This window comes from Actinomadura sp. 9N407 (assembly GCF_044326315.1).
Taxonomy (GTDB): domain Bacteria; phylum Actinomycetota; class Actinomycetes; order Streptosporangiales; family Streptosporangiaceae; genus Spirillospora.
In genome coordinates this window covers 1-57,671 of record NZ_JBIRAW010000030.1, presented here as the reverse complement: position 1 = coordinate 57,671, position 57,671 = coordinate 1, and the positions used below count along the sequence as shown (strand labels likewise).

The window sequence follows — 57,671 nt, the reverse complement described above, 5'->3', positions numbered from 1 at the left end:
GACCATCGAGGTGCCCGCCGGCCACGGCTACGTCTACGACGACGACGGCATCACCTCACCGGACGGGCACTGCCGCGCCTTCGACGCCGGGGGCAAGGGCACGATCTGGGGCAGCGGCGGCGGGATCGTCGTGCTGAAGCGGCTGTCGGACGCGCTGGAGGACGGCGACAACGTCCGCGCGGTGATCCTCGGCAACGCGATCAACAACGACGGCGCCAACAAGGTGGGGTTCTCCGCGCCCAGCGTGGAGGGCCAGTCCGCGGTGGTGGCGCAGGCGCTCGGCGTGGCCGGGGTGGACGCGCGCACCGTGTCCTACGTGGAGGCGCACGGGACCGGGACGGCGCTGGGCGACCCGATCGAGGTCGGCGCCCTGTCGAACGTGTTCGGCCAGGCCGGTCCGGACACCGGCTGGTGCGCGATCGGCTCGGTCAAGACCAACATCGGGCATCTGGGGCAGTCCGCCGGGATCGCCGGGGTGATCAAAACGGTGCTGGCGCTGGAGCACGGGATGATCCCGCCGAGCCTGCACTACGAGTCCCCCAACCCCAAGATAGACTTCGGTGAGAACCCGTTCTACGTCAACGCCTCGTTGGCGAAGTGGGAGACGAACGGGGCCCCGAGGCGGGCGGGCGTCAGCTCCTTCGGCATCGGCGGGACCAACGCGCACATCCTCCTGGAGGAGGCGCCGGTCCTGGAGCGCCCCGTACGGGAGCCGCGCCCGCTGCACCTGCTGCACGTCTCCGCCCGCACCGAGACCGCGCTGGAGGCGTCGTGCGAGCGGCTGGCCGCGCACCTGGACGGGCACCGCGACCTCGACCTCGCCGACGTCGCCTTCACGCTGCGGGAGGGACGGCGCAGGCTGGGCCGCCGCGCGGCCGTGGTGGCCGCGGACATCGACGAGGCCGTCGCCGCGCTCCGCGACCCGCGACGCCTCGTCACCGGCGCCGTGCCCCGCCGCACCCCGCAGGTCGCGCTGCTGTTCTCCGGGCAGGGCGCGCAGTACGCGGGCATGGGCGCGGGGCTCTACGAGGCCGAGCAGGTCTTCCGTGACGCCGTCGACGAGTGCGCCGCGATCCTCGCCGGCGAGCTCGGTGAGGACATCCGCGAGCCCGTCCTCACCCGCGGCGAGGAGGGCGACGAGCGGCTCCGGCAGACCCGGCTGACCCAGCCCGCCCTGTTCACGATCGAGTACGCGCTGGCGCGGCTGTGGCTGTCGTGGGGCCTGGAACCGGCCGCGATGATCGGGCACAGCATCGGCGAGTACGTCGCCGCGACGCTCGCCGGGGTGTTCGAGCTGCCGGACGCGCTGAAGCTGGTGGCCGCCCGCGGGGCGCTGATGCAGGAGATGCCGCCGGGCGCGATGCTCGCGGTGCCGATGGACGAGGAGGAGATCCGCCCGCGGCTGCCCGCCGACCTGGCCGTCGCCACCGTCAACGCGCCGGGCACCTGCGTCGTCGCCGGGCCTGCCGAGGCCGTCGACGCGTTCGCCTCCGAACTGGCGGACCAGGGCGTCGCGGGGACACCGCTGCGCACCTCCCACGCGTTCCACTCACCGATGATGGAACCGATCCTGGGGCGGTTCCGGCGGCTGGTGGAGGAGACGTCCCGATCCGCGCCCCGGATGCCGTTCGTCTCCAACGTCTCGGGCACCTGGATCACCGCCGAGGAGGCGACCGACCCGTCCTACTGGGCCCGGCACCTGCGCGAGGCCGTCCGGTTCGGCGCGGGCGTGGAGACGCTGCTGAACGAGGGCGAGTGGCTGTTCGTCGAGTGCGGGCCAGGCCGCCAGCTGTCGAGCCTGGTCCGGATGCAGCTCGGCCGCGACGCGACCCGCCCGGCACCGAGCCTGCCGGGCCCCCGCGACAAGGGCTCCGACCTGAACACTCTCCACACCGCCGCCGGGACCCTCTGGACGCGGGGCATCGCCCTGGACGGCCTCGCCACCGAAGGCCGCCGCGTCTCGCTGCCCGGTTACCCCTGGGAGCGCAGGCGCGCCTGGATCGAGCCCACGGAGGGCGCCGGGCCGCTGGCCGTCGTCCCGCACATCGGCGACGAGGCGAACCTGCCACTGGAGAACTGGTTCACCGTCCCCGCCTGGCGGCAGGCGCCGCGGGCACCGGCCTCGCCCGAGCCGATCGGCCGCTGCCTGGCGTTCGTGGACGGCGGCACCGGCGAGCTCGTCGCCGCGCTGCGCGAGTCGGGTACCGAGGTCATCGAGGTCCGTCCCGGCACCGCCTACGGCAAGGCCGATGACGGCGCCTACACCGTCCGCCCGGCCGAGCCCGCCGACTACGAGGCGCTCGTCTCCGACCTCGGGGACCTCCCCGGCCGCATCGTCCACGCCTGGGCACTGTCCGGCGCGGCCGCGACGGGACCCGAGACGGCCTGGCAGGCCCAGGACCAGGGCTTCTTCAGCCTGCTCGCCCTCGTCCAGGCGCTGACCGCGGCGGCGCCCGCCGCGACGCGGATGGACGTGCTCACCGCCGGGACGCGGGCCGTCACCGGACGGGACGTGACCAGGCCCGAGCACGCCACCGTCGCCGGCATCGCCCGGGTGGTACCGCTGGAGGCGGCCTGGCTGACCGTCCGGCACCTGGACCTCGACCCCGTCGAGCCGCTCGCCGACCCCGCCGCCGTCTTGGCCGAACTGGGCGGGGACGCCGATGTCGCGCTGCGCGCGGGGCGCCGCTGGATCGAGGAATGGGAGCGGGTGACCGTCCCCGGCGCGGCCGACGGCGCGGCACCGCCGATCGGCCCGGACGACGTCGTCCTCATCACCGGCGGCCTCGGCGGCATCGGCGTCACCCTCGCCGAGGACCTCGCCCGCCGCGCGGGGGCCCGGCTGGTGCTGGCGTCCCGCTCCGGCCTCCCGCCCGAAGACGAGTGGGACGCCCGCACGGCCGACGGCGGGCGCGCCGGAAGGGCCATCGCCGCCGTCCGCCGGATACGGGAGTCGGGCACCGAGGTGATGGTGGTCGCCGCCGACGTCACCGACGCGGCGGCGCTGCGCCGGGCCCGCGCGGAGATCGTCGCCCGCTTCGGCCGGCTGGACGTGATCGTGCACGCGGCCGGCGTGCCCGGCGGCGGCATGGCCGAGGTCAGGGAACGCGCCGACGCCGAGCGGGTGCTGGCGCCCAAGATCGGCGGCACCCTCGCGCTCCGCGACGCGTTCGGCGACCTGGACCTGCGCGCGGTGGTGCTGTGCTCGTCCATCACCGCCGTCGCCGGCGGGTTCGGCCAGGTCGACTACTGCGCCGCGAACGCCTTCATGGACGCGCACGCGTCCGGCGACCACGGCTGGCCGTGCCGGGTGGTCTCGCTGGACTGGGGCGGGTGGCTGGAGGTCGGCATGGCCGCCGAGGTGGAGGCCCCGGCCGCGTTCCGCGCCCTGCAGCACGGCATGCGGTCCTCGCCCGTCGACCACCCGATCATCACCGAGATGCGGTCCGGCGAGGCCGGCGCCGCGTGGGCCGGCGGTGAGGTGTCCGCCCAGACCCACTGGGTGCTGGACGAGCACCGGATGACCCCCGTCCCGATCATGCCCGGGACCGGGTACGTCGAGACCGCGCACCGCACCGCCGTCACGGCGCTGCCCGGGGCGGACGGCGACGGCACCGTCATCGAGCTGCGCGACCTGACGTTCACCGAGCCCATGCCGGTACCGGACGGCGAGGTGGCGCAGATCCGCGTCACCGTCACGCCCGAGCCCGACGGCATCGACATGCGGATCTCCAGCCGCGCCGGCGGCGAGGTCCGCGACCACGTCCGGGGCGGCGCGGGCCGGATCGACCCCGGTCCCGCGCCGGTCGTCGACATCGCCGCCGTCCAGGCCCGCTGCGACCGGGCCGACGGGCGCGGCGGCGTCCCGCTGTCCAGCCTGCTCAGTTACGGGCCGCACTGGCGGAGCCTGCGCAGCTGGTACATGGGCGACGGCGAGGCGCTGGCGTTCCTGCACGCCGAGGGCATCGTGGCCGCCGACCTGCACCGCTGGGTGCTGCACCCCGGCATGCTGGACGAGGCCACCTCCTTCGCCCGCATCAGCGTGGAGGGGCACTACCTGCCGCTCAGCTACGGGCGCGTGGTGGTGCGCGGCCCGATGCCCGCCAGGATGTGGAGCCACCTGGTGTTCCGCGACAGCGGCACGGACGAGGTGATCGTCGCCGATGTGACGCTGTACGACGAGGACGGCCGGGAGATCGTGGCCATCACCGACTACGTGCTGCGCCGCGTCGACCCCGACCGGGTCATGGGCGTCGTCACCCGCAGGGACCCCGCCCGGCAGGAGCGGGAGGGACGGGAGGACAACGACCAGGGGCCCGGCATCCGGCCGTCGGACGGTGCCGAGGCGTTCACCCGGATGCTCGCCACCCCGCTCGGCCCGCAGGTGGTGGTCACCGCGACGCCCCTGGCCGCGATCCTGGAGGAGACTCGCGCGGTCACCCAGGAGACCGTGGAGACCGCGGTGGGCGAGGGCGCCGCGAGCGCACCCGCCCGCCGCGCGTCCGACGGTTTCGTCGCGCCGCGCACCGAGATGGAGGCCGCCCTGGCCCGGCTGTGGGGCGAGGTGCTGGGCGGTGAGGAGATCGGGGTCGAGGACGACTTCTTCGAGCTGGGCGGCAACTCGCTCATCGGCGTGCAGTTCCTGGCGCTGCTGCGCAAGCAGGCCGGCGTCCGGCTGCCGATGCGCACCCTGTTCGAGGCGCCGACGATCGCCGCGTTCGCCGCGCTGATCTCCGCGGACGAGGCGTCCCCGCCGGAGGCGGAGGCGTCCGGCGACGGAGGCACCACCATCCCGCGCCTGCCCCGCAGCACCGACTCCGGCGCGAGGGCGTGACCATGCGCGGGCTCGCGGGAGGCCGCTCCGGGAGGCACGGCTCGTGAGTGAGACCCAGGGGCCGAGCCCGGTGAAGCGGGCGCTGCTGGAGCAGCGCCTGCGACGCCGGACGCCCGCGGCGGCACGCTCCGTGATCGAGCGCCGGCCTGAGGGTGCGGCACCGCCCCTGTCGTTCGCGCAGGAGCGGCTGTGGTTCATGGAGCAGTTCGCGCCGGGCACCGGGGCCTACAACGTCCCGATGGCACTGCGCCTGCGCGGGGCCCTGGACGAGGCCGCGCTGCGCGCCGCCCTCGACAGCGTGGTGGCGCGGCACGAGAGCCTGCGGATGCGGTTCCCGGTCGGCCCGGACGGCTCACCGCTGGTCGTCATCGCGGACCCCTCCCCCGTGGCATGGGAACGCGTGCTCGTCTCAGGTGGCGTGGAGGAAGCGCACGAACTGGTGGCCGGAGCGGCGGCACGGCCGTTCGACGTGGCCCGGGAACCGTTGCTGCGCGCGCTGCTGGTGCGCATCGCCGGCGACGACCACGTCCTGCTGGTCACCGCGCACCACCTGGTGATCGACGGCATCTCGGCGGGCCTGCTGGCCCAGGAGATCCAGGAGCGCTACGCGGCCGGTCCGGACGCGCCGCCGGCGGCCGACCCGCCCGTCCGGTACGGCGACTACGCGGCCTGGCAGCGGGATCACCTGACGGACGGCACGCTGGACCGTGACCTGGAGTACTGGCGGGAACGGCTGGACGGGCTGGAGCCCATCGAACTTCAGGCCGACCGGCCGAGTGCCCGGAGGGCGGTCGGCCCGGCTCTTACCGGGGGGTCTGGGGGGTCGTCCCACCAGAACGAAACAGACCGGCCGCGCGGCGCCGAGCCGGCCTTCGCCGGAGGCTCGCACCCGTTCCGGCTGCCGCCCGACCTGGCCGAGCGGCTCAAGGAGATCGGGCGGGCGCACGGCGCGACGCCGTTCATGACGCTGCTGGCCGCCTACCAGGTCGTGCTGGGGCGGTACTCGGGCCGCCGCGACCTCGCCGTGGGCACGCCGGTGGGCGGCCGCCCGCGGCCGGAGCTGGAGGGCATGGTCGGCCTGTTCGTGAACATGGTGACGCTGCGGGCGGACCTGACCGGCGACCCCCCGTTCACCGAACTGCTCGCCCGCACCCGGGACACCACCCTGGACGCCCTGGCCCACCAGAGCCTGCCGTTCGAGCGGCTGGTGCGCGACCTGCGGCCGGAACGGGACGCCGCCAGGTCACCGGTGTTCCAGGTGACCTTCACCTTCCACGACCCGGACGCGCCCGTGGACGGGCCGCCCGGCGGCCTGGCCGCCGAACCGTTCCCGGTCGAGCAGCGCACGACCCGCTTCGACCTGGAACTGCACATCGCCGCCCCGTCCCCGGGCGGGCTGGGCGGCATGCTCGTCTACGACCGCGAGCTCTTCGACCCCGCCACCATCGCGCGGATGGCCGGGCACCTGGAGACGCTGCTCGGCTCGATCGCGGCACGTCCCGGCGCGCGGCTCAGCGAGCTGGAGATGCTCACCGGGGAGGAGCGGGCGGAACGGGCGCGGTGGAACGACACCGCCACCGACCTCGGCCCGCCCGCGACGCTGCACGGGCTGCTCGCCCAGCGGGCCCAGGCCCGTCCCGGCGAGGTCGCCATCGTGCATCCCGGTGGCGAGCTCACCCGGGCGGAGGTCGAGCGCCGGGTACGGCTCCTGACCCGGGAACTCGCGGAGGCCGGGGTGGAACGCGAGGAACTCGTGGCCGTCGTCATGGAGACCGGCTGGGAGCAGATCGTCGCGGTCCAGGCGATCCAGCGGGCGGGCGGCGCGTACCTGCCGGTGGGGCCCGACCTGCCCGAGCAGCGGCTGCGGCACGTCATCGAGCGCGGCGAATGCCGGATCGCGCTCACCCAGCCCCGGCTGGCGGGTACCGTCCCGTGGCCGTCCGGGATCGAGGTGCGCCAGGTCGCCCCGCCGCCCGGCGGCGAACCGGCGCCGGACGGCGACCTCGGCCCCTCGCGCCCCGAAGACCTCGCCTACGTACTGTTCACCTCCGGCTCCACCGGAACGCCCAAGGGCGTGATGATCGAGCACCGGAACGCGGCCAACACCTGCCTGGAGGTCAACCGGCGGTTCGATGTCGGGCCCGGCGACCGGGTGCTGTCCCTGGCGGCGCTCGGCTTCGACCTCTCGGTGTACGACGTGTTCGGGGCGCCGGCCGCCGGCGCGGCCCTGGTGATGCCCGAGCCCGCGGCCGCCAAGGACCCGGCCGCCTGGGCCCGCTGGGTCGAGCGTGCGCGGATCACCGTGTGGAACTCCGTCCCGGCACTGATGGAGCTGCTGGTCGAGCACGCCGAACAGGAGGAGTCCGACCTCGGCTCGCTGCGGCTGGTGCTGCTGTCGGGCGACTGGATCCCCGTCGGCCTGCCCGACCGGATCCGGGCGGTGGCGCCGAACGCCGAGGTGATCAGCCTGGGCGGCCCCACCGAGATCTCCATCTGGTGCGTCCAGCACCCGGTCGGGGAGGTCGATCCCGGGTGGCGGTCCATCCCGTACGGGCGGCCGCTCGCCAACCACACCGTCCACATCCTGGACGAGGACCTCACGCCGGTGCCCGTCGGCGTCACCGGGGAGCAGTACGTCGGCGGCGCCGGTGTCGCACGCGGCTACTGGCGGGATCCCGAACGCACCGCCGACCTGTTCGTGCGGCACCCGTCCAGCGGGGAACGGCTGTACCGGACCGGCGACCTGGGACGGTTCGGCCCGGACGGGGTCATCGAGTTCCGCGGCCGGCGGGACGCCCAGGTCAAGATCCGCGGCTACCGGATCGAGCTCGGTGAGATCGAGGCGCACCTGGCCGCCCAGCCGGACGTGGCCGAATGCGTCGTCACCGCGCAGGACGGCGAGCTGGTGGCGCACGTCGTGGCCGAGCCCGGAGCCGAACCCGCGGCGGCGGCGCTGCGCTCCCACCTGGCCCGGACCCTGCCGGGCCACATGGTCCCCGGCCGGTACCGGCCGCTGGCGCGGCTGCCCCTCAGCCGCAACGGCAAGGTCGACCGCACGGCCCTGGCCGTCCCCCTGGCGGAGCTCGCCGATGCCCTGCCGGTGTCCGCGGAGCCGTCCGCCGAGCCCGCGACGGAGCTGGAACGGACGGTCGCGGAGGTATGGCGGGACGTCCTGGGCAACCCCGGCCTCGGCGCCGAGGACGACTTCTTCCAGAGCGGCGGCCACTCGCTGGCCGCGATCAAGGCGCTCACCCGGCTGCGCCGCCTCCTCACCGGCGGGGACTGGTCGGTGAGCGTGATGGACCTCTTCCAGAACCCGACCGTGCGGCGGTTCGCGCGGCTCCTGGAGGACCCGCGCGAGCGCGGTTCCGGCCTGCTGCACGAGCTGAAGGCGCCGCCTCCCGGCCGGCGCACGCTCAGCTACGTCTGCGTCCCGTACGGCGGCGGCCAGCCGCTGGTCTTCCGCGACCTCGCCGACGCCCTCCCGGACGACCGCGCGGTGTACGCCGTGGCCGTCCCCGGCAGCGATCCGTCCCTGGCCGACGAGCGGTCCGGAGAATCCGTCGAGGAGCTCGCCGAGCGCTGCGCGGCGGAGATCCTGGACCGCGTCGACGGCCCGCTGGCGCTGTACGGGCACTGCGTCGGCGGGGCGCTGGCCGTCGAGCTGGCCCGGCTGCTGGAGGCCGCGGGCCGCGAGGTGACGGCGGTCTACCTCGGCGGCATCTTCCCGTTCGCCCGTCCCCGCGGCCGGATCGCCGGCCCGGCCCTGCGGCTGCGCGAGCGCGTCCTGGGCGACCGGATCTACGAGATCCGGATGCGGGCGCTGGGCGCGGACGTGGCGGGCCTGGAGGACGCGCAGGTCCGGTTCATGGCCAGGGCGATGCGCCGGGACGGCGTGCTGGCCGAGGAGTACTTCACCCGGCTGCTGCACGAGCGGGTGCCGCCACTGCGCGCGCCGATCATCTCGCTGATCGGCGCGCAGGACGGCCTCACCGAGATGTACCAGGAGCGCTACCTGGAGTGGCGGTTCCTCTCCGGCTCGGTGGCCCTGGTGGTGCTGGACGAGGCCGGGCATTACTTCGTCCGGTACCGGGCCGAGGAGACGGCCGACATCGTCGCCGGAACGCATACCGCGCTGGCCGCCGGAACCGCCGGCGAGCTGCGGCGCGAGGCACGCGGTCCCGCCGCCACCTGGTGGCTGGAGGGCGCCGACGACGGCACCCGTCCCGGCGAGGCGGCCACCGGGCGGGCGGCGCCCGAGCCCAGCCTGCGCCGCTTCCTGGTGGTCACCTCGGGGCAGCTCGCGGCGATCGCCGGTTCCGCCGTCACCGACTTCGCCCTGCCGATCTGGATCTACCTGACCACGGGCTCGCTGGCCCGGTTCGCGCTGTTCGCCACGCTGGCCATCGTCCCGGGCGTGCTGATGGGCCCGCTGGCCGGAGCGATCGTGGACCGGATGAGCCGCCGGACCGTACTGCTGTGGAGCAACTGCGCGGCCGGGACGGTGCAGCTGTGCCTGGGGACGCTGGTGTGGACCGGCACCCTGCGGATCTGGCACGTCTACCCGCTGATCGCCTGCCTGTCGGTGGTGTTCATCTTCCAGCGGCTCGCCTACACCACGGCGATCCCGCAGCTGGTGCCCAAGCACTTCCTCGGGCACGCCAACGGCGTGGCCCAGATGGTGAACGGGGCCGCGCAGTTCGGCGCCCCGCTGGTGGCGGTCTGGCTGCTGTCCACCATCGGCCTGGGCGGCATCCTGGTGCTGGACGTGGCCGGCTTCTTCGTGGCCGTCGCCGTGCTGGCCTTCGTCCGGTTCCCCGGGAGCCTGGGGCAGGTGCGCCGGGAGACCCTGTGGGAGGAGCTGGTCAACGGGTTCCGCCTGGTGTGGCGGAACCGCCCCATCCGGGCGCTGCTCTGCTTCTTCGCGGTGTTCAACATCCTGCTGTCCCCGCTGCTGATGTCGATCTCACCGCTGGTGCTGACGTTCGGGTCGATGTCGACCGCCGGGCAGGTCGCGGTGCTCGGCGGTGCCGGCGTGACGGCGGGCGGGCTGGTGATCGCGGTGTGGGGCGGCCCCCGGGAGCGCCGCATCCACGGGGTGATGGTGACCGGGCTGCTGCTGGCCGCGTTCGCGATGCTCACCGGGGCACGGCCCGACCCGGTGTTCGTGGCGGCGTGCGCGTTCTTCCTGTACTTCTGGTTGGCGATCCACAACGGCATCTACACCACGCTGATCCATCTCAAGTTCCCGCAGCGCTTCCACGGCCGGATCCTGGCGGTCAACCAGATGATCGCCTGGTCCACGCTGCCGCTGGGGCTCACCGTCGTCGCGCCGCTCGGCGCGGGGCTGCTGGAGCCGCTGATGGCGGCGGACGGCGCGCTGGCCCCCACCGTCGGGCGGGTGATCGGCACCGGTACGGGACGCGGGCTGGGCCTGCTGTACCTCGTGCTGGGCCTGCTGATGGCGGTGACCGTCACGGTGGCCATGCGGACCAAGGTGCTGGGCCGGTTCGACCGGGACGTCCCGGACGCGCCGCCCGACGACCTGGTCGGACGCCAGGCCCTGCGCGATCGCACAGGCACGGGAGCCGGAGCGGCGGAACTCGAGCGATCGAACGAGGGGACCCGGACATGAGCGAGCCGGAGGGGCGCGGCGTCGCCTGGACTGACGAGCGAGGAACGAGCGAGGAGGGAAGGCGGCGCCAAAAGGCGCCCCAGAGGCTCGCGGGGGTCACTGATGCATTCCCCGTCTCGTCCGGCCAGGAGCGGATGTGGTTCCTCAGCCGGTTCGAGCCCGATCTCGCGGTCTACAACGTCTGCCTGTGGATGCCGATGCCGCAAGGCACGGAGCAGGAACACGTCGAGCGTGCCCTTGCGGCACTGGCGAAGCGGCACGAACCGCTGCGCACCACGTTCGACTTCCGGGACGGGCAGGTCGTCCAGCTCATCCATGCCGAGGTGCCGGCCGCCGTCACCGCCACCGATCTCGGCTCATTGGCCGGGCCGGAGCGGGAGGCCGAGTTCGACCGGCTCGCCCGTAGCGACGCGGCCCAGCCGTTCCCGCTGGACACCGCGCCGCTGTGGCGGGCCCGGCTGGTCCGGCTGGACGAGGAGGATCTGCGGCTGGTGTGGATCTGCGATCACACGATCTTCGACGGCGCCTCCTCCGCGATCTTCGTCGACGAGCTGTACGAGGTGCTGGCCGCGGCGGCCGCCGGGCGTCCCCCGGACCTGCCCGAACTGCGGATCCAGTACGCCGACTACGCCGCCTGGCAGCGCGGCCGGCTCACCGACGACTTCCTGGCCGGGGAACTGCGGTACTGGCGCCGGCAGCTGGACGGGCTGCCCGCCGATCTCGGCCTGCCCGCCGACCGTGCCCGCCCCGCGGTCCGCACCTACGGCGGAGGGCTGCATCGGTTCGCGCTGTCACCCGAGCTGACCGCGCAGGTCGACCGGCTGGCCAAGGCGCTGGGCGTGACCCCGTTCATGACGCTGCTGGCGGCGTTCAAGGCGGTGCTGGCGCGCTGGGCCGGGCGGTACGACATCACCGTCGGCTGCCCGATGGCCGGGCGGGTGCTGCCGGAGCTCGAACCGCTGATCGGGATGTTCGTCAACGCCGTCCTCGTCCGCACGGACCTGTCCGGTGACCCGTCCTTCCGGGAGGCGGCGCAGCGGGTGCGGGACATCCTGCTGGACGCGATCGACCACCAGGAGATGCCCTTCGAGCGGCTGGTCGAGGCCCTGCAACCGCAGCGGGACCTCAGCCGCCCGCCGCTGTTCCAGGTGGCGTTCAACCTCGTCCCGTCGAACACGCAAGGGCAGATCGCCAACGGCACCACCAAGGTCGACCTGAGCCTGGACCTCAACGTCCGCGAGGGCAGGTTGCACGGGCGCCTGGAGTTCGCCACGGACCTGTTCGACGCCCCGACGATCGAACGGCTCGCGGGCTGGTTCCAGGCGTTCCTCACCGCGGCGGTGCGAGATCCCGACCAGGCGATCTCCGCGCTCCCGCTGATGGACGAGCGGGAACGCGAGCGGATTCTGGCCGCTTCCCGCGGCCCTGCGATGCCGCTCGACGCGGACACCGTTCTCACCGACCTGTTCGCCGGTGCCGCACCGGACGACGCCACGGCCGTGATCGCACCGGACGGCGGCACGCTCACCTTCGGTGAACTGCACGCCCGCGCCAACCGGCTGGCGCACTGGCTGCGCTCCCAGCGCGTCGGCCCCGAGACGCCCGTCGCGATCTGCGCCGAACGCTCGCCCGAACTCGTGGTCGGCGTGCTGGCGGTGCTCAAGGCCGGTGGCGTCTACATGCCACTCGATCCTGACCATCCCTGGCAGCGGCTCAGCGGCCTGGTGGCCGGCAGCGGGGCCCGCCTCGTGCTCACCCAGGCGCACCTGTCCGGCCGCCTGCGCAACCTGCCCGCCCGGCTCGTCCCCCTCGAGGAGGACGGCGCGTGGCGCGACCTGCCGGACGACGAGCCCGCACGCGTCAACCGCCCTGGCGACGCCGCGTACCTGCTCTACACCTCGGGGACGACCGGCAAGCCGAAGGCCGTCGTCACCACCCACGAGGCGATCGTCAACCGGCTGGAGTGGATGCGGCGTTCCCTCCCGCCGGGCGCGGTCGTCCTGCACAAGACCCCGATCAGCTTCGACGTGTCGGTGTGGGAGCTGTGCCTGCCGCCGGCCTGCGGCGCGGCCCTCGCCCTCGCCAGGCCCGGAGGGCACCGCGAACCGTCCTACCTGCGCGACCTCGTCAAGGAGCGGCGGGTGACGACCGCGCATTTCGTACCGTCGATGCTGGCGGCCTTCCTGGCCGCCGAGGGCGTCGAGGAGTGCCGGTCGCTGCGCCGAGTGATCTGCAGCGGCGAGGAGCTGCCCCGCGACCTGGCCGCCCGCTGCGCCGACCGGCTTCCGGAGGCCGAGCTTCACAACCTGTACGGGCCGGCCGAGGCCGCCATCGACGTCAGCGCCTGGCGGTGCGAACCACAGGCGGCCGGGCCCGTCCCGATCGGGCGTCCCGTGCCCAACACCGCGCTGTACGTCCTGGACGAGCGGATGGCACTCGTCCCGGCCGGGGTACCGGGTGAACTGCACATCGCGGGCGTCCAGCTCGCCCGGGGCTATCACGGGCGGCCCGGACGCACCGCGGCGTCGTTCGTCGCGAACCCGTTCGGCCCGCCGGGCTCGCGGCTCTACAGGACCGGCGACCTGGCCCGGTGGCGGCGCGACGGCGCGATCGAGTTCCTCGGCCGCGTCGACACCCAGGTCAAAGTGCACGGCGTCCGCGTGGAACTGGGCGAGATCGAGGCGGCGCTGGCCGCGCACTCGCTGGTGGAGCGGGCGGCGGCGGCACTGCGCGAGGACGCCCCGGGCGGGCCGGGCCTGGTCGCCTACGTGGTGTGGTCCGGCGACCCGGGCGACATCACCAAGGTGCTGCGCGACCACCTGTCCCGCAAGCTGCCCCCGGCGGTGATCCCGCAGGCGTTCGTGCCGGTGGAGGCGCTGCCGACCGGGTCCAGCGGCAAGCTCGACCGGGCGGCGCTCCCGGCCCCCGCGAGCGCCGGGCGCCGGGCGCTCGCGACCGGCTACCGCGCCCCCGGCACCCCCATGGAGGAGGAGCTGTGCGGGATCTGGCGGGACCTGCTCGGCCGGGACCGGGTCGGGGCGCTGGACGACTTCTTCGAGCTGGGCGGCCACTCCCTGCTGGTGGTGGAGCTGATCAACCGCATCCGCGCGTCCTTCGGCGTGGAGCTCCCGCTGCGGCGCTGCTTCGAGATCACCACGGTCGAGCGGTACGCCCTGGAGATCCTGGAACGGCGGCTCGACGGGCAGGACCTGGACCGGTTGCTGGACGCCGTCACAGGGGAGGAGGCCCCGTGAGCGAGCTGGGCGAGCGACTGGCCGGGCTGAGCCCGGAGCAGCGGGCCGCGCTCGAACGCAGGCTGGGTGTCGCCCCGCCCGGGGTGCCGGAGCCGGGCATTCCCAGGCGGGCGGACGAGGGCGCACCCGTCCCGTTGACCGCGGGCCAGGAACGGTTGTGGTTCCTCCAGGAGTTCGATCCGGACGACGCCTCCTACAACATGTTCATCGTCCTGCGGCTGCGGGGCAGGCTGGTCGTGCCGGCGTTGCGGCACGCGGTCGACGAGATCGTCCGGCGGCACGAGATCCTGCGCACCCGCTTTCCCGCGGCCGGCGACGGACGGCCCGTCCAGGAGGCCTGCGCGGACGCGCGGGTGGAGCCGGAGCGGCTCGATCTGACCGGGCTGCCCGCCGGTGAACGCGAGGCCCGCGCCCGCGAACTCGTGGCCGAACGCACCAACCGCCCGTTCGACCTGCGGCGGGGGCCGCTGCTGAGAACGCACCTGCTGCGGCTCGGTGAGGACCACCACGTGCTGTGCGTGGTGCTGCACCACATCGTCGCCGACGGCTGGTCGCTGAAGGTGTTCCTGTCCGAGCTGTCCGAGGTGTACGGGGCGTCCCTGGACGGGCGGGCGTCGCCGCTGCCGCCGCTGCCGATCCAGTACGGCGATTTCGCGGCCTGGCGGCGCGGACGGCCGGAGCGGGGCGCCGGCGACGACCAGCTCGCGTTCTGGTCGAAGGCGCTGGCCGGGGCTCCGACGCTGGAGATCCCCACCGACCACCCGCGTCCCGCGGTGCGGACCCCGGCGGGCGACCATGTCGCGCTGGTCCTGCCCGCGGAGCTGGCCGGCCGGCTGGAGCGGCTGGGACGCACCCGGCGGGCCACCCTGTTCATGACCATGCTCACCGCGTTCCAGGTGCTGCTGTCGCGGCACGCAGGCCAGGACGACGTCTGCGTCGGCTCGGTCGTCGCGGGCCGGGACCGTCCCGAGCTGGGGCCGCTGATCGGTTTCTTCCCCAACACGATCGTGCTGCGCGGCGACCTGTCCGGCGATCCCTCCTTCGGCGAGCTGCTCGACCGGACCCGGGGCACCGTGCTGGACGCCCTCGCCCACCAGGACATCCCCTTCGAGGAGCTGATCACCGCCCTGGGGGTGCGGCGCGACACGAGCCGCACGCCGCTGTTCCAGGCGATGTTCGCCATGCAGGACGCGGAGGCGGCGACCGCGGATCTGCCCGGCCTGGCCTGCGAGCCGTTCGAGCCCGGGGTCCGCCAGGCCAAGTTCGACCTCATGCTGGACGTCACCCGGCGCGCGGACGACACGCTCGCCTTCCTGTCCTACAACCGCGACCTGTGGGACCGCGCCACCATGGAGCGGATGGCGGGCCACTACCGGCGCCTGCTGGCACTCGTGGCCGCCGATGGCGGTGACCCGTCCCTGTCCTCCTTGTACCGGGACATGCTCGGTGACGAGGAACGCCGCATGCTGCTCACGATGTCCGCCCCGGTCTCCGGTCCCGTGAACGCCCCGGTCGCCCCGGACGAGTCGCTGTCCCGGCAGGCCGCCCGTACCCCCGGTACGGTCGCGGTGAGCCAGGGCGGGCGCACCCTCACCTACGCCGAACTGGACGCGCGGGCCGGCCACCTGGCCGGTGCCCTGCGCGCGGCCGGTGCGGGTCCCGGCACGGTCGTGGGCGTCTGCGCGCCGCGTTCGCCCGAACTGGTCGCGGCCCTGTTCGCCGTGCAGCGCGCGGGCGCCGCATACCTGCCGCTCGACTCCGCCCATCCGCCCGCCCGGCTGGAGTACATGGTCCGCGACAGCGGCGCCACATTGCTGCTCACCGACGGGTCGGTGCACGTTCCGGGAGTCGCCACGCTGCCGCTGGACGCGGCGGGCCCCGTACCCTCCGGTGCCGCCGCCGCGACCGATCTGGCCTACATCTGCTACACCTCCGGAACCACCGGACGGCCCAAGGGCGTGGAGGTCGAGCGTCGCGCGCTGGCGTCCCGCGTGCGCTGGATGCGTGACGGCTACGGGCTCGGCGCGGGCGACCGCGTGCTGCAGTTCGCCTCCATCGGCTTCGACACGCACGCCGAGGAGATCTATCCGGCGCTCGCATCGGGGGCGACGCTCGTGCTGCCTCCCGCCGGCATGCCGCTCCCGGACTTCTTCGGTACCTCCGAGGGGGCCGCGCTCACCGTCCTCGACCTGCCCACGTCGTACTGGCGGGAGCTGGTCTCGCACCGGGAGCGGGTCCGCTGGCCGGAGGGCCTGCGGCTGCTGATCCTCGGCGCGGACCCGCTGCCGGGCGCGGCACTGGCCGCCTGGGCGCGCCTCGGCCGCACCGGCGTCCGGCTGGTGAACACCTACGGCCCGACCGAGACGACGATCATCGCCACGTCGGCCGAGCTGGATCCCGGCCGGGCGGAGGAGCGCCCCCCGATCGGGCGCCCGCTGCCCGGCACCCGCGTGCACCTGCTGGACGGCGGGCTCGACCCGGTGCCGATCGGCGCGGCCGGGGAGATCTGCGTCGGCGGGGACGGGGTGGCCCGGGGCTACCTCGGCCGTCCCGCCCTGACCGCCGAGCGTTTCGTCCCCGACCCGCACGGGCCTCCGGGCGGTCGCCTCTACCGGACCGGTGACCTGGCCCGGTACCGGCCCGACGGCTCGCTGGAGTTCCTGGGCCGCGCGGACGATCAGGTGAAGCTGCGCGGGTACCGGATCGAGCCGATGGAGATCGAGTCCGTTCTGCTGGAACATCCGCAGGTGGCCGAGGCGGCGGTGGTCGTGCGGGAGGACCGTCCCGGCGACCCGCGGCTGACCGCCTACGTCGTCCCTCGGGGCGGTGCGCGGCCGGAGGCGGACGATCTGCGCGGGCATCTGGGCCGGGTACTGCCTCCTTCTATGGTCCCGGCCGCCTTCGTCCCCCTGGACGGCCTGCCGCTCGGCCCGAACGGCAAGCTCGACCGGGCCGGGCTGCCCGCGCCCTCGCGAGGCGGCGAGGAGCGCGGGCACGTGCCGCCCGAGACCGCCGCCGAGGAACTGGTCGCCGACATCTGGTGCGAGGTGCTGGGCGTCGACCGGGTCGGGGCCCTGGACGACTTCTTCCAGCTCGGCGGGCACTCGCTGCTGGCCACCAGGGTGGCCGCCCGGCTGGGCGCGACCCTCGAACTGGACGTACCGGTCCGGACCGTCTTCTCGCATCGCGGCCTGCGGGAGCTGGCCGCGGCGGTGGAGCGGCTGCTCGCCGAGGAGATCGACGGGCTCACCGACGAGGAGGCGCGGGCCCGGCTAGATCCCGGCCAGCTCGGCGATCAGGCGTAGCTGCTCCAGCCTGAGCCGCAGCGTGGGATGCACCAGGCCGACGATCAGGGTGGTGGCGCCCGCCTCGCGGTAGGCGGCGATCCGGTCGCGAGCGTGCTCGGGCGGGCCGCAGATCGTCATGGCGTCGACCAGTCCGTCCGACATCGCCGCGATCGCCTCGGCCTGCCGTCCGGCCAGGAACGCCTCCTGCATCGCCCTGGCCTCGTCGGCGAAGCCGAGCCGCTGCGCGAGCCGGTTGTGGAAGTTCATCTTCCGCGAGCCCATGCCGCCCAGGTACAGGGCCAGCATCGGGCGCATCATGTCGTACGCGATGTCGAGATCGTCCTCGATCAGGGTGAGGATCATCGGGGCGATGTCGAAGCCGTCCAGGGTCCGGCCGGAGCGGGCGGCGCCCTCCGCCAGCAGGTCGCGGCAGTCGCCCAGGTGCTCGGGCGGGAAGTTGAGCGGCAGCCAGCCGTCGGCGATCTCACCGGTGAGCGCGACCGCCTTCGGCCCGATCGTCGCCAGGTACACGGGCAGGTCCTCCTGGACGGGCGAGACGGCCAGCGTCATCTCCTTGCCCTGCCCGCCCGGCAGCGGAACGGTCAATGTCTCGCCCTGGTGCACGACCGGCTCGCGGGCCAGCGCCTTGCGGACGACCGCGATGTAGTCGCGGGCCTCCGCCAGCGGGCGGCCGTAGGGCAGCCCGTGCCATCCCTCCACGAGCTGCGGCCCGGAGAAACCGAGCCCGAGGCGGAACCGTCCCCCGGAGATCTGGTCGATCGTCGCCGCGGTCATCGCCGCGGCGACGGGCCGGCGCGCGGGCATCTGCAGGATCGCGGTACCCAGCCCGATCCGATCGGTGCGGCCCGCCAGCCAGGCCATCAGCGCGGCGGGGTCGGTGCCGTAGGTCTCCGCCGCCCACACCGAGTCGTAGCCGAGCCGTTCGGCCTCGGTGACCAGCTCCAGATGGTCGGCGGGCCGGAGCCCGGTGTTGCCCCAGTAGCTCAGGCTGTATCCGAGACGCATCCGGCGCTCCCCACTTCTTCCGCGATGACGGCGGCCAGTTCGTCCGGGGCGTCCTCGGCCAGCCAGTGCGAGGCGTCCAGCTCCCGCAGGACGGGGCGGTGCGCGGTCTGCCGGCGCCAGCCCAGCAGCCCGCCCCGGCCGAGCGAGGTGTCGTGCCGCCCGTACAGGACGGTGATCGGCGTGCCGAGCGGGGCGGCCGGACGGTGCCGGTATCCAGCGAGCAGGCCGAAGTCGGCGCGCAGCGCGGGTTCCAGAAGCGGCCGCAGCGTCTCCCGCCCGGCGATCTCGTCCGGGACACCGCCCATCTCGATCAGCTCGTCCCAGAACAGGCCGGAGGGCAGCGTGTGCAGCCCGCGCGGCAGCACCGCGACGTCCGGAGCGGCGAACGAACCGACGATCAGCCGTGCCGCCGGGCGGTCCAGCGCCCGGCACGTCAGGAAGGCGAGCAGGGCACCGCTGCAGTACCCGAACAGCGTGAACGGCTCCGGGACGCGCCCGGTGAGATCGGCCGCCAGGTCCGCCACGAACGGCTCCAGGTCGGTGCGGGGCGGTTCGGCCAGGCGTGCCTGCCGTCCCGGCGGGTTGACCGACCAGACCTCGACGCCGCCGGGCAGGCGGCCGGCCAGGAAGCCGGCCGACGCGGGCCCCCCACCGGCATGCGGGAAGACCACCAGCCGGACCCGCGCCTCGGGACGCGGCTCGATCGGGACGAACAGCGCCGGGCTCATGGCGCCCCCAAATAGGCGGCCAGCTCGGCAGGCGTCGGGTACTCGAACACCGTCCGCACGTCCACCTCGGTGCCCGCGATCTCCCCCAGCGCGCTCACGAGCCGCACCGCGAGGATCGAGTGCCCGCCGTTCAGGAAGAAGTTGTCGTGCGCGCCCAGGCCGGGCCGCCTGAGCATCTCCCGCCACAGCCCGACCAGGCGCTCCACCAGCTCGGGGTCACCTGGGGACGGTACGGCGGCAGGTGCGGCCGAGATCTCCTCCGGCGCCGGGAGACCGGCGTAGTCGATCTTGCCGTTGGGGGTCGTCGGAAGGCCGTCCAGCAGCGTGATCCCCGAGGGAACGGCGTAGTCGGGCAGCCGGGCGCGCGCGTGCCGCCACAGTTCCTCGGCCAGCCCGTCGCCGGGCGTGGCGGTGTCCGGCACGACGTAGGCGACCAGCCGACTGCCCGAGTGCCCGGAGGGCAGTCGGCTCGGCTCCTGCCGGGGGGTCTGGGGGGTCGTCCCCCCAGAATGAAACAGCCCGTCGCCCTGCGGATCGCCCACCAGGGTGACGGCGGCGGCCCGGACCCGGCCATGCTCCTGCAGCACCGCCTCGACCTCGCCCGGCTCGATCCGGTGGCCGCGCAGCTTCACCTGCCGGTCGGCCCGTCCGAACAACTCCAGGGTGCCGTCGTATCGCACCCGGGCCAGATCCCCGGTCCGGTAGAACCGCCCGTACCGGGGATGGTCGCCGAAGCGCTCGGCGGTCAGGTCCGGCCGGGCCGGATAGCCCAGGCTCACCCCGTCGCCCGCGACGCACAGCTCGCCCGGCACGCCCGGCGGCAGTTCCCGGCCGGCCGCGTCCAGGACGAAGACCCGCGTGTTGGCGAGGGGAGCCCCGACCGGGACGGGATCCTCCGGCGCCTCGGTGATCTCGGCGGCGGTCGACCAGATCGTGGTCTCGGTCGGGCCGTACACGTTGAACAGGCGGCACCCGGCCGACAGCAGCCGCCGGGCCAGCGCGGCGGGCATCGGCTCCCCGCCGCACAGCACCGTGCGGCCCGCCAGTTCCCCGCCGGCCTCGGCCGCGGCCAGGCGCCACGCGGTCGGCGTGGCCTGGACCACGGCGACATCGTGCCGCTCGATCAGCCCCAGGAAGGCGGACGGCTTCAGCTGCGCCTCGTCCGGCGCCACGACCAGCGGGGCCCCGCACAGCAGCGGCAGGAACAGCTCCAGCCACGAGATGTCGAAGGACGTGGTGGTCGACCAGAGCACGGGCCCGTCCGGCCCGCACCCGAGCCGGTCGGCGAAGTCGCAGACCAGGTTGAGCAGATTGCGGTGGGAGACCGCGACGCCCTTGGGACGGCCCGTCGATCCCGACGTGTAGATCACATAGGCGGCGGTCCCCGGCTCGGGGGCGCCCCGGTCGAGCAGATCGCCCGGCCCGGTCGAAGCAGGGACCGGGACCGGGAGAACCGGCCGCTGCCCGGCCCAACCGGCGCTCTCGCCGGGACGAACCAGCACGGCGCGCGCGTCGGCGTCCTCGACTTGGAAGGACAGCCGCATCTCCGGTTGCCGCACGTCCAGGGGCAGGTACGCCGCGCCCGCCGCCCAGACCCCGAGGACCGCCGCCGCCATGGACGCCGACCGGCCCAGCGCCAGCGCCACGACCTCGCCGGGCCTGGTGCCGTGCGCGCGCAGCAGGTCGCGCACCGCGCCGGCCCGCGCGATGAGCTGCGCGTAGGTGACCGTCTCGTCGCCGTCCACGACCGCGACGGCGTCCGGCGTCACGGCGGCCTGCCGGGCGATGCGCTCCGCGAGCGTTCCGGGCCCGTGCCACGTCCGTTCCGAGTCGTTGAGGGCGTCGAGCACCGCGCGGTCGCTCGCCGAGGCCAGGCCGAGCTCCGCGATCGGACGGTCGGCGTCCTCGGCCGCCCCCTCCAGCAGCACCTGCATCCGCGCTAGGTACGACGCGATCTCCGCCTCGTCGTGCACCTCCGTGCTGTGCCACGCGCGCAGCGTGAAGCGCCCCGGTTCGGGGACGGCGACGCACTGCAGGTCGAGCCGGCTGCGATCGAAGAGGTCCTCGACGTAGCCGGGGACCTCGCCGGTGATCGCGATCCGCTCGTCGGTCCACGGCCGGTAGTTGAACATGTGCCGGAACAGCGGGACGCGCCAGTCGCCGGTGCCGTGCCCCCGCTCGGTGATCACCGTCTCCACCGAGACGTCGGCGTGCTCCACGCCCTCGAAGAACGCCTCCGCCACCTGCCGCACCAGGTCGGCGAACCCGGCTTCCGGGTCGGGGCGGACCCGCAGCGGCATGGTGCTGACCCCGTACCCGACGCTGCGGCGGGTGGCGGGACGGCGCGTGGTGACCGGTATCCCGATCACCAGGTCGGGGCCCGCTCCGTGGCGCAGCAGCATCAGCGCGAACGCGCTCATCAGGATGATGTTGTCCGTCACCTGGAGCTGGCCGCGCAGCCGCTCCAGCGCGTCGCGGGCGGACGCCGTCATCTCCCAGCTGCAGGTGTGCCCGGCGAACGTCGGGTGCCGGGGCGCCGGCCGGGTGCCCGGCAGCACCATCGCCTCGGGTTCGGTGCCGCGCAGCCGGTCGGTCCAGTAGCGCAGGGACGCGGGGTCGGGCTCCGGCTCGGCCAGCAGCGGCGCGGGCCCGGCCAGCTCCGCCGGAATGCCGCGCCCTTCGGCGATGGCGTCGTACAGCCGCCCGACCTCCTCGACCAGGAGCTGGACGGCGGGCGCGTCGATCACGATGTGGTGGGCGGCCAGGCACACCACGCTGGCACCGTCCGGGAGGACGAAGTGCCCGGCCCGGAACAGCAGGTCCTGGCCGAGGTCGAACGGCTCGTCCAGGAACGCCTGGAGATCGCCGATCAGCGTCTCCTCGGTGGTGGTGTCGGTCGGGACCTCGATCCGCGCGTCGCCGGGGCCGGTCAGATGGCGCAGCGGGACGCCGTCCACCTCGGGGAACCGCAGGCGCAGCGCGGGCTGCCGGGCGACCAGCCGCTCCACCGCGGTCTGCAGCGGGTACCAGCGGAGCGGGCGGGCGGTGCGGAACGCGATGCCGATGTTGGAGACGCCGGTGCCGGGCGCGAGCCGCTCCAGCATCCAGAACGCGTGCTGGGTACGCGACAGCGGGCGCGGCGGTTCGGCCGAGGCGGGCAGGCTGGGGATCCGCGCGATCTCGGGGGCCGCGATCGTCTCCCGCGCCGGCGAGGTGGTGCCGGACTTCGGAGCGGCCGGGCCGGTGTCCGGGACGGCCCAGTGCCGATCGCGCCGGTAGGGGTAGGCGGGCAGCGGTACGCGGCGCGGCGGACGGTCGGAGTCCAGCGCGGCCCACTCGACGGGCAGGCCCATCGTCCACAACCGCCCGAGGGTTTCGAGCACGGGACGGGTGCCGCCGGGACCGTCCGCCCTGAACGACGCCAGCGCCGTCACGGGACCGCCGTCCGGGAACAGCCGGGTGAGATCGTCTCCCGGCCCCGCCTCCAGGACCACGTCGGCCCCGGTCGCGCGCATCTCCCGCAGGTGGTCGGCCGCTGGCGGCGCGATCGGATCGCGCAGGGCGGCCATCGCGCCGTCGAGTTCGCGGCTTCCGCGCAGCACGTCCGCGACGATCTCGCCCACGCCGAGGCCTACCAGCGCGTGTGGCCGCACACCCCATGCCTGCCACATCCGTGCCAGGGCGTACTCGAAGACGAACAGCAAGGCCCGGGCCTCTGGCCCGTCCTCCGGGATCTCTCCTGACGTCCATAGCTCGTAGACGTCCAGGCCCTGGTCCTCGAATCGTTCCAGCAGGACGTCGGCGGCCTCCGTGAAGGTGCGCTCGGTGCCGTACAGGCCCTGCGGGAGCGGGCCGGCGAAGGCACCGGGAAAGGCGAGCGCCACTTTCAGGGCGCCGGCCTCGGTCACCGGCGCCTCCTCGGTGAGCGCCTCGGCGGCCTCGGCGGCGTCGGAGCAGACCATGGCGCCGCGATGGGAGTGGGCCGCCCTCCCCTGCTGCAGCGTTGCGACCGCGTCCTCGAAGTCCTCGGCGTGATCGGCGAAGTGCCGGGCCAGACCCGCACGGACCCCTGCCGCCGCGTCGGCGTCGTGCCCGGACCAGACCACCAGCCGCGGCCTGCGATCCGGCAGGGGCGGTGGGGACGGCGGTCCCTCCTCGACGACCAGGCAGGCGTGCACGTCACCGGTGGCTCGATCGCACACCAGGGCCTGCCGGGACGCGCCGTCCCTGCGCGGCCACGCGCGGCTCTCGCCGACGATGTCGAACGGGCCCGACCGGATCGCGGGATGCGGGGTCCGGGCGTTGACGGTCGCCGGGATCCTGCACCGCTCCAGCGACAGCAGGACCTTGAGCAGCCCCGCCACACCCGCGGCCGAGGCGAGATCACCCACCGCGGACGTCACCGAGCCCAGCCGCACCGGCCCGTCCAGGACCGCACCGAGCGCGGCCAGTTCCGCGAGGTCCTCGGCCGGTACGCCCGACCCGCGGGCCTCCACGTACCCGATGGCGTCCGCCTCGACGGCCGCCGCGTCCAGTGCCTCGGCGACGCACCGGGCGGGTCCGGCCGGATCGTGCGCCGTGGCGCCGCCGCGAACGACACCGAGGATGCGGGCGCCGTCCAGGATCGCCTCCGAGAGCCGGCGCAGCACCACGACCCCGGCGCCGCTTCCGGGGACCGTCCCGGTGGCGCGGGCGTCGAAGGGGCGGCACCGGCCGTCCGGCGCGTACCGCGAGCCCGGCGCCCAGCGGTAGCCGTGACCGTAGGGCATGCGGATATGGCCGCCGCCCGCGACGGCGATGTCGCAGTCGCCCGACCGGAGCGCCTCGCACGCCAGATGCACGGCCGCCAGGGACCCGGTCGAGATGCCGACGCAGGGTCCCCGCAGGCCGAGCATCGCCGCCACGGAGGCGGCCGGGTCAGGCCCCGGCGAATCGTCACGCAGGTGCAGGCCCCGGTAGCGGCCCGCCCCGCAGGCCGCGAACACCCCGGTGTGCTCGCCCACCGCCGAGACGTCCAGACCGGCGCTCTCGAGGGCGGAGTGCGCCAGTTCGGTGAGGACCCGCGCCTGCGGGTCGCAGCGCCGCGCCTGCTCGTCCGTCATGCCGAAGAACGCGGCGTCGAACCCGCCGGCCGCCGGCATCAGCGCCGCCACCCGCACGTAGGACGGATCGGCCAGGTCCTGCGGGCTCACCCCGGCACGCAGCAGGTCGCCGTCGGCCAGTGCGGTCACGGCCTCCCGCTCACCGCTCAGCCCGTCCCAGAATTCCCGCAGGCCGAGCGCGCCGGGCAGGCGGCAGGACGCGCCCACCACGGCGATCGGTTCCGGCGCATGATCGTCCATGGTCCCCACCCTCAGCGCGTGTCCCCGCGCCGGCTCCGCGACCGCACCTGGTGCCGCGGCGCCGACCGCCTGCGCCGCGCCGCCGCGTCACCGCGCCGCGGGGCGTCCGGCCGTCCCGTGGCGCCCACGAAGCCGAGCAGCGCCGCCAGATTGGGATGGGCGAACAGCTCGGTGATCGGGAACTCCAGGCCCAGCCGTTCGGTGATCCGCTCGTGCAGCTCCACCAGAGCGAGCGAGTCCATCCCCGCCTCGAAGAAGTTCTCCTCCGGCAGGGCCGGCCGCCCCAGTGCCTCGGCGACCAGCTCGGAGACCGCGGCGGCCAGGTCGCTCACTTCAGGCATACCGGATCTCCTTCACGGTTCCGACGCGGCCCACGGTACCGGCCGAAAGATCTTCTCCGGGAGTCCCCCGGTGAATCCGTTCCCGAACCGGGCGGCAGGTCCGCGCCGGGCTCCCTTCCGCATGCGTGAGATGCTGCACGGGTGACGAAGATCGGGCCCGCGGAACCGGCTCCGCGCCGCCGGCGCGGCCGTCCCGGCTATGACCAGCCGGCGATCGTGCGCGCCGCGGTGGAGCTGTTCAACCGCAAGGGGTACGACGCCACCAGCGTGGGCGACCTGGCCAGGGAGCTCGGGCTGACGAAGCCGGCCATCTACCACCATGTCACCGGCAAGGAGCAGCTGCTCGGCCAGGCCCTGGACGACGCTCTCGACGAGCTCACCGCCGTGGTCACCGAGGCGTCCCACGAGGGCGCCGGGGAGACCGCCTACGAGCGGCTGCGGGGGGTGGTGCGGCGCAGCGTCGAGGTGCTGGTGGCGCACCAGCCGTCCGTCACGCTGCTGCTGCGTGTACGGGGCAACAGCGAGGTGGAGCTGGCCGCTCTGGAACGGCGCCGCTGGCTCGACGACCGTCTCGCCGCGCTGGTCGCGGACGCGGTCGCGGAGGGCGCGCTGCGCGACGACGTGCCGCCGGCCCTGGTGAGCCGGCTGCTGTTCGGCATGGTGAACTCGCTGGTCGAGTGGTACCGCCCGAACGGGGCGTACGACCCGGCGACGGTCGCCGGCGCGATCACCGCCATCGCGTTCGACGGGCTGGCCCGGCACGAGCGCTGAGCCCGCAGAGGCCGCAGGGGCCGTCCGAGGGACGGCATGGCCCTCTCAGGCGTCGTAGTCGACGGTCACCCGGTCGCCGGCCGGGAACGTCTGGCAGGTGAGGACGAAGCCGGCGTCCACCTCGGCCGGTTCGAGGGCGTAGTTGCGGCGCATGTCGGCCTCGCCCTCGCGGACGACCGCGCGGCACGTCCCGCAGACGCCGCCCTTGCAGGCGAACGGCAGGTCGGCGCGCGTCGCCTGGGCGGCGTCGAGGAGCGTCGAGTCGCGGGAGACGGTCGCCGTCATCCGGAGTCCGTCGAGCACGGTCGTCAGCTCGCTCGTCGCGCCGGACGGCCCGTCCTCGCGGCGGCGCGGCTCCGGCGGCGGGGCGTCCACGTAGAACAGCTCGACGTGGACGCGGTCCGCGGGGACGCCGAGGCCGGCGAGCACCGAACGGGCGTCCTCCACCATCGCCAGCGGCCCGCAGAGCCAGACGTGGTCGAAGACCTCTACCGGCACCAGGTCGCTGAACAGGCGGCGCAGCCGGCCGGCGTCGAGCCGGCCGGAGAGCAGCTCGGCGTCGCGCGGCTCGCGGGAGAGCACGTGGACGGTCTGCAGCCGGGGGCCGTACCGGTTCTTCAGGTCGCCGAGCTCCTCGGCGAACATCACGGTACGGCTCGTGCGGTTGCCGTACAGGAGGGAGACCTGGCCTCCGGGATGGCCGAGGACGGTGGCGGCGACCGACAGCATCGGGGTGATCCCGGATCCGGCCGCGATGCACAGGTGCCGCTCGCCCCGCGCGGGATCGGCCTGCCAGGACCCGGCCGGCGCCAGCACCTCGATCCGCGTGCCCGGCTTCACCTCGCGTACGAGCCAGGAGGAGAAGAGCCCGCCCGGGATCTCGCGGACACCGATGCGCGGCGCCTCCCCGGCCGGGGCGCAGATGGAGTAGGACCGGCGCTCCTCCCGCCCGCCGACGACGCGGCGGAGGGTGAGCGACTGCCCCGCCCGGAAGGCGAACGCCTCGCGCAGTTCGTCGGGGACGGCGAACGTGATCGCCGCCGCGTCCTCGCACAGGTGGTCCACCGCCGCCACGGTCAGCGAGTGGAACGCGGCGGACCGCGCCGGTGCGGAGCGGGGCGCGAGCGTGGTCATCTCAGATCTCCTTGACGTGCTCGAACGGTTCGAGGCAGCCGGTGCAGCGGTAGAGGGCCTTGCAGGCGGTGGAACCGAACTCGGAGGTCAGCCGGGTCTCCGCCGAGCCGCACCGGGGGCAGGGCGGGGCGAGCCTGGCGGGCCCGAGGGTGAGCGGCACCGGCCCGTCCCGGCGGGGTGCGGGGCCGGGGGCCGACAGGCCCGCCTCGCGGAGCGCGGCGCGGCCGCGCTCGGAGATCCAGTCGCTGGACCAGGGCGGAGAGAGGGCGACCCGCACCTCGACGCGGGGGAACCCGGCGTCGTTCAGGCGGTGGACGAGGTCGTCCCGCATGGTGGCCATGGCGGGGCAGCCGGTGTAGGTCGGCGTGATCGAGACGATGACGGCCGCGCCGCCGCGGGCGTCCCGTTCGACCTCGACGGCGCGCAGGACGCCGAGGTCGGCGAGGGTGAGCATCGGCATCTCGGGGTCGCGTACCTGCCCGGCCGCCTCGGCGGCCCGTTCCCGTGCCTGCTCGCGGGTGCTCACCAGCGCCCGTCCGGGTGCGCGCGGGCGACCACCTGCATCTCGGCCAGCAGCCGGTCGAAGTCCTCGGTGTGCGCGCCGTCGCGGCCCGCCCGCTCGGCATCGGCCGGCGGCGCGGAGTCCGGACGGTCGACGCCGCTCACGGCGAGCACCTGGTCGAGGACGGCGTCCGCCTGGTCGCGGAGCGAGGCGGGGTCGACACCGGCGCCGGCCCGGGCGAGGGAGAGCTCCACCGGATGCGGGCGGAGCAGTTCCTCCCGGAGCGGCCACAGGTCGCCGAGGGCCGTGACGAGGCGGCGCCGCGACTCCTCGGTGCCCTTCGCCAGGGTGAGGAACCAGCGGCCCGACCAGTCGCGGTGGTAGGCGACCTCTTTGGCCCCCTTGTCCGCCACGGCGGCCAGCACGCCGTCGCTGCTCGCGCGGAGCCGTTCGAACAGGGCGAGCCGGACCACGGAGAACAGCAGCAGCCGGACGACGGCGTACGCGAAGTCGCCGTCCGGTACCTCGGCGAGCCGCACGTTGCAGAACCGCCCGGCGTCCCGGAAGAAGGCCAGCGCGTCCTCGGCGGGCACCGGCGAGCCCTCGGGCAGGGCGGGGACCACGCCGGGGTCGGCGGCGGCTGCCCGGGCGAGCAGCAGGCGCGCCTGACCGAGGAGGTCGAGGGCCGTGTTCGCCAGCGCGATGTCCTCTTCGAGGTCGGGCGCGCGGCTGCACCACTCCGACAGGCGCTGCGACATGATCAGGGCGTCGTCGCCGAGCATCAGGCAGTACGCGGCGAGTTCGGCGCGGTCGACCCCGCCGGGCACCGTCGTGTCGACGCCGGCCAGCGGGTCCTCGAAGCCGGTACCGAACGCCCACTGCGAGGAGTCCCCGCCGATCAGGCCGTCGAAGACGCTGTCATGGTCATCGCTCATGGTGGCCCCTCCTCTCACATGTGCGGGACGTCGTCGGGGATCTCGTAGAACGTCGGGTGCCGGTAGACCTTGTCGCCGCTGGGCGCGAACAGGGGATCCTTCTCGTCCGGGCTGGACGCGGTGATGGCGTCCGCCCGGACGACCCAGATGCTCACGCCCTCGTTGCGCCGGGTGTAGACGTCGCGCGCGTTCCGCAGCGCCATCACGTCGTCGGGGGCGTGCAGCGACCCGACGTGCACGTGGTTGAGCCCGCGCTTGCCGCGGACGAACACCTCGTAGAGCGGCCATTCCCGCCGATCGGCGCTCATCGGGCGACCGCCTGGGCGGACCCGGCCGCGGCCGCCGAGCGGTCCGCGAACGCCATGGCCGCCTCGCGCACCCACGCACCGTCCTCGTGGGCCGCCCGGCGGTGCGCCAGCCGCTGCTCGTTGCACGGGCCGTCCCCGCGGATGACGGCGGCGAGCTCGTCCCAGTCGGGTTCGCCGAAGTCGTAGTGGCCGCGCTCCTCGTTCCAGCGGAGGTCGGGGTCGGGCAGCGTCACGCCGAGCGCCTCGGCCTGCGCGACGGTCATGTCGACGAACTTCTGCCGCAGCTCGTCGTTGGTGTTGCGCTTGATGCCCCACGCCATCGACCGCTCGCTGTTGGGCGACGCGGCGTCCGGCGGGCCGAACATCATGAGCACCGGCCACCAGAACCGGTCGACCGACTCCTGGACCATGGCGCGCTGGGCCTCGGTGCCGCGCATCATCGTCATCAGCAGCTCGTAGCCCTGCCGCTGGTGGAAGGACTCCTCCTTGCAGACGCGGATCATGGCGCGGCCGTACGGGCCGTAGGAGGTGCGGCACAGCGGCACCTGGTTGCAGACCGCGGCGCCGTCGACGAGCCAGCCGATCGCGCCGACGTCGGTGTAGGACGGCGTCGGGTAGTTGAAGATCGACGAGTACTTCTGCCTCCCGGCCAGCAGCAGATCGGTCAGCTCCGCGCGGGAGACGCCGAGCGTCTCGCACGCCGAGTACAGGTAGAGGCCGTGCCCGGCCTCGTCCTGCACCTTGGCCAGCAGGATCGCCTTGCGGCGCAGGGACGGGGCCCGGCCGATCCACGCGCCCTCGGGCTGCATGCCGATGATCTCGGAGTGCGCGTGCTGGGCGATCTGCCGCACCAGCGTCCGGCGGTAGGCGCCGGGCATCCAGTCGCGGGCCTCGATGCGGTCCCTGCGCGCGATCGTCGCGTCGAAGCCGGCCTGGAGCCGCTCGTCCTCGTCCCGATGGGTCGGGGGGTGCGGGGGGTCGTCCCCCCTCGGGGGACGCTGCTCCGTCGTCATCGTTCCTCCAGGGCCTCGGTCGTATTTACTTATCCTTCGGTCAGTAATACCGTGCCATGCGAAGACGTCCTCGCGCAATACCCGACGAGGACCCGCCCCGCAGAGAGGAGGCAGCGTGAGCGAGCCTGCGAGCGAACCGATGAGCACAGCAGCGCCGCTCATGGAGCCGACGAAGGAGGCTCCATGAGCGCGCTGCTGGAGAGCTATGCCGCCGGACGATGGTTCCGGGCGGCAGACGGCGGGGAGCCGCTGCTCGACGCCGCGACCGGCGAGGAGGTGGCGCGCGTCTCCGGCCGAGGCCTGGACATCGCCGCGATGGTCCGGCACGCCCGCGAGACCGGCGGTCCCGCGCTGCGGTCCCTGACCTTCCACGAGCGGGCCGCGCTGCTGAAGGCGCTGGCCAAGCACCTGACCGCCGGCAAGGAGGAGCTGTACGCGCTGTCGGTACGGACGGGCGCCACCTCGCGGGACACGATGGTCGACGTCGACGGCGGCATCGGCACCCTGTTCAGCTACGCGAGCAAGGGCGTGCGCGAGCTTCCGAACGACACCGTCGTCCTGGACGGCGCCCTGGAGCGCCTCGGCAAGGGCGGCACGTTCGTCGGCCAGCACCTCTACGCGTCCCGGCCGGGCGTCGCGGTCCAGATCAACGCCTTCAACTTCCCGGTCTGGGGAATGCTGGAGAAGCTGGCCCCGGCCCTCCTGGCCGGGCTGCCCTCGATCGTCAAGCCCGCGAGCCAGACCGCGTACCTCACCGAACTGGCCGTACGGCAGATCATCGAGTCGGGCATCCTGCCCGAGGGCGCGCTGCAGCTGCTCGCGGGCGGTGCGCGCGGGCTGCTCGACGAGCTGACCGTCCAGGACTCGGTCGCCTTCACCGGCTCGGCGCACACCGCGGGCATCCTGCGCCGCCACCCGAACGTGCTGGACGGCGGCGTCGTCCTCGGCGTCGAGGCCGACTCCCTCAACTGCTCGATCCTCGGGCCGGACGTCCGCCCGGACGACCCGGAGTTCGACCTGTTCGTCAAGGGCGTCGCCACCGAGATGACGGTCAAGGCGGGGCAGAAGTGCACCGCCATCCGCCGGGTGCTCGTCCCCGCGGCGATGGCCGGGCCGGTGACCGACGCGCTCGCCGCACGGCTGGCGAAGGTGACCGTCGGCGATCCGCGCAACCCGGAGGTGCGGATGGGAGCCCTCGCGAGCCTCGGCCAGCGCGACGAGGTGCGCAAGGCCGTCGAAGCGCTGCGGGCGAGCGCCGAGGTGGTCGCGGGCGACCCGCGGGGCGGGCCCCTGCTCGACGGCGACCCCGAGCGCGGCGCGTTCATGACCCCGCTGCTGCTGCGCGCGCGGCCAGGAGCCGCCGAACCGCACGACGTGGAGGCGTTCGGCCCGGTGAGCACCGTCCTCGCCTATGACGGCCTCGACGAGGCGATCGCGCTGGCGGCGCGCGGCAAGGGCAGCCTCGCCGCGTCCGTCGTCACCCACGACCCGGACGTCGCGCGGTCCGTCGTGCTCGGGCTCGCGCCGTGGCACGGCCGCGTCCTCGTCCTGGACCGGGACGACGCCGGGGAGTCGACCGGGCACGGCTCGCCGCTGCCCGTCCTCGTCCACGGCGGGCCCGGGCGGGCCGGCGGCGGCGAGGAACTCGGCGGCGTCCGCGCGGTCCTGCACCACATGCAGCGCACCGCCGTCCAGGCCTCCCCCGACCTGCTCACGGCCGTCACCGGGCGATGGACGGCGGGCGCCGCGCGGGCCGAGTCCGGCGTCCACCCGTTCCGCAAGCCGCTGGCGGACCTGCGGATCGGTGACACGATCGCCTCCGCGCGGCGAACGGTCACGCTCGAGGACATCGGCCATTTCGCCGAGTTCACCGGGGACACCTTCTACGCGCACACCGACCCGGAGGCCGCCGCCCGCAACCCGCTGTTCGGCGGCATCGTCGCCCACGGGTACCTGGTGGTGTCCCTCGCCGCCGGTCTCTTCGTCGACCCGGCCCCCGGGCCCGTCCTGGCGAACTTCGGCGTCGACGCGCTGCGCTTCCTGACCCCGGTCAAGGCGGACGACGCCATCGCGGTCGTGCTGACCGTCAAGGAGATCACACCGCGCGGCGGCGCGGACTACGGCGAGGTCCGCTGGGACGCCGTCGTGACCAACCAGGACGATCGGCCGGTCGCCACTTACGATGTGCTCACCCTCGTGGCCAGGACCTGGCCCGTCGCGTCGACACCGGAGGCCTGAAATGCACCGTCTCACCGTCCAGTACTTCTCCCCTGCCGACCCCGCCGCGTTCGACGAGCGCTACGAGAGCGTGCACGTGCCGCTCGTCCTCGTGCTGCCGGGACTCAAGTCGTTCACCCTGTCGCGGCCCCGCCCGCTCGGCGGCGACGGCCCCTACCTCGTCGCGGAGCTGTGGTTCGAGGACGGGGACGCCCTCGCGGCCGCACTCGGCAGCCCGGAGATGAAGGCGGCGGGCGAGGACGCCGCGACCTACGACGTCGCCTCCTCGGTCATGTTCTCCGGGGACGTCCACGAGATGGCGCCGTGAGCCCAGCGGCTTCCGGCAGGTGAAAGGGGCGGCCCGGTGGCCCGGGCCGCCCCTTTCGGCGTTCTCAGGCGCGGGCGAGGTCGATCGCCGTCCACGCCATCGCGGTGGCGCCGTCCAGGACCGCCCTGTCGGCGGCCTGGGTGACGCACGCCGCGGTGAACTCGGGCTGGTGGTTCACCGCGGGCAGGCAGTCGAGCCCGAGCATGGGGTGGATGGTCGGGACGGCATGGGAGACGTTGCCCATGTCGGTGGCCGCGCCGGCCGGTGAGCCGCCGGACAGGTCCGGGAAGACCCGTCCGAGCGCCTCGGCGTTGGCCCGGTACAGCTTCAGCATGGCCGCGTCGGGCCGCAGGTCGGCGTAGTCGAGGGAGATCGGCGTGGTCGCCAGGTCGCATCCGGTGGCCACCGCCCCGGCCTCGAAGCAGCGCAGCACGCGCGGCTTGAGCTCGGCGAGGCCCGCCATCGTGGACGAGCGGACGATCCACCGCCCCCGGCTCGCGTCGGGGATCACGTTCGGCGCGGTGCCCGCCTCGGTGACGATGCCCGCGATCCGGTCGTCCCCGCTCGTCTGCTGGCGGAGCAGCCCGACCGCCACCTGCGCGACGGTCATCGCGTCGGCGGCGTTGACGCCGAGCTCCGGGTACGCCCCGGCATGGGCCGGCTTCCCGCGATAGGAGACCTCGAACTGGGCGACGGCCGAGCCCGGCATCGCGGCCATCTCGACCGCGGCGGGGTGGACCATCATCGCCGCGTCCATGCCCGCGAACGCGCCGCGCTCCAGCATGAGGATCTTGCCGCCGCCGCCCTCCTCCGCCGGGGTGCCGAGGACGGTCACCGTCAGCCCCAGGTCGTCGGCCAGCCCGGCGAGGGCCGCTCCGGCGCCGACCGCGGCGGCGGCGATGATGTTGTGGCCGCAGGCGTGGCCGATGCCGGGGAGGGCGTCGTACTCGGCGCAGATCGCGATGTGCAGCGGGCCCGTCCCGGCGGTCGCGCGGACGGCGGTGGGCAGCTCGTAGCAGCCGTGCTCGACCTCGAACCCGGCGGCGGCCAGCGCCTCGGCGACCCACGCGCTCGCCCGCGTCTCCTCGAAAGCCGGTTCGGGATGGGCGTGGATGCGGTGGGACAGCCCGACCAGGCGGTCGCTCCAAGCGGCGACGACGTCCGCGGCGTGCTGCTTGGCGGCGGCCGTCATGCGCCCGCCGGGGCGGTGTGGACCGAGACGGGACGAGTGGCCGCGTCGTAGGCGGCCCGGGACCCGGTGGCGCCCATGCCGCTGTCGCCGGCCGGCTCGTACAGCCGCTCCGGTCCGCCGCCCTGCCACTGGTTCACCCACACGACGCCGGCGGGGATGTCGCGCGCGGCCGCCATGTGCGCCGGGTCGCCGGTGTAGACGGTGGCGGCGAGGCCGAAACGCGTCCCGGCCGCCTTCTCCAGACCCTCCTCGAAGGAGGACACGACCATGACCGGGGCGAGCGGGCCGAAGGTCTCCTCGGTCATGACGAGCATGGAGTCGTCCACCTCGGTGAGCACGGTGGCGGGGTAGAAGAAGCCCCTGCCCCCGGGCGCCTTCCCCCCGGTACGGACGGTCGCGCCGCGCTCGACGGCGTCGGCGACATGCCGTTCCACGATGTCCAGCTGGCGCCGGTCGACCAGCGGGCCCAGGACGGTGGTCTCGTCGCGGCCGTCCCCGAGGGCGTAGGTGCCGGCGACGTCCACGAGGGCGTCGATGAACGCGCCGGCGACGTCCTGGTGCACGTAGATCCGCTCCATGGACGTGCAGATCTGGCCCGAGTTGGCGAACGCGCCGAACGCGACCGCCGCCGCGGTGGCGGCCGGGTCCACGCCCGCGTCGATGACCACGGGGTCCTTCCCGCCGAGTTCGAGGATCGAGCGGTGCAGCCGGGCGCCGCTCTCCCGGCCGACCTGGCGGCCGGCGTCGACTGAGCCGGTGAAGTGGACGAGCCCGATCCGGTCGTCCGCGACGAGTGGCACGCCGGCCCGGGAGTCGCCGAGGACGAGGTTCACCACGCCGGGCGGCAGGTCCGCCAGCTCCAGCAGCCGCACCGCCGACATCGGGGACCGCTCGGACGGCTTGAGCACGACGGTGTTGCCCGCGGCGAGCAGCGGGCCGATCGCCCCGAGCACCATGGGCACCGGGAAGTTCCAGGGCACGATGACCGCCGTGGCGCCGAGCGGCTTGCGCAGGATCGTGGTGCCGCTCCCGCCCGGCCCGGCGACCGTCTCCTCGAACGGGTAGTCCAGGACCTCGGCCACGGCGGCCTTGAACCCGAGCGCCGCGCCGCCGATGAAGCCCGTGCCGAGCGCGACGGGCTTGCCCATCTCGCGGCACTCGGCCTCCGCCAGTTCGGCGGCGCGCTCGGCCACGGCGTCCGCCCACCGGGTCAGCCGCGCCACGCGCTCGGCGACGGGCAGCGCCGCCCAGGCCGGCTGCGCCTCGACGGCCGCGTCCACGGCCCGGCGGACGTCCTCGGCCGAGCCGCTGGGGCAGCGGGCGACGGCCTCCTCGGTCGCCGGATCGATCACCTCGTGCACGGCGTCCCCCCGGGTGTCCTCCCAGGCGCCGCCGATCAGGTTCTGCAGGGTCTTCACTGGATGGTGCTCCTTGCCCCGCCGGACGCGGGATTCAGGCGAGGCGGTCGGCCATCAGCTCGCCGACCATGATCGTCGCCAGGTTGGTGTTGGCCCGCGGGACGGACGGGAAGATCGAGGCGTCCACCACGCGCAGGCCCTCGAACCCGCGCACGCGGCAGGACGGGTCGACGACCGCCGAGTCGTCGCCGGGCGCCCCCATCCGGCAGGTGCTGGTGCCGTGCTGGGCGTCCGCCGCGGTGGCGAGCATGTGATCGTCGAGTTCAGCGTCGTCGTCCAGCACCTCGAACAGGCGGCCGTTGGCGGCCTCGACCGACCCGGCGACGACGGCGGCGGCCTCGGGACCGCGCGCCATCTCCACCAGGGCGCGGACGCCGACGCGCAGCCGCGCGAGATCGCGGTCGTCCGAGAGCATCCGCTCCCGGACCTCGGGCTGGGCCTCCGGATCGGCGGACGTCAGCGTCAGCACGCCGCGCGAGTGGCTCTGGTTCAGCCACACGCCGAAGCCGCCCGCCGGGAACCGCGTGTCGGCGTTCTCCATGGACAGCACGTTCATGTTCAGCGACACGAACATCATGTCGTGGGGTACCCCGCCGAGCCCGCTGCCGTAGCGGACGCAGACGTTGGTGTGGCGGTCGTCGACCGTCTTGATCGCGGCCTCCGCCGTCAGCGGCAGCTTGACGACGATCATCGGATGGTCCTGCATGCCGCGGCCGACCGGAAGGTCGGCCCGCACGGCGATGCCGAGGCGGCGCAGGTCGGCCTCCGGGCCGATCCCCGACCGCAGCAGGATCGCCGGCGAGTGGATCACCCCGGCGCTGAGCACGATCTCGTCGGCGTGCTCGGTCACCGCCGTCCCGGCCTCGATGACGCGGACGCCGACGGCCCGGCCGCCCTCGAAGACGACCCGGTCGACCAGGGCGCCGCCGCGGACGGTGAGCCCGGGCAGCGACCGGGCCGGCTCGAGGTAGCCGTCGTTGACCGTGACCCTGCGCCCGGCCCGCGAGGTGATCGGGTACGGCGAGACCCCGGCCGCCCCCGGCGCGTTCACGTCCGGGGCCCAGGCGTGCCCGGCGGCCTGCGCCGCCGCCGCCAGGGCGCCGTCCACCCCGCACCACCGCTCCCGCGGCATCCGGAAGATCGGGGTCGGCCCGCCGCGCCCGTGGTACGGCTCGCCGCCGAACTCCTCGTCGTCCTCCAGCTTGGCGAAGTAGGGCAGGACGTCCTCGGGCGACCAGCCGGCGCATCCGGCGGCGGCCCAGTCCGCGAAGTCCTCCAGCGGCGGGCGGATCGCGATCTGGCCGTTGACCGACGAGCTGCCGCCGGTGCCCCGGCCGCGCCAGTACGGGGCCTGCGGCTGCTTGTCGGTCCGGGACGAGTTCACGCCCTCCCAGACCAGGCCGGCGACGGCGGCGGGGTCCATCAGCGCGCGGGCCGGGTTCGGCGAGCGCCAGGCCTCGTGCATGTCCGCCGACCTGTAGTCGGGCCCGGCCTCCAGGAGCAGGACGCGCCTGCCGCGCTCGGCGGAGCGGGCGGCGAGGGCCGCGCCCGCGGACCCCGCCCCCACGACGATGACGTCCCAGCCCGTGTCTGTCACGGTGAACCTCCTGCGTTCGGCTCAGGAGCGCGGAACCGGGAATGTCCGGACCGCTGCTGGCCGGTAGACTGCCGTCCCGAGATTAGTTCAGTCAAGGGTGAACATTCATTTTCTTCTGATCGATTGGAGTACCGGTCGTGTCGAGCGCCGCCTCCGACGGTGGTCCCGGGGACGGGAACGCCCTGATCGACGACTTCGGCCTGCACATCGGCCGCGCGATGGGCTGGCCTCCGATGGCCGGGCGCGCCGCGGGCGTCCTGATGCTCAGCGAGACGCCGATGGCCATGGCGGACCTGCAGAGCGCGCTGGACGCGAGCAAGGGCTCGATGTCGGAGATGACCCGCCTGCTGGTCGAGAGCGGGACCGTCCGGCGGTTCAAGCAGCCGGGCTCCCGCCACTACGTGTACGAGTGGCGCGACGACGCCTGGGTGGGCTGCCTCCAGCACCAGATGGAGGCGACGACCGAACTGCTGGCCCTGGCCGAGCGCGCGCAGGCGCGGGGCACCGGCCTGCCCGTACGCCAGCGCGAGCGCCTCCGGGACATGCACGAGTACTACACCTTCATGGTGCGCAGCCTCGAAGCCCTCCTCGGCCAGTACAAGTCGTCCCGCTAGTCCGCGTTCCGTACCTCGCTCGCCGCCCGGTCCCAGTCGGCGCCCCGGCCGCGGGCCTCGTCGAACACCAGCCAGGTACGGGTCGCGCGGACGCCGGGGATGTCCTGGATGCGCTCCAGCACCACGCGCCTGAGCGCCGCGTTGTCCGGTGCCCTGACCAGGACCAGGACGTCGTAGTCGCCGCCGACCATCGCGAAGTGCTCGACATAGCGGATGTCCTGGAGCCGCGCCGACACCGCGCGCCAGGAGTTCTGCTCGATCGTGACGGAGACGTACGCGCTGGTGCCGAGGCCCGCCTTCTCCGGTGCCAGCTCGACCGAGAAGCCGGCGATCACCCCGTCGTCGGTCAGCCGGGTCAGCCGCGCGTAGGCGTTGGCGCGGGAGATGTGGACCCGCTCGGCCAGGGCCCGCACCGAGATCCGGCCGTCGCGCAGCAGCTCGGCGATGATCGCGCGGTCCACCCCGTCCAGGCGGCCGGCAGAACGTCCCGGCCATCCCCCGTCGGCGCCCTCTTCGGTCGACACTTGGCCTCCTGTACGCCCGAATATGAGCTAGTTGTCGCTCATTGTGCCTGATGTCTTGAACGAATGGCTCGTTCGGCGGACGCTTCTCCTGTCAAACGTCCAGCGAAAGCGAGGGTCGCCATGTCCGTGCGGACAGAACGCCAGGTGGCCGACGGTCTTCTCCCCTCCCCCGTCCCGGTCCGCTTCGTCGCCGAGGACGGCACCACCGTGGAGCCGCCGGCCGGATACCCGGCGCCGGAGGACGAGCGGCTCCTGGACGCCTACCACCGGATGGTCGTGGGCCGCCGCTTCGACCGCCAGGCGACGGCGCTCACCAAGCAGGGCCGGCTCGCCGTGTACCCATCCAGCCGTGGGCAGGAGGCCTGCCAGATCGCCGGCGTGCTCGCTCTCGGCGAGGACGACTGGCTGTTCCCGACCTACCGCGACTCGGTCGCCCTCGTCGCCCGCGGCGTCGACCCCGTCGAGGTGCTCACCCTGCTGCGCGGCGACTGGCACTGCGGGTACGACCCGGCGGCCACCCGCGTCGCGCCCCAGTGCACCCCGCTGGCCACCCAGACCGTCCACGCGGTGGGGATGGCCGAGGCCCTGCGCCGCAAGGGCGAGAACGCCGTCGTCATGGCCTTCATCGGCGACGGCGGGACCAGCGAGGGCGACTTCCACGAGGCGCTCAACTACGCCGCGGTCCTCAACGCCCCCGTCGTGTTCTTCGTCCAGAACAACAAGTACGCGATCTCGGTGCCGCTGGCCAAGCAGACCGCCGCCCCCGCGCTCGCCTACAAGGGGGTCGGCTACGGCGTCCGCTCCGAGCAGGTGGACGGCAACGACGTCGTCGCGACGCTGGCCGTCCTGACGGCGGCCGTGGAGAACGCGCGGACCGGGAACGGACCCTTCCTGGTGGAGGCGCACACGTACCGCATGGACGCGCACACCAACGCCGACGACGCCACCCGGTACCGCCAGGCGGAGGAGGTCGAGAAGTGGGAGGCCGCCGATCCCCTCGCCCGCCTGGAGACCTACCTGCGCGGCCGGGGGCTGCTCGACGACCGGGGCGTCGCCGCGGCGAGCGAGGCGGCCGAGGACTTCGCCGCCCGGCTCCGCGACGCGATGAACGCCGACGCGGAGACGGACCCGTTCGAGATGTTCGACCACGTCTTCGCGGCCCCCACACCGCAGTTGCGCGAGCAGCGGGACCTGCTCGCGTCCGAACTGAACGCCCGGGAGGCCTGACATGACCGCGATGACGATGGCGCAGGCGCTCAACACCGCCCTGCGGGACGCGCTGCGCGAGGACGAGCGCGTCCTGGTCTTCGGCGAGGACGTCGGCCCGCTGGGCGGTGTCTTCCGCATCACCGACGGGCTGACCGGGGAGTTCGGCGAGGACCGGTGCTTCGACACCCCGCTGGCCGAGGCCGGGATCGTCGGCCTCGCCGTGGGCATGGCGATGGGCGGCTTCCGTCCCGTGGTGGAGATGCAGTTCGACGCGTTCGCCTATCCCGCCTTCGAGCAGATCGCCTCGCACGTCGCCAAGATGCGCAACCGCACCCGCGGCCGGATGCCGCTGCCGATGGTGATCCGCATCCCCTACGCGGGCGGCATCGGCGGCGTCGAGCACCACTGCGACTCCAGCGAGGCGTACTACGCCCACACGCCGGGCCTGAAGGTCGTCACGCCGGCCACCGCCGACGACGCGTACTGGCTGCTCCGCGACGCCATCGCCGACCCGGACCCGGTCGTCTTCATGGAGCCGAAGCGGCTGTACTGGTCCAAGGACGACACCGAGACCGGCGACCGGCGCGCCGCCGGATTCGGCCGGGCCGCGATACGCCGGGAGGGGACCCACGCGACGCTCGTCGCCTACGGGCCCGCCGTCCCGGTCGCGCTCCAGGCCGCCGAGGCCGCGGCCCGGGACGGCATCGACCTGGAGGTCGTGGACCTGCGCACGATCGTCCCGTTCGACGACGAGACCGTCGTGGCCTCGGTCCGCAGGACGGGCCGCTGCGTGGTCGTCCAGGAGGCCCAGGGGTTCGCGGGCGTGGCCGCCGAGATCGCGGCGCGCGTCCAGGAGCGCTGCTTCCACTCGCTGGCCGCGCCCGTCCTGCGCGTCACGGGCTTCGACATCCCCTACCCGCCGCCGAAGCTGGAGCGCTCGCACCTGCCGGACGCCGACCGGATCCTGGACGCGGTCGACCGGCTCCAGTTCGACGACCGGCCCGACGTCCTGCACCTCGCCCGGGAGGCGTCATGACGGCGGCCGCTCCCGCCCGGCAGGTGTTCCGCCTGCCCGACCTCGGCGAGGGCCTCACCGAGGCCGAGATCGTCGAATGGAAGGTCGCGGCCGGCGACACGGTCGAGATCGACCAGATCGTGGTGGAGGTCGAGACCGCCAAGGCGGCCGTGGAGGTGCCGGTCCCCTACGCCGGAACGGTGCTGGTACTGCACGCGGAGGCCGGGACCGTCCTGGACGTGGGCGCGCCCCTCATCGAAGTCGGCCCAGCCGACGCGACCGGTGCGACCGGCGCGACACCCGGCCGGGACGTCCATCCCGCCGCGGACCGCTACCGCGAGGAGGAGCAGGCCGGCTCCGGCAACGTTCTGATCGGCTACGGCACCGACCCCGCAACCGACCCGGGCAGACGGCGCCGCAGCGCCCCCCGTCCCGCCGAGGCGGCGCCGGTCCCGGCCGCCCCGGGGCACGCCCCGCGGGTGATCTCGCCGCTCGTCCGCAGGATCGCCGCCGAGCACGGGCTGGACCTCGCCGCCGTCACCCCCACGGGGCCGCGCGGGGTGATTCTCCGCCGCGACGTCGAGCAGGCCATCGCGCAGGAGACGGCTCCCCCGGCACCGGCCGCCGCCGAGCCGGCGACGCTCACGACCGAACGCATCCCGCTGCGCGGGCTGCGCCGGGCGGTGGCCGACAAGCTGAGCCGCAGCCGCAGGGAGATCCCCGACGCCACGACCTGGGTGGACGTCGACGCCACCGGCCTGCTCGCCGCCAAGGACGCGCTCCGCCGGGCCCACCCCGGCCTCGGCATCGGGCTGCTCGCCCTGCTGGCCCGCATCTGCGTGGACGGCCTGCGGCGGTTCCCGGAGCTGAACTCCTCCGTCGACACCGACCGCGCCGAGATCGTCCGGTACGGGCACGTCAACCTCGGCTTCGCGGCGCAGACCGACCGCGGCCTCGTCGTGCCGGTGGTCCGGGACGCCCACCTGATGACGACCGCTCAACTCGCCGCCGAACTGGCCAGGCTCACCGGGCTCGCCCGTTCGGGCTCGCTGCCTCCCCAGGCGCTGACCGGCGGAACGTTCACCCTCAACAACTACGGCGTCTTCGGCGTGGACGGCTCCACCCCGATCATCAACCACCCCGAAGCCGCGCTCCTCGGCATCGGCCGCATCATCGACCGCCCCTGGGTGACCGGCGGCGCGGTCACCCCGCGCAAGGTCACCCAGCTGTCCCTGGCCTTCGACCACCGGGTCTGCGACGGCGGCGCCGCCGGCGGCTTCCTCCGCCACGTGGCCGACCTCGTGGAAGATCCCACCATCCTGCTCGCGAACGTGTAAGGAAACGAGAACCCCGTGGTCCAAGTGCGCCCGCCACTCGTCCGGCTCCAGTCCTACGTGCCGGGACGGAAGGTGCCCGGAGCCGTCGTCCTGGCCAGCAACGAATGCCCGTACGGCCTGCTGCCCGGCGTCGCGTCCCGGCTGGCCGAAGTCACCGGAGGCCTCTCCCGCTACCCGGACATGGGCGCCACCCGCCTGCTGGAGGCGCTCGCCACCCGCCACGGCGTGACGCCCGACCGCATCGCCGTGGGCGCGGGGTCGTCCGAGGTCTGCGGACAGCTGCTGCACACGGTGACGGGTCCGGGCACCGAGGTCGTCTTCGGCTGGCGGTCGTTCGAGGCGTACCCGATCCTCACCACGGTGGCGGGGGCGACACCGGTCCAGGTCCCGCTGCGCGACCACGCCCAGGACCTGCGGGCGATGGCGGCGGCCGTCACCGAGCGGACCCGCCTGGTCTTCGTCTGCAATCCCAACAACCCGACGTCGACGGCCGTCGGCGAGGCCGCGCTGCGCGCCTTCGCCGACGGCATGCCGGACCACGTCCTGATCGTCATCGACGAGGCCTACCGCGAGTACGCCGACCCCGCAGCCGTGCCGGACGCGCTGGCACTCTTCGGGGACCGGCCGAACGTCGTCGTCCTCAGGACGTTCTCCAAGGCGTACGCGCTGGCGGGCCTGCGCGTCGGCTACTGCGTCGGCGCACCGGAGCTGATCGCGCAGGTACGCAAGACGCAGACCCCGTTCAGCGTCAGCGCGCCGGCCCAGGAGGCGGCCGTCGCCGCGCTCCAAGAGCACGAGGAGGTCACCAGACGAGCCGCTCTCACCCTCAAGGAGCGCGACCGGGTCACCCGGCGACTCCGTACCCTCGGCTACGACCTGCCCGACTCCCAGTCCAACTTCGTCTGGCTCCCGCTCGGCGGGGACAGCACGGCCTTCACCGACCACTGCCTCGACAACGGCGTCATCCTGCGCGCCTTCCCCGGTGAAGGCGTCCGGGTGACCATCGGCCTTCCCGAGGAGAACTCCGCCTTCCTCGCCCTGGCCGAAGCCTGGCGGACGGAATCCACCGGCTGACCCCAACAGGCCGCCTGTTCCGTCAGCGCCAGCCGAGTTCCGGGGCCACGTGGGTCAGGATGCTCTCCAGGACGTGCGCGTTGTAGTCCACGCCCAGCTGGTTGGGAACCGTGAGCAGCAGCGTGTCCGCCGCCTGGACGGCCTCGTCGTCGGCGAGCTGCTTGACCAGCACCTCGGGCTCGGCCGCGTACGAACGCCCGAAGATCGCCCTGGTCTTCTCGTCGATCATGCCGATCTGGTCGCTGGAGCCGGCGTTCCGGCCGAAGTAGGCGCGGTCCGTGTCGTTGGTCAGCGCGAAGATGCTGCGGCTGACCGACACGCGCGGCTCGCGCCGGTGCCCGGCCTCCCGCCATGCCTGCCGGTACGCCTCGATCTGCTTGCGCTGCTGGACGTGCAGCGGCTCGCCGGTCTCGTCGTCCTTGAGCGTGGAACTCTGCAGGTTCATGCCGAGCCCGGCCGCCCACACGGCGGTGGCGTTGGAGCTGGAGCCCCACCAGATGCGGTCGAGCAATCCCTCGGAATGCGGCTCGACGCGCAGCAGCCCCGGCGGGTTGGGGAACATCGGCCGCGGGTTCGGCTCGGCGAACCCCTCGCCCCGCAACACCGTGAGCAGCACCTCGGTGTGCTTGCGTGCCATGTCGGCGTCGGTCTCGCCCTCGGCCGGCTCGTACCCGAAGTACCGCCAGCCTTCGATCACCTGCTCGGGCGACCCCCGGCTGATGCCGAGCTGGAGCCGTCCACCGGAGATCAGATCGGCGGCGCCGGCGTCCTCGGCGAAGTACATCGGATTCTCGTACCGCATGTCGATCACGCCGGTGCCGATCTCGATCCGCGAGGTCCTCGCGCCGATCGCCGACAGCAGCGGGAACGGCGACGCCAGCTGCCTGGCGAAGTGGTGCACCCGGAAGTAGGCGCCGTCGGCGCCGAGTTCCTCCGCGGCGACCGCGAGATCGATCGACTGCGACAGCGCGTCCGCGGCCGACCGGGTCCGCGAGCCCGCGCCGGGAGTCCAGTGGCCGAACGAGAGAAAGCCGATCTTCTTCATATCCGGTCCAACCAGGACGGCCCCAGCGGGATTCCGGGGTGTGATCACATGAACTCGTGGCCTCGGCACCCTAGGGGAATCCCCTTCCCCCGAGCCGGGGAGAAGGCGTCAGCCGTCGAACGTGGTGAAGCGGACGTCGCCGTCGGCGTCGGGATGGGCGAAGGCGAGGAGACCGGCGGCCTCGGACTCGGCGTCCTCGCGCTCGGAGGCCGAGAGGGGGGCGAAGAGCTCGATGGTGAGCGTGGCCTTCGCGGCTCCCTTGTCGCGCTCGACGGTCCAGACGCCCTGGACCTTGCCGTCGATCAGGAGGGTGGCCTTCACCCAGGCCCCGACACAAACGATCTTGCGCTGCTCCACCGTCATCATCCGGGTCCGGTCGGCGTACGCGAGCAGGAGGTTGTCCAGGTCGGTGAGCAGGCGCGCGGGAGCCGGCACGCCGGGGTCCGGAAGCGGGGCGCCGGGGACGTCGAACAGCTCGGCGCCGCTCTCGTCCCGGAAGGTGCGCAGCCCGGGGCGGAGGCGGTCGAACGCGTCGTCCATCCTGCGCAGCCCGGAGAACATCTGGAAGTCCTTCACCGAGGCGGGCCCGTACGCGGCGAGGTAGCGGCGGATCAGCTCGTCGGGCGAGGGATTCCGCTGGAGGGGCCTGCCGATCCACTCCTCGGCCAGGGCGAACGGCGTGGCGCCGAAGGTGTTCCAGGTACCGCTGGGCGGCGGGTGGACGAGTTCGAGCAGGGCCTGGACGGTCCGGCCGAGCACGGTCCTGTCGCGGCCGGGCCACCGTTCGGCCAGCCTCTTCCCGATCTGCGGACGGGTGAGCATCTCACCGTCGAGCAGCTCGCGGGCGGCGGCGGCCAACTCGTCAAGGTCCCAGTCCTCGATGTCGCGCCAGTAGCCGGCCCGGAGCGCCTTGAAGACGATCGGCTGGACGAGCGGGCGGAGCCACAGGTAGTCGTCGGCCGTGACGACGTGCTGCGTCGCGCGCAGGACCGAGGACCGGACGATGTCGCGCTCGTACAGGAGGCGGGTGAAGTCCTCATGCCGGAACCCGCGCAGGCGCGCCCACAGACTCAGGTACGGAAGGTTGGGGTCCTGCGCCTGGAGGCCGATGAGCAGCCGGATCGCCTCCAGGGCGGGCGCGTCCGAACGGCTCAGGAGCAGCTGCCGTTCCAGCACGGCACGGTTGAGGGCGCGGCCGGACAGGATGTCGATCATCGTCCCAGAATATCAGAACGGAATACTTTATTCCTTTTCGCGGCAGGTCTCCCCTGCCCGGTGGTCCGGTGAGCAGGACGCTTCACTTATGCGGAATGGGGTTCGGCTGGCAACGTCGACCCGTCACGCACGACCGACAGGAGAGACACACGTGAGAGTGAGACTCAGGTCCGGCGTGCTGGCCGCCTGCTCAGCGCTCCTGCTGGCCACCGGCTGCATGGCCGGGACGACCGACTCGGCGGACGGCGGCAACGGCGCCAAGGGGCCGCTGGTACGCCTCGCGCTGGGCGTGGACGCCTCGTACGCGCCGCTCTATCTGGCGCAGGAGCGCGGGCTGTTCGCCAAGGCGGGACTGAACGTGGAGCTGATGCAGGTGGAGGGCGGGCCCGCGGCGGCCGAGGCCGTCGCGTCCGGTACGGCGCAGATGTCGGCCAACGCCGACTCCAGCGCGCTGCCGCTGATGGCGGCCCACGACCAGCTGCGGGCGCTGGGCGTGTTCCAGGCGTCCGACCGCTACCTGAAGGTGGTGCTGCGGGACGGGATCGACCGGCCGGAGCAGATCAGGACGATGGCCTCGATCCAGGGGATCGGCCTGTACGCGACGCACTCCTACCTGAAGCACCACCGCATCGATCCGGGCTCGATCAAGATCGTGAAGAGCTCGCCGCCGGAGATCCCCGGCATGCTGGAGCGCGGGTCCGTCGACGCCTACATCCTGTTCGAGCCGTGGGCGGGCAAGGGCGACGCCGGCGGCGGGCACATCGCCGGGACGATCGGCGACTTCGGCGTCGGCTACGCGCAGTGGCTGCTGGCCGGGCGGACCTGGCTGGAGCGCAACCACGTGCTCGCCGGGAAGATCTTCCAGGTGGTGGCCGCGGCGAACGCGATGGTGACCAAGGATCCGAAGGCGGCGGCGGACGCCGCGCGCAAGCAGGCCAAACTGCCCGCCGACCAGACCGAGCGGGTGCTGCCGGAGATCAGGTTCGAGGCGCGCGGGTTCACGGCGGCCGATCGCGCGTCGGCGCGGCGGATCGTGGACTTCCTGATCGAGCAGAAGCTCATCGCGACGTCGCCCGACCTGGACTCGGTGCTGATGAAGGGCTGGTACGAGAAGTACGCGGGAACGGCGAGCCCGGCGGCGGTGCCGGGTGCGTGAGCCCTGGTCCTGGAGCGGGGAGCGCCGGAACGCGCACCGCCCGGACGAGCCGTACCGCCTGTTCATCGCGGGCGAATGGGTGACGGCCCGCGCGGTCTTCGACGCCGTGGACCCGGGCGTCGGGACGGCCTGGGCCGCGATCCCCGAGGCGGGACCCGAGCAGGTCGAGGACGCGGTGGCGGCGGCGCGCAAGGCGTTCTCCGGCTGGCGCCGGTCGAGCCTGGCGACCCGCCAGGAGGCGCTCTGGCGGATGGCCGACCGGATCGAGGCCGATCCGGACCGTTGGGCGGTGCTGCTGGCGACCGAGGGCGGGCGGCCGGTACGCGAGGCGTACTTCTCCGACGTCCCGGCGTGCGTGGCGGCGCTGCGCCTGTTCTCGGGGCTGGCCCGAGGGGTGCGCGGCGAGCAGGTACCGGTCGAGGATCCGCACGGGATGGCCTATACCGTACGGGCGCCGCTGGGCGTCCTCGCCGTGCACGTGCCCTGGAACGCGCCGCTGGTGATGCTGGCCGACCAGATCGCCCCCGCGCTGGCGGCCGGGAACACGGTGGTGGTCCACCCGGCCGGGCCCGCGTCGGCGACCGTCCTGGAGTTCGCCCGGGCCACCGAGGACCTGCTCCCGGCCGGCGTGCTCAACGTCGTCACCGGTGTGGACCCGCGGATTGCGGCACGCCTGGACGCGCACCCCGGCACGTCGCGGATCGGCCGCCCCGCCGTTCCCGGAGCCGGGTCGGGCGGCGCGATGATCGTGTACGCGGACGCCGATCTGGACGCGGCCGTCACCGACGCGCTGACCGGCGTGTGCATGGCGGGCGGCGAGGTGGGCGCGACACCGTCCCGGCTGCTGGTGCACGAGAGCGTCCACGCGGACTTCAGCGAGCGGCTGGCGGCGATGGCGGGAGCCGTCGTGCTGGGCGATCCGCTCGAACTGTCCACCGAGATGGGCCCGCTGATCTCGGCCGGGCGCCGGGAGCAGGTGCGGGAGTCCGTCCGGCGGGCCGTCGCCGGAGGCGCGCGCCACCTGGCCGGCGGGGAGGCGGCCACGATGCCGTCCGCGCAGGCCGGGGGCTTCTATCACGCGCCGACGCTGCTGGCCCTCGAAGAGGGCGGTGCCGAGGTGGCGCTGCTCGGGCCGGTCGCCGTCATCGAGCCGTTCGGGGACGAGCGCGCGGCCGTGGAACGGGTGAACGCCACCGGCCCCGGCCGGGCGGCGGGGGTGTGGACGACCGATCTCGCGCGGGCGCACCGGATCGCCCGCGAACTGGACGCCGGGATCGTCTGGGTCAACCGGTGGTTCGATCCCCCGGCCGGGTTCGCGGCGGACGCGTCGGGCGTTTCCGGCGGCCCGCCGCCGGGGCCCGAGATCGGCGAGCGGATCCTGGCGCGCTACAGCACCGCCAAGGTCATCAGCGTGGACCTCGGCTCGCGCCGTCCCCCGCTGTGGGGCGGCGGCCCCGCGCTGGAGTGACCACTGCCTCGAATAAGTGGTCGGTCAGGACGGGCGTAGCAGTTCGACCGTCCCGGTGACGCAGGGTGTGCCGTCGGCCTTGACGATGGCGGCGTCCAGGGACAGGCGCAGGCCGCCCGGGGCGGGCTCGGCCCCTTGGACCACGGCCTTCCAGGTGAGGGGCTCGCCGGCCACGGCCGTCGCCTGGTTGCGCCAGCTCACCGCGGCCAGCCGCGCGTCCGGCCCGGCCCAGTCCAGCGCGTGCCGGACGAGCATCTCGCCGTGCAGGGTCGACTGGACGACCGTGCCGGGAAAGCCCTCGGACGCCGCGTACGCCTCGTCGTAGTGGATGCGGTGGGAGTTCCACGACACGGCGCTGAAGCGGAAGAGCTGCACCGTGCTGTGCGAGTAGGGGCGCGGGGCGCACGCCCGCCCTGGAACGGTCATCCGGCCGGGTCTCCCTTCACGATGATCGTCTCGTCCACGGAGACCAGTTCGGTGCCGTCGCCGCCGGTGAAGCGGGTGGTGACGGCCAGCACGACGAAGTCGCCCGAGCGGCCCGCCTTCCGGGTGGCCGACCGCACCGCCCGTTCCGCCAGCACGCGGGTGCCCGCGACCAGCGGCGTGCCGACCCGTACGGACTCGCCCCCGTGCACCTGCCGCACCGGGAGGCCCTGCGTGCACGGCGACTCCCTCGCCGCCAGCCCGTCGGGCCGCAACTCGTCCTCGACCGGGCCGTCCTCCCAGCTCAGCGTGCCGGCGAGGAACATCGAGGGTGCCGTCACGGGCCGTCCCGCCGACTCGTCGGCGCGGGCCCGGCCGATGTACGCGGCGTCGTTGAGCGCCGCCGCGTACCGGCAGAAGTCCTTGACGGTCACCACGCCGCAGTCCGCCGCCTCCCAGCGGCCGGCCAGGTCGCGGGCGCGCGACAGCACCTCGTCCAAGACGTCCGGCGCATTCTCCGACACGGCCGTCATAGGACCTGCCGCAGCGACCGGGTGATGCCCATGCCCGCCGTACGGAGCGCGCCCGCCAGCTTCGCCGGGTCGAGCCGGTACGTGGGACCCGTGATCGACAGGGCGCCGACCAGGGCGGGGCCCCGGCCGAACACCGGGACGGCCGTGCTCATGTAGCCGAGCCGGGTCTCCTCGGCCTCGGTCGCGAGCCGTTCGGTATGGGCCCGTTCGAGCTGGGCGCGCAGCCGGGCGGGCGAGGTGATGGTGTGCCGGGTGAGGGGCTTGAGCCCGCTGCGCACGACCTCGGCGAACAGCGAGGCCGGGCCGAAGGCCAGGATGATCTTGCCGGTGGCGGTGCAGTAGAGCGGCAGCCGCCCGGCCACGCGGGACTGCTCGCTGAGCCCCCGGTGCGCGAGGATCTTCTCCAGGTACAGCACCTCGAGGCCGTCGTGGATCGCGAAGTGGATCGTCTCCTGGGTGGCCAGCAGGAGGTCCTCCATGTAGGGCTGGGCGACCTCGCGCAGGATCCGCTGGCGGTGCACCCGCTGGCCGATCTCGAACAGCCGCAGTCCCAGCCGGTAGTCGCAGCCGGCCCGTTCGAGCAGGCCCCACTCGACCAACTCCTGGGCGAGCCGGTGCACGGTGGCCTTGGCCACGCCGGTGCGCCTGACCAGGTCGGCCAGCGACAGCCCGGCGTCATCGGCGCCGAACGCCTCGATGATCAGCTGGGCCTTGCCCAGGACGGAGTTCATGGGGTCGGGGCAGGAGTCCCGCCCCGGCTCCCCGGCCCGGTCCGCGCGGGCGGAGTCGATCGAAACGATGGTCATGTCAGGAACCTCGCGATCAATTCGCCGACCTCCGCTGATCGTTGTTCCATCAACGGAATCATGCCGCCCTCGATCACCGCCAGGGTGGCGGCGTTAAGTTGCGATGACAATATCCGCAGGTCAGGAAATACGAAAGGGTCGGCGGAGGCGCCCACGCACAGCGTCCGGCAGCGGACGAGGCCGATGCGGTCCTCCATCCGGTACCGGGCGACGGCCTCGTGCCCCTTTTCCACGTCGTCGCCCAGCGCCAGGGCGTCACGCACGAATCGGGTGAGCAGATCGGGGCGGCCGGGCGGATAGTAGAGCTGCCGCCGGCGCCACAGCTCGGTCAGGTGCGCACCGCCGGGGTCGGCCGCGACCGCGTCGATCGGGGGCCGGTCGCGGCGCCGCTCGCGGGCCTCCGCGTCGACGTACGGGGTGGACGACAGCACCAGCGCCCCGACCCGTTCCGGCGCCCGGGCCGCCACCTCGACGGCCACCACTCCGCCGGTGTGGTGGCCGACCAGCGCGACCTCGGGCAGTCCGAGGGCGTCCAGCAGTTCCACGACGGCGGCGGCGTAGGCCTCGATCGAGTGGTCGTCCAGCGGTGCCGAGGCCCCGAAGCCGATGGTGTCCATCGCGATGGCCCGGTGGGTGCGGCCCAGCACCGGCAGCACCTCGCGGTACTCGTCCCAGGATCGCGGCGTCTGATGCAGCAGCACCACGGGCGGGCCTTTGCCGCACTCGGCGTAGTGGACCTGCCCGCGCGCGGTGCCGGCGTAGCCGAAGTGGATCCCGTCGCCGGCGCCGGTACGGGACGCGCTCACGACGACTCGGCGAGGAAGGCCAGGCTGAGCGGGTTGTAGAGGCCGGCCTTCTCATGCTGCGGCCAGTGCCCGCAGTCGTTGAACACCTCCAGCCGCGCCCCCGGGATCGCCGCCGCGATCGCCTCCGCCTCCGGGACGTCCCCGAGCGGGTTCTTGTTGCCCCACACCACCAGCGTCGGCGCCTTGATCATCGCCATCCGCTCCGGGCGCAGCAGGTTGCGCTCGCGTGCCTCCACCTCCTGCAGGGCCAGCAGGTTGTGCAGGTTCTCCTTGAACTCGGGCCGGTGGTAGATGTCGAACCGGATATCGGCCAGCTCGTCGCCGAGGTCCTCGTCCCAGTGGGCCCAGAGCAGCCGCAGCCGCTCCCGGGTGAACGAGGGGTCCCGCTGCTCCACGGCGGCGCGGGTGGAGGTCTTCAGCCGCTCCATCACCTGCGGGTTGATCTTCGTACCGCCCATGCAGAGCAGCTGCAGCGAGGCGACCCGGTCGGGCCGCTCGCTCGCCACCCACGACGACACCCACCCGCCCAGCGACTCGCCGACCAGATGCGCCCGCTCCGCGCCGACCGCGTCCAGGTAGTCCGTCAGGTGCTCGGCGTAGGCGGGGATCTCGCCGGGACGGTCGGGCTTGCCGGTGTGGCCGTGCCCCAGCATGTCGATGGCGTGGCACCGGTAGCCGGCCTCGGCGTGCGCGGGGATGTTGCGGACGAACGCCTCCAGATGCCCGGTCGTCCCGTGCAGGAAGACCACGTGCTCGCCGTCCTCGGGGCCGGCCTGCAGCGCACGGGTGCGCACGCCTCCCGCGTCCACGTACGCGTGCCGGTAGTCGATGTCGACCAGTTCGGTCCAGATGCTCATGCGTCGCCTTTCGCGTTGTCCATTCGGCCGGAGGCGGGGTCCAGGACGGCCACGGCCATGCCGGTCAGCCACTCGGGAATCGCCTCGTAGGCCAGCCGCCGTCCGGGTACGTGGTCGAGCAGGGCCGCCATGACCAGCCACGTACGCAGCTCCTGGGCGCCGTTCCCGGCGGCCGCTTCCAGGCTCTCGGTCGTGTGCTCGGTGATCTGCGCGCTCTGGCCCTTCTCCAGCAGCGCCAGGAACGCCTCGTCGAACTCGGAGTCGATCGCCGCCTCGGCCGCGCGGACGATCCGCCGCCGCCGGGCGTCGTAGTCCTGCCAGTTGTCGCGGCCGTTCAGCCAGGCATCGGCCATGAACTCCTCGTCGTCGCCCTGCGGATCGCGCCAGTCCGGCCACGGCAGGTGGTGCGAGAGCCCGCCGGACCCGATCACCGCGACCCGGCGGTCCCCGGGGAAGGCGAGCACGGCCTCCCGGATGGCGCGGCCGAGCCGCTCGCAGCGTTCGAGGGTGGGCAGCGGGTGGGCGAACACGTTCACCACCAGCGGCACGATCTCGACGCCGCGTCCCTCCACGCTCAGGTCGTTCAGCAGGTACTGGATCGCGTGCGACTGGCCGTGGTCGATCTGCAGCCGGGCCGAGAAGGCCGGATCGAACCGGCCGCCCTCGACGAGCGAGTCCGCGATGTGCCGGGCGAGCGGTACGTCCACCGGCTGCGGGCCTTTCGGCGTCCCGGACTCGCCGCTGGCCAGGCACTCCCCCACGCCGATGGTGAAGCTCGGGATCAGATCGAGCCAGAAGCCGCGGAAATGGTTGGAGCCCACCAGGATCACGGTGTCGGGACGGGCCGCCGCGATCTCCGCGCGCGCCGCGTACAGCGCGTCCCGGAACCGCCCGGCCCGGTCCTTGTGGACGGTCTCCTCCCAATGCGTGTTCATCAGCGTGGAGTGGGAGGCCCCCACGCCCAGCACGATCTCGGTCATACCGGGGCTCCTTCGGCGGGTGCGGCGACCTCGTCGCGCGAACGGGTGACGGTGTCGACCGCCGTACGGACCAGGTGGCGGGTGAGCCGCTCCATCTCCCTGACGTCCACGGTGTTCATGCCGAGCGAGAAGTCGATCGCGGAGTCGATCCCGGGTGGCGCCTCGGTCACCTTGGGCATCCCGATCCGTACCGTGGGCAGGCCCCGGCTCCGCAGGATGTTGGCGTCGGTGGCGCCGCTGTTGCCCCCGATCACCTCGTGCTCGCGTCCCTCGAACGCCTCCCAGCCCGCGATCGCGCTGCGGCACACCCAGCTGCCGGGGTCGGTCCGGGTGCCGGGGATGGCCAGGATCAGCTCCGCGCTCACGTCCAGGCCAGGGGACTCGGCCCGGATCTCCTCCAGGGCCGCCGCGAACTCCCGCTTGGCCTGCATCGGCGTCGTCGAGGGGGCCAGCCGCAGGTCCACCCGCAGCAGGCAGGCGGCCGGGGTCACCGCCGCCATCCGCGGCCATCCGCCGCGTACGGACGACACCACGCCCTGAGGCGCCACCGTCCCGCCGGTGTGCCGCTCGGCGTACGCCTCGAACCACTGCTCCAGCCGCTGCGCGACCAGTCCGGCGCCCGCGATGGCGTTGCTGTACGGCAGCCGGTGGCGCGAGCCCACGTAGGTGTGGGTGCCGCGCACCGTGACCTCGAACCAGGCGAGCCCGACCTCCTCCCAGGAGACCGTCCAGCCGGGCTTGGCGATCACGGCGTAGTCGGCCTGGACGCCCTGCTCCAGCAGGAACGAGCAGCCGGCGCCCTGCCCGGTGTTGCGCCGGGCGCCGCCGGGCCGCGCGTTGGTGGGCATGCCGCCCGCGCCGAACGCCGCGATCAGGTCGCCGGCCAGCGGGATCCCGGCCCGCGCGATCGCCTCGGCCGCCATCATCACGCAGGCGGCGTGGCCCTTGGGATTGGACGCCCCCAGCCCCATCACCAGGTCGCCCTCCACGACCGCGCTGGGCCGCATGTCCGGGCGCAGCTCGGGGCCGATCCAGGGGACGTCCTCGCTCTCCTCCCCCACGGTCAGGGTGTCGATCGGCGCGTACAGCATCAGGTCGGGACCGCTGCCGTCGCCGTCCAGCCGCGCCCACGCGTTGGCCTGCCGGTCGTCGACCGGCTGGACGCGGGCCGCGCAGCCCGCCTCGTTCAGCGTCGCGGCGATGTGCCCGGCCAGCGGCCCCTCGTCACCGGTCGGGCTGGGCACGTCCACCAGCCCGATGACCAGCTCGCGCAGCCGGTCGGCCGTGACGTGCCGCCAGGCGTCGGCGACCCAGCCGCGCCGCCGCTCGTCCAGGCCGTCCAGCCCGGCGGGGTCCGCCGCGGTCAAGGGTCGATCCGGTGGACCTGGGTGTCGGTCGTACGGGCGATCCGGCGGCGGACGGCCGGGACTGCCACGGCCAGCAGGGCACCGGCGATCATCGCGGGCAGGATGCGCTTCATCGTCCTCACCTTTTCCTCGTCCTGGGGGGCTCGGCGACACCGCAGTCGGCGAGTTTCTTGCCGTACTCCTCCTGGCTGAGATTGCGCCAGGCGGTCAGCGAGACGTCGGGGCGGTAGAGCTTCTCGGGCGGAGCGTCGGTGATCTCGACCATCCAGGCGTCCTGGCCGGAGAACTGGCCGTGGAACAGCCAGCGGACGGCGCCCAGGTACTTGGCGTAGAAGCCGAGCGTCCGCCAGCCCTCGGTGAAGTTCACCATCACGCCGACGTAGCGGTGGTTGTCGGCGTCGACCGGGACGTAGAACTCGTAGTGGATGAAGTTGGGATAGGCGATCCGCAGGATCCCCGGCATTGCCAGCGAGGCGAACCCGGGGAACTCCTGGGCCTCGATCGTCGGGTCCACCCGCCTGGGCTTGCCGGTGTTGCCGATGTTGAAGGCCTCCTTGGGAGGCTGCATCTTCCACCAGCGCTTGTTGGTCCACCGGCCCACGCCCGGGAAGTCGGCGTCCCAGTGGACCTCGTCCTGGACGCGGAAGATCCACCGGCCGCCCGGCACGATGCGGGTCACGTTCCAGGTCGGCATCGGCTTGAACAGCCGCCACAGCGAGGTCCGGTGCAGGTACTTGGCGTGGCCCTCGTCGAAGCCGTTCTCGCAGGCGAAGCGCCAGTTACCGCGCCGCTTGTCGATCCGGCCGCCCATCACGAAGCCGTTGCCGACCAGTTCCTCGGGAAGCTGCTCGTCGATCGGGTGCGGGTCCTCCTCGGCCACCGGGACGTACACCCAGACCATGCCCAGCCGTTCGGCCACCGGGTAGGTCCGGACGGCTGGGCATGACCTTGCCGCAGATCCGCGAGTCGGGGCCATCCGTGATCACCGCGGCCAGCCGCCCGGTCGGCAGGTCGTAGGTCCAGCCGTGGTACGGGCAGCTGATCGTTCCGGGGAACTGCTGGTCGCCCTGCGAGAGCGGGACGCCCCGGTGCGGGCAGCGGTCGTGCAGCGCGTACGCCGTCCCGCCGTCCCGGATCAGCACGATCTTCTCGCCGCAGATCGTGTACGGGCGGGGATCGCCGGTGATGTGGCTCGACCAGGTGACCGGATACCAGTAGCCGCGGAAGCCCTCGGCCGCCGCGTCGTAGTGCGGCCACGACGACCAGTCCTGCCGCCCGGCCGCGGCCGGGCGGCGCCTCGGGGCCGCCGTGGCCTGGGGGTCGAGCGGTTCCTCACCCGTCATGTGCGTGTCCTCCTGCTGCCTGGGAGCCATCTGCTTGCGAGCCGTCTGCCTGCGAGTCAGGTGCCGCCCTTCGGCCGGGCGGTGCCCCATGAGCATCAGGGCGGCCGCCCCCGTTCGGCTACGGACTCGTCCCGCTGAGCAGACCGCCACCGGTCCGCGGACCGTCCGGCGCGTGCCAGGCTCCGGTCCGGCGCGGGCCAGGCTCCTGCCCGGTACGTGACAGGCTCCGTTCACCCGCCCGACCGGTCGTCCCGCTCAGCGGACCCACGTCCATGCGCGGGCGCCGGACCCGGGCTTACGCTTCGCCGGATCCGGCTCCCACCCGCTGACCGACCCAGCCGCACTCCCCCTTCGACGTAAGAGGTTCTATGGAGGCACGGGCCAGGAGATGGCGCCTCGCGGGCGCCCTTTCCTTCATCACCGCGCTGTGCACGCTGTCGGCGTGCACCGGCGCCACCACCGACTCCGGCGGCGCGGCCGCCACCGGTCCCAAGATCCGCATCGCCATCGGGATCGACGCGTCGTACGCGCCGTTCTTCGTCGCCGACTCCAAGGGGCTGTGGCGCAAGCACGGCCTGAACGTCGAACTGGTCCAGTTCGGCCGAGGCGGCGAGGCCGTCGACGCGATCGCCGGCGGGCAGGTCCAGATGGCCGGGAGCTCCGACAGCACGACCATCGGCCAGCTCCAGCAGAACCCCGCGCTGCGGGCCCTGCTCGTCTACCAGGAGTCCGGGCGCTACCTGAAGGTCGTCACCGGGTCCAAGGTCACCGACCCCGCGAAGATCAAGAAGATGGCGATCGTCCCCGGCCTGTCGGAGCTGGCCGCCATCCGTTTCCTGGAGTCCAAGAAGATCGACCCGAAGACGGTGAAGTTCGTGACCGCCGGCCCGCCGGAGATCCCGGCGCTGCTGCAGAAGGGCGAGGTCGACGGGTACGTACTGTGGGAGCCGTGGCCCGCCAAGGGCGTGGAGCTGGGCGGGAAGGTCCTGGAGAGCACCGGTGACTACGGCCTGAGCTACCAGCACTGGCTGATCAGCGGGCAGCAGTGGCTGAGTGGCAACGAGGCCGCCGCGGTCAAGGTCGCCAAGGCGCTGGAGGAGGCGGCGGCGCTGGTCGAGTCCGATCCCGCGGGGGCGGCCGCGGCCACCAAGAAGGCGGCCAAGGTCCCCGAGGACCAGACGGTGACCGCCATCAAGGAGATCGACTTCAAGGTGCGCGACATCACCGCGGCCGACCTCAAGGGATACGCCGGCACGGCCGACTTCTACCTGAGCACCGGCAAGGTCAAGGGGCGGCCCGACGTGACCAAGGCCGTACTGCAGGGATGGGTGACCGCCAAGGTGAAGGGAACGGGATGACCAAGGCGACCAAGACCGGCCACCGCCCGCAGGGGGAAGCCCCCGCGGGCGGTGGCCCGCCCGCCGGCGGGCGCGGGGCGGCGGTGTCCGTCTCCGGGGTGGGCATCGGATTCGGATCCTTCGTGGCGGTCCAGGACATCACCCTGGACATCCCGGCGGGCGAGTTCCTGTGCCTGCTGGGCCCCAGCGGCTGCGGGAAATCGACGCTGCTGTCGGCGCTGGCCGGGTTCGTACCGGTACGGCAGGGCGGCCTGACCGTCGACGGCGCGCCCGTCACCGGCCCCGATCCCGGCAAAGGCATGGTGTTCCAGAGCACCGAGGCCCTGTTCGACTGGATGACCGTCCGGCAGAACGTGGCGTTCGGTCCCCGCATGGCGGGCCGGTCGCGGGCGGAGCAGAACGCGACCGCCGACGAGTACCTGCGCCTGGTCGGGCTGCGGCACTGCGCCGACCGGTTCCCCGGGCAGCTGTCGGGCGGGATGCGCCAGCGCGTGCAGATCGCCCGGGTGCTGGCCAACCAGCCGCGCGTGGTGCTGATGGACGAGCCGTTCGGCGCGCTCGACGCGCAGACCCGGCAGGTGATGCAGGAGGAGATGGCGCGGATCTGGCAGGCGTCGGGATGCACCGTCGTGTTCGTCACCCACGACATCGACGAGGCGCTCGTCCTGGCCGACCGCGTCGCGGTGATGACCGCCGGCCCGGCCGCCGGGATCAAGGCGGTCTACTCGGTGGACCTGCCCCGCCCCCGCGACGACACCGCGCCCGAGACGATCGCGCTGCGCGCGGCGCTGCGCCGCGACATCGGGGAAGAGGTGCGCAAGTCCCTGCGGGAGCAGGGCGTCGAGGACGCCGGCGACGAGACCGAGGAGGCACGATGACGATCGCGGCGGCGGACGCCCCCGCCAAGAAGCCCGCCGAGCGGTCCGCGCCCGGCGTGATGGCCGGGCGGCTGCGCGGCGCCGGCATGTTCCTGCTGTCGATCATCTTCGGGATCGGGGTCTGGCAGCTGCTGGCGATGAAGTACGGCTCCGGGCTGGTCGCCTCGCCGGGGCAGACCCTGTCGGCCGCGCGCGAACTGGCCGCGGACGGCACGCTGCTCAACTCGGTGATCGCCTCCAGCCGCCGGATCCTGATCGGCTGGGGCCTCGGCCTGCTCGTCGGGGTCCCGGTCGGCCTGCTGATGGGGCAGGTCCCGTTCATCCGCCGGCTGCTGGACCCCTACATCGAGTTCTTCCGCTTCATCCCGCCGATCGCGTTCGTCACGCTGGCCGTGGTGTGGCTCGGCATCGGCGAGGCGTCCAAGGTCGTGCTGATCTTCTACACCGCCGTCTTCATCGTCACCCTCAACACCATCGCGGGCGTGCTGTCGGTGAACGAGACCAAGCTGCGCGCGGCGGCCAGCCTGGGCGCGGGCCGCGGGCAGGTGATGCGCTGCGTGATCCTGCCCTCGACGGTGCCGCACATCGTCACGGGCGCGCGGCTGGCGATGGGCAACAGCTTCCTGACCATCGTGTCGGCGGAGATCGTCGCCGCGCAGGTCGGGCTGGGCGCGCTCATCTGGACCTCGCGCAACTACGGCCGGATCGACTGGGTCTTCGTGGGCATCATCATGCTGGGGATCCTGGGATTCGTCTTCGACCGGGTGCTGCGGATCGTGGCATCCCGCGTCCTGAAGCGTTATGAGGTACGGCTTTGAACGGCGGTCGCGCAGTCTCGCGGGCTCTCGTGCTGGAGGAGTTCGGCACGCTGCCCCGCCTGGTCGAACGGCCCGTCCCCGAACGGCCGCCCGGCCACACGCTCATCCGGGTCCACGCCGCGCAGGTCGGGCATCTCGATCTCAACATCGTGGACGGGAGGTTCGGCGTCCTGCCCGACCTGCCGATGGTTCCGGGCACCGAGGCGGCCGGGGTCGTCGTGGCCTCCGACGTCCATCCGGAAGGGCTGCCGGTACGGCTGCGGGGCGGTGGCGCGGGCATGCGGCGCGACGGCGGCTGGGCCGAGCACGCGGTGGTACGCGACTCGGCGGTCGTGCCCGTACCGGAGGGGACGGATCCCGCGCTGGCCTGCTGCTTCTTCTCACCCGCCGGTACGGCGTGGGCGGCGGTGCACGCGGTGGCCGCGATCCGCCCAGGGGAACGCGTGGCGGTGACCGGGGCGGCGGGCGCGGTCGGCGCGCTGACCGTCCAGGTCGCGGCGCGCGCCGGGGCCGAGGTCGTCGGCGTGGTCGGCCGCCCGGCCAAGCTGGCGCACGTCCCGGCGCCCGGCAAGGCGGTGCTGGCCTCCGAGCTGACCGAGGAGACGGCCGGCGGCCGGCTCGACGCGGTGATCGACACGGTCGGCGGCGCGGTGCTGTCCACCGTGCTGGGCCTGGTCAGGGGACGCGGCCGGGTCGCACTGGTCGGCTACACGGCCGGCCGCGACTTCCAGGTGGACCTGGCGGACTTCCTGCTGGCGGACGTGTCGCTGCTGCCGGTCAACCTGATGACCCGGGGCGCCGAGGTCGCGGCGGACGCCGACCGGCTGCTGGCCGAGCTGGCCTCCGGCGAGCTGGTCTTGCCGATCGAGCGCCATCCCGCCGACCGCCTCGCAGAGGCCGTAGAACGCCTCCGCACCGGCGCCGCCATCGGCAAGGTCGCCCTCGACTTCTAACCCCCTCCGTTGACTCGTGGCGTGTTCGCC

Annotated in this window: 42 protein-coding genes (1 of these 42 running past the window's edge); 18 read left to right on the top strand and 24 right to left on the bottom strand. The window is 73.7% G+C overall.

From position 1 onward, the window contains the following. The 4 genes in view from ACH34Q_RS35335 to ACH34Q_RS35320 are tightly spaced (at most 43 nt apart) and all read left to right on the top strand, a layout consistent with a single transcriptional unit that may run on beyond the window. A protein-coding gene (locus ACH34Q_RS35335; protein WP_395987502.1) for an SDR family NAD(P)-dependent oxidoreductase crosses the window boundary here: on the top strand, positions 1 to 4,834 show its 3' portion. The gene continues 671 nt to the left of window position 1, outside the view; only the last 4,834 of its 5,505 coding nucleotides appear in the window; its start codon lies off the left edge, out of view; it ends in the stop codon at positions 4,832 to 4,834. Positions 4,835 to 4,877: 43 nt separating this feature from the next. After that, complete coding sequence (locus ACH34Q_RS35330) at positions 4,878 to 10,469, top strand: amino acid adenylation domain-containing protein (RefSeq protein WP_395987501.1); 5,592 nt, start codon at positions 4,878 to 4,880, stop codon at positions 10,467 to 10,469. Next, entirely contained in the window at positions 10,466 to 13,723 is a 3,258-nt protein-coding gene (locus ACH34Q_RS35325) for an amino acid adenylation domain-containing protein (RefSeq protein ID WP_395987500.1), read from the top strand. The genes ACH34Q_RS35330 and ACH34Q_RS35325 overlap by 4 nt, the downstream gene beginning before the upstream one ends. Continuing rightward, a complete protein-coding gene (locus tag ACH34Q_RS35320; protein WP_395987499.1) occupies positions 13,720 to 17,028 on the top strand; it encodes an amino acid adenylation domain-containing protein in 3,309 nt (1,102 codons plus the stop codon). Before ACH34Q_RS35325 ends, ACH34Q_RS35320 begins: the two co-directional genes overlap by 4 nt. On the opposite strand, the gene ACH34Q_RS35315 is transcribed toward ACH34Q_RS35320, so the two are convergent. The 4 genes from ACH34Q_RS35315 to ACH34Q_RS35300 are packed head-to-tail and all read right to left on the bottom strand — an operon-like array spanning position 16,996 to position 24,447. Continuing rightward, on the bottom strand, positions 16,996 to 18,036 hold the full coding sequence (locus ACH34Q_RS35315; RefSeq protein WP_395987498.1) for an LLM class F420-dependent oxidoreductase: 1,041 nt from the start codon (positions 18,034 to 18,036) through the stop codon (positions 16,996 to 16,998). The genes ACH34Q_RS35320 and ACH34Q_RS35315 overlap by 33 nt on opposite strands. After that, positions 18,015 to 18,764, bottom strand: coding sequence for a thioesterase II family protein (locus tag ACH34Q_RS35310; RefSeq protein ID WP_395987497.1), 750 nt, complete (start codon positions 18,762 to 18,764; stop codon positions 18,015 to 18,017). Before ACH34Q_RS35310 ends, ACH34Q_RS35315 begins: the two co-directional genes overlap by 22 nt. After that, a complete protein-coding gene (locus tag ACH34Q_RS35305; RefSeq protein ID WP_395987496.1) occupies positions 18,761 to 24,106 on the bottom strand; it encodes an amino acid adenylation domain-containing protein in 5,346 nt (1,781 codons plus the stop codon). Before ACH34Q_RS35305 ends, ACH34Q_RS35310 begins: the two co-directional genes overlap by 4 nt. An 11-nt stretch (positions 24,107 to 24,117) precedes the next feature. Then, complete coding sequence (locus ACH34Q_RS35300; RefSeq protein ID WP_395987495.1) at positions 24,118 to 24,447, bottom strand: acyl carrier protein; 330 nt, start codon at positions 24,445 to 24,447, stop codon at positions 24,118 to 24,120. A 141-nt stretch (positions 24,448 to 24,588) separates the two neighbouring features. Here ACH34Q_RS35300 and ACH34Q_RS35295 point away from each other — a divergent pair, with 141 nt between their 5' ends. Beyond that, positions 24,589 to 25,218, top strand: coding sequence for a TetR/AcrR family transcriptional regulator (locus ACH34Q_RS35295; protein WP_395987494.1), 630 nt, complete (start codon positions 24,589 to 24,591; stop codon positions 25,216 to 25,218). Between the two features lie 45 nt (positions 25,219 to 25,263). On the opposite strand, the gene paaE is transcribed toward ACH34Q_RS35295, so the two are convergent. Genes paaE through paaA form a run of 5 tightly spaced genes read right to left on the bottom strand, consistent with a single transcriptional unit; the run spans position 25,264 to position 29,110 of the window. Beyond that, complete coding sequence (gene paaE, locus ACH34Q_RS35290; RefSeq protein WP_395987493.1) at positions 25,264 to 26,352, bottom strand: 1,2-phenylacetyl-CoA epoxidase subunit PaaE; 1,089 nt, start codon at positions 26,350 to 26,352, stop codon at positions 25,264 to 25,266. 1 nt (position 26,353) lies between these two features. Continuing rightward, positions 26,354 to 26,881, bottom strand: a complete 528-nt coding sequence (gene paaD / locus ACH34Q_RS35285; protein WP_395987585.1) for a 1,2-phenylacetyl-CoA epoxidase subunit PaaD — start codon at positions 26,879 to 26,881, stop codon at positions 26,354 to 26,356. Continuing rightward, on the bottom strand, positions 26,875 to 27,789 hold the full coding sequence (paaC, locus tag ACH34Q_RS35280) for a 1,2-phenylacetyl-CoA epoxidase subunit PaaC (protein WP_395987492.1): 915 nt from the start codon (positions 27,787 to 27,789) through the stop codon (positions 26,875 to 26,877). The genes paaD and paaC overlap by 7 nt, the downstream gene beginning before the upstream one ends. Before the next feature lie 14 nt (positions 27,790 to 27,803). Then, positions 27,804 to 28,097: a 1,2-phenylacetyl-CoA epoxidase subunit PaaB gene (gene paaB / locus ACH34Q_RS35275; RefSeq protein ID WP_395987491.1), complete on the bottom strand. Its 294-nt coding sequence runs from the start codon at positions 28,095 to 28,097 to the stop codon at positions 27,804 to 27,806. Next, entirely contained in the window at positions 28,094 to 29,110 is a 1,017-nt protein-coding gene (gene paaA / locus ACH34Q_RS35270) for a 1,2-phenylacetyl-CoA epoxidase subunit PaaA (RefSeq protein ID WP_395987490.1), read from the bottom strand. Before paaA ends, paaB begins: the two co-directional genes overlap by 4 nt. 183 nt (positions 29,111 to 29,293) lie before the next feature. Here paaA and paaZ point away from each other — a divergent pair, with 183 nt between their 5' ends. Both paaZ and ACH34Q_RS35260 read left to right on the top strand, forming a co-directional pair. Beyond that, positions 29,294 to 31,348: a phenylacetic acid degradation bifunctional protein PaaZ gene (gene paaZ / locus ACH34Q_RS35265; protein ID WP_395987489.1), complete on the top strand. Its 2,055-nt coding sequence runs from the start codon at positions 29,294 to 29,296 to the stop codon at positions 31,346 to 31,348. Between the two features lies 1 nt (position 31,349). Continuing rightward, a complete protein-coding gene (locus ACH34Q_RS35260) occupies positions 31,350 to 31,655 on the top strand; it encodes an EthD family reductase (protein WP_395987488.1) in 306 nt (101 codons plus the stop codon). A gap of 64 nt (positions 31,656 to 31,719) precedes the next feature. Here the strand turns inward: ACH34Q_RS35260 and ACH34Q_RS35255 are convergent, their stop codons facing one another. The 3 genes from ACH34Q_RS35255 to ACH34Q_RS35245 are packed head-to-tail and all read right to left on the bottom strand — an operon-like array spanning position 31,720 to position 35,862. Next, positions 31,720 to 32,847 carry an amidohydrolase gene (locus ACH34Q_RS35255; RefSeq protein WP_395987487.1) on the bottom strand — a complete coding sequence of 376 codons (1,128 nt, stop codon included), beginning with the start codon at positions 32,845 to 32,847 and terminating at the stop codon, positions 31,720 to 31,722. After that, positions 32,844 to 34,265 (bottom strand): aldehyde dehydrogenase family protein, encoded by a 1,422-nt coding sequence (locus tag ACH34Q_RS35250; RefSeq protein ID WP_395987486.1) that lies wholly within the window; start codon positions 34,263 to 34,265, stop codon positions 32,844 to 32,846. The genes ACH34Q_RS35255 and ACH34Q_RS35250 overlap by 4 nt, the downstream gene beginning before the upstream one ends. A 34-nt stretch (positions 34,266 to 34,299) precedes the next feature. Next, complete coding sequence (locus ACH34Q_RS35245) at positions 34,300 to 35,862, bottom strand: GMC family oxidoreductase (RefSeq protein WP_395987485.1); 1,563 nt, start codon at positions 35,860 to 35,862, stop codon at positions 34,300 to 34,302. Positions 35,863 to 35,999: 137 nt separating this feature from the next. Here ACH34Q_RS35245 and ACH34Q_RS35240 point away from each other — a divergent pair, with 137 nt between their 5' ends. Beyond that, positions 36,000 to 36,476 (top strand): GbsR/MarR family transcriptional regulator, encoded by a 477-nt coding sequence (locus ACH34Q_RS35240; protein WP_395987484.1) that lies wholly within the window; start codon positions 36,000 to 36,002, stop codon positions 36,474 to 36,476. Here ACH34Q_RS35240 and ACH34Q_RS35235 read toward each other — a convergent pair. After that, positions 36,473 to 37,000 carry an Lrp/AsnC family transcriptional regulator gene (locus tag ACH34Q_RS35235; protein WP_395987483.1) on the bottom strand — a complete coding sequence of 176 codons (528 nt, stop codon included), beginning with the start codon at positions 36,998 to 37,000 and terminating at the stop codon, positions 36,473 to 36,475. The genes ACH34Q_RS35240 and ACH34Q_RS35235 overlap by 4 nt on opposite strands. Before the next feature lie 120 nt (positions 37,001 to 37,120). Here ACH34Q_RS35235 and pdhA point away from each other — a divergent pair, with 120 nt between their 5' ends. The 4 genes from pdhA to hisC are packed head-to-tail and all read left to right on the top strand — an operon-like array spanning position 37,121 to position 41,635. Further along, positions 37,121 to 38,227, top strand: a complete 1,107-nt coding sequence (gene pdhA, locus ACH34Q_RS35230) for a pyruvate dehydrogenase (acetyl-transferring) E1 component subunit alpha (RefSeq protein WP_395987482.1) — start codon at positions 37,121 to 37,123, stop codon at positions 38,225 to 38,227. 1 nt (position 38,228) lies between these two features. Continuing rightward, a complete protein-coding gene (locus ACH34Q_RS35225; protein WP_395987481.1) occupies positions 38,229 to 39,245 on the top strand; it encodes an alpha-ketoacid dehydrogenase subunit beta in 1,017 nt (338 codons plus the stop codon). Then, the gene (locus ACH34Q_RS35220; protein WP_395987480.1) at positions 39,242 to 40,561 is read left to right on the top strand and encodes a dihydrolipoamide acetyltransferase family protein; all 1,320 of its coding nucleotides are present in this window, start codon (positions 39,242 to 39,244) and stop codon (positions 40,559 to 40,561) included. Before ACH34Q_RS35225 ends, ACH34Q_RS35220 begins: the two co-directional genes overlap by 4 nt. 15 nt (positions 40,562 to 40,576) lie before the next feature. Beyond that, positions 40,577 to 41,635 (top strand): histidinol-phosphate transaminase, encoded by a 1,059-nt coding sequence (gene hisC, locus ACH34Q_RS35215; protein ID WP_395987479.1) that lies wholly within the window; start codon positions 40,577 to 40,579, stop codon positions 41,633 to 41,635. A 22-nt stretch (positions 41,636 to 41,657) separates the two neighbouring features. On the opposite strand, the gene ACH34Q_RS35210 is transcribed toward hisC, so the two are convergent. Then, positions 41,658 to 42,680 carry an LLM class flavin-dependent oxidoreductase gene (locus ACH34Q_RS35210; RefSeq protein ID WP_395987478.1) on the bottom strand — a complete coding sequence of 341 codons (1,023 nt, stop codon included), beginning with the start codon at positions 42,678 to 42,680 and terminating at the stop codon, positions 41,658 to 41,660. 108 nt (positions 42,681 to 42,788) lie between these two features. Further along, a complete protein-coding gene (locus tag ACH34Q_RS35205) occupies positions 42,789 to 43,895 on the bottom strand; it encodes a winged helix DNA-binding domain-containing protein (RefSeq protein ID WP_395987477.1) in 1,107 nt (368 codons plus the stop codon). 151 nt (positions 43,896 to 44,046) lie between these two features. Between ACH34Q_RS35205 and ACH34Q_RS35200 the strand changes: the two genes are divergently transcribed. After that, positions 44,047 to 45,051: an ABC transporter substrate-binding protein gene (locus ACH34Q_RS35200; RefSeq protein WP_395987476.1), complete on the top strand. Its 1,005-nt coding sequence runs from the start codon at positions 44,047 to 44,049 to the stop codon at positions 45,049 to 45,051. Then, a complete protein-coding gene (locus ACH34Q_RS35195; protein WP_395987475.1) occupies positions 45,044 to 46,519 on the top strand; it encodes an aldehyde dehydrogenase family protein in 1,476 nt (491 codons plus the stop codon). The genes ACH34Q_RS35200 and ACH34Q_RS35195 overlap by 8 nt, the downstream gene beginning before the upstream one ends. A gap of 24 nt (positions 46,520 to 46,543) precedes the next feature. Here ACH34Q_RS35195 and ACH34Q_RS35190 read toward each other — a convergent pair whose 3' ends face one another. The 9 genes from ACH34Q_RS35190 to ACH34Q_RS35150 all read right to left on the bottom strand — a co-directional run bounded on the left by ACH34Q_RS35190 (position 46,544) and on the right by ACH34Q_RS35150 (position 53,634). Then, positions 46,544 to 46,945, bottom strand: coding sequence for an acyl dehydratase (locus ACH34Q_RS35190; protein WP_395987474.1), 402 nt, complete (start codon positions 46,943 to 46,945; stop codon positions 46,544 to 46,546). Continuing rightward, entirely contained in the window at positions 46,942 to 47,466 is a 525-nt protein-coding gene (locus ACH34Q_RS35185) for a MaoC family dehydratase N-terminal domain-containing protein (RefSeq protein ID WP_395987473.1), read from the bottom strand. Before ACH34Q_RS35185 ends, ACH34Q_RS35190 begins: the two co-directional genes overlap by 4 nt. A gap of 5 nt (positions 47,467 to 47,471) precedes the next feature. After that, positions 47,472 to 48,281, bottom strand: coding sequence for an IclR family transcriptional regulator (locus ACH34Q_RS35180; RefSeq protein WP_395987472.1), 810 nt, complete (start codon positions 48,279 to 48,281; stop codon positions 47,472 to 47,474). Further along, entirely contained in the window at positions 48,278 to 49,087 is an 810-nt protein-coding gene (locus ACH34Q_RS35175; protein WP_395987471.1) for an alpha/beta fold hydrolase, read from the bottom strand. The genes ACH34Q_RS35180 and ACH34Q_RS35175 overlap by 4 nt, the downstream gene beginning before the upstream one ends. Then, positions 49,084 to 49,944, bottom strand: coding sequence for an alpha/beta fold hydrolase (locus ACH34Q_RS35170; RefSeq protein WP_395987470.1), 861 nt, complete (start codon positions 49,942 to 49,944; stop codon positions 49,084 to 49,086). Before ACH34Q_RS35170 ends, ACH34Q_RS35175 begins: the two co-directional genes overlap by 4 nt. Next, complete coding sequence (locus ACH34Q_RS35165; protein WP_395987469.1) at positions 49,941 to 50,924, bottom strand: hypothetical protein; 984 nt, start codon at positions 50,922 to 50,924, stop codon at positions 49,941 to 49,943. The genes ACH34Q_RS35170 and ACH34Q_RS35165 overlap by 4 nt, the downstream gene beginning before the upstream one ends. Beyond that, positions 50,921 to 52,291, bottom strand: a complete 1,371-nt coding sequence (locus ACH34Q_RS35160; protein ID WP_395987468.1) for a M20 family metallopeptidase — start codon at positions 52,289 to 52,291, stop codon at positions 50,921 to 50,923. Before ACH34Q_RS35160 ends, ACH34Q_RS35165 begins: the two co-directional genes overlap by 4 nt. Before the next feature lie 118 nt (positions 52,292 to 52,409). After that, positions 52,410 to 53,171, bottom strand: a complete 762-nt coding sequence (locus tag ACH34Q_RS35155) for a hypothetical protein (RefSeq protein WP_395987584.1) — start codon at positions 53,169 to 53,171, stop codon at positions 52,410 to 52,412. Next, on the bottom strand, positions 53,071 to 53,634 hold the full coding sequence (locus ACH34Q_RS35150) for a Rieske 2Fe-2S domain-containing protein (protein ID WP_395987467.1): 564 nt from the start codon (positions 53,632 to 53,634) through the stop codon (positions 53,071 to 53,073). The genes ACH34Q_RS35155 and ACH34Q_RS35150 overlap by 101 nt, the downstream gene beginning before the upstream one ends. A 368-nt stretch (positions 53,635 to 54,002) precedes the next feature. Here ACH34Q_RS35150 and ACH34Q_RS35145 point away from each other — a divergent pair, with 368 nt between their 5' ends. Genes ACH34Q_RS35145 through ACH34Q_RS35130 form a run of 4 tightly spaced genes read left to right on the top strand, consistent with a single transcriptional unit; the run spans position 54,003 to position 57,641 of the window. Continuing rightward, positions 54,003 to 54,992 carry an ABC transporter substrate-binding protein gene (locus ACH34Q_RS35145; RefSeq protein WP_395987466.1) on the top strand — a complete coding sequence of 330 codons (990 nt, stop codon included), beginning with the start codon at positions 54,003 to 54,005 and terminating at the stop codon, positions 54,990 to 54,992. Then, complete coding sequence (locus ACH34Q_RS35140; RefSeq protein WP_395987465.1) at positions 54,989 to 55,870, top strand: ABC transporter ATP-binding protein; 882 nt, start codon at positions 54,989 to 54,991, stop codon at positions 55,868 to 55,870. The genes ACH34Q_RS35145 and ACH34Q_RS35140 overlap by 4 nt, the downstream gene beginning before the upstream one ends. Beyond that, positions 55,867 to 56,688 (top strand): ABC transporter permease, encoded by an 822-nt coding sequence (locus ACH34Q_RS35135; protein ID WP_395987464.1) that lies wholly within the window; start codon positions 55,867 to 55,869, stop codon positions 56,686 to 56,688. Before ACH34Q_RS35140 ends, ACH34Q_RS35135 begins: the two co-directional genes overlap by 4 nt. A 29-nt stretch (positions 56,689 to 56,717) precedes the next feature. Continuing rightward, the gene (locus tag ACH34Q_RS35130; protein WP_395987463.1) at positions 56,718 to 57,641 is read left to right on the top strand and encodes a zinc-binding alcohol dehydrogenase family protein; all 924 of its coding nucleotides are present in this window, start codon (positions 56,718 to 56,720) and stop codon (positions 57,639 to 57,641) included. The last annotated feature ends 30 nt before the right edge of the window (positions 57,642 to 57,671 follow it).

Coding starts and splice junctions, on each gene's coding strand:
- ACH34Q_RS35325 (WP_395987500.1), top strand. CDS start 10,466: ATGAGCGAGCCGGAGGGGCGCGGCGTCGCCTGGACTGACGAGCGAGGA.
- ACH34Q_RS35315 (WP_395987498.1), bottom strand. CDS start 18,036: ATGCGTCTCGGATACAGCCTGAGCTACTGGGGCAACACCGGGCTCCGG.
- ACH34Q_RS35310 (WP_395987497.1), bottom strand. CDS start 18,764: ATGAGCCCGGCGCTGTTCGTCCCGATCGAGCCGCGTCCCGAGGCGCGG.
- ACH34Q_RS35305 (WP_395987496.1), bottom strand. CDS start 24,106: ATGGACGATCATGCGCCGGAACCGATCGCCGTGGTGGGCGCGTCCTGC.
- ACH34Q_RS35300 (WP_395987495.1), bottom strand. CDS start 24,447: ATGCCTGAAGTGAGCGACCTGGCCGCCGCGGTCTCCGAGCTGGTCGCC.
- paaE (WP_395987493.1), bottom strand. CDS start 26,352: ATGACCACGCTCGCGCCCCGCTCCGCACCGGCGCGGTCCGCCGCGTTC.
- paaC (WP_395987492.1), bottom strand. CDS start 27,789: ATGAGCGATGACCATGACAGCGTCTTCGACGGCCTGATCGGCGGGGAC.
- paaB (WP_395987491.1), bottom strand. CDS start 28,097: ATGAGCGCCGATCGGCGGGAATGGCCGCTCTACGAGGTGTTCGTCCGC.
- paaA (WP_395987490.1), bottom strand. CDS start 29,110: ATGACGACGGAGCAGCGTCCCCCGAGGGGGGACGACCCCCCGCACCCC.
- paaZ (WP_395987489.1), top strand. CDS start 29,294: ATGAGCGCGCTGCTGGAGAGCTATGCCGCCGGACGATGGTTCCGGGCG.
- ACH34Q_RS35260 (WP_395987488.1), top strand. CDS start 31,350: ATGCACCGTCTCACCGTCCAGTACTTCTCCCCTGCCGACCCCGCCGCG.
- ACH34Q_RS35255 (WP_395987487.1), bottom strand. CDS start 32,847: ATGACGGCCGCCGCCAAGCAGCACGCCGCGGACGTCGTCGCCGCTTGG.
- pdhA (WP_395987482.1), top strand. CDS start 37,121: ATGTCCGTGCGGACAGAACGCCAGGTGGCCGACGGTCTTCTCCCCTCC.
- ACH34Q_RS35225 (WP_395987481.1), top strand. CDS start 38,229: ATGACCGCGATGACGATGGCGCAGGCGCTCAACACCGCCCTGCGGGAC.
- ACH34Q_RS35220 (WP_395987480.1), top strand. CDS start 39,242: ATGACGGCGGCCGCTCCCGCCCGGCAGGTGTTCCGCCTGCCCGACCTC.
- ACH34Q_RS35210 (WP_395987478.1), bottom strand. CDS start 42,680: ATGAAGAAGATCGGCTTTCTCTCGTTCGGCCACTGGACTCCCGGCGCG.
- ACH34Q_RS35205 (WP_395987477.1), bottom strand. CDS start 43,895: ATGATCGACATCCTGTCCGGCCGCGCCCTCAACCGTGCCGTGCTGGAA.
- ACH34Q_RS35190 (WP_395987474.1), bottom strand. CDS start 46,945: ATGACCGTTCCAGGGCGGGCGTGCGCCCCGCGCCCCTACTCGCACAGC.
- ACH34Q_RS35180 (WP_395987472.1), bottom strand. CDS start 48,281: ATGACCATCGTTTCGATCGACTCCGCCCGCGCGGACCGGGCCGGGGAG.
- ACH34Q_RS35170 (WP_395987470.1), bottom strand. CDS start 49,944: ATGAGCATCTGGACCGAACTGGTCGACATCGACTACCGGCACGCGTAC.
- ACH34Q_RS35165 (WP_395987469.1), bottom strand. CDS start 50,924: ATGACCGAGATCGTGCTGGGCGTGGGGGCCTCCCACTCCACGCTGATG.
- ACH34Q_RS35150 (WP_395987467.1), bottom strand. CDS start 53,634: ATGACGGGTGAGGAACCGCTCGACCCCCAGGCCACGGCGGCCCCGAGG.
- ACH34Q_RS35145 (WP_395987466.1), top strand. CDS start 54,003: ATGGAGGCACGGGCCAGGAGATGGCGCCTCGCGGGCGCCCTTTCCTTC.
- ACH34Q_RS35140 (WP_395987465.1), top strand. CDS start 54,989: ATGACCAAGGCGACCAAGACCGGCCACCGCCCGCAGGGGGAAGCCCCC.
- ACH34Q_RS35135 (WP_395987464.1), top strand. CDS start 55,867: ATGACGATCGCGGCGGCGGACGCCCCCGCCAAGAAGCCCGCCGAGCGG.